The organism is Embleya sp. NPDC059213 (assembly GCF_042754445.1).
Taxonomy (GTDB): domain Bacteria; phylum Actinomycetota; class Actinomycetes; order Streptomycetales; family Streptomycetaceae; genus Embleya.
The window spans coordinates 1-57,671 of sequence record NZ_JBHZAV010000042.1 but is presented as its reverse complement, the minus strand read 5'-3'; the positions used below and the strand labels follow the sequence as shown (position 1 = coordinate 57,671).

Below are 57,671 nucleotides of genomic sequence, written 5' to 3'. Positions count from 1 at the left end.
GTCGGTCGTCCGTCGGGGGTGGTGCGGCCGGGGGAACAGGTGCAGATCGACACCACGCGCCTGGATGTGTCGGCGGTCCTGGAGGACGGCACGCTGGGACGTCCCGAACTGACGATCGCGGTGGATGTGGCGACGCGGTCGATCCTGGCGGCGGTGTTGTGTCCGGCGGGTACGAAGGCGGTGGATGCGGCGTTGTTGTTGGCGGAGATGGCGGTGCCGCATTCCGCCCGGCCCACATGGCCCGCGGCGTTGGGGTTGTCGGTGGCGGCGGTGCCGTATGAGCGGTTGTCGTCGTCGCACGAGCGGTTGGAGGGTGCGGCTGCGCGGCCGGTCGTGGTGCCCGAGACGATCGTCGTGGACCGGGGGAAGGTGTTCGTCTCGAAGAGTTTCGTGGCCGCGTGTGAGACGTTGGGGATCAGTGTGCAGCCCGCGCCGCCGCGCAGGCCGACCGCGAAGGCCGTGGTGGAACGGACGTTCGGCGCGATCAACACACTGTTGTGCCAACACGTGGCCGACCGCACCGGCTCCCATGTCCTGGTACGCGGGCGGGACGTGGCGGACGAAGCGTGCCGGAGGGTTGCGCAGTTGCAGGACTTCCTCGACGAATGGATCGTCTGTGGGTTTACCGACCGCAGGAGCTCGTGCACCGGCTCTGAACTGCGACGACTCATAGACTACATGTCCGTGACGCTGGCTCACCACGGTTGGCGACCAATCGTCGAAGCGGCTGTCAGAACGCCATGGAACGGCTGCTGGAGGGTGTGGTGATCGCTGGCCGGTTGGGCTGCGGTTGGATGGTCGGCGCGCAGGGGTCTGCGTTTTGGTCCGATCAGCAAAGGAGTGTGCAGCCCGGTGGATCAGGTGCATGAGGTTGTGGCGGGGAACCGCTATCCAGGACGGGGTGTGCTGTGGGTGAGGACCCTGGGCGGTGCGCTGTGCGGCGGCTATTTCCTGACCGGCCGCAGTGTCGCCTCGCAGGCCCGTGCTCTGCGCCGAGGCGATGGTGAGCTGATCGTCTCGCCGACCGGCGAGTCCGGGCACGATCCGCTGCGGCACTATGTTGCGGCTCGCGAGCGGGACGGTTGGCTCGTCTTCGGCAACGGCGAGCAGGTTGCCGTGGTGTCGGACCTCCTCCAGGCGGGCCGGACCCCGGCCGAGGCGCTGGGGGGTCTGGAGTACGAGCCCGACCCGCCGATCTTCACGCCCCGGATCACCGTGGCCGCTGATCTGCGTGGGGGGCGGGATACCTGGTTCGGTGCCGCGCGCCGAAGCCGAGGTGGGCGGGCTGCTGCTGATGTATTGATGCTCACGGTTCGCGATCTGGCCCCGGGGGATGCCGTGCTGATGACGACGTACCGCTCCGACGGGGACCGTGTCGCGACTGGTGAGCCGTTCCTCGAAGCGTGGACCGAAGCGGCCGATCAGAACGAACTCCTGGAGGAGCTGTGGGGCGCGCTGGCCCCGGAGTTCCGCGTGGCGGCGGCGGTCTTCGAGCCCGGACGGCTGGCCGACGCCGCCATCCGCCACGCGGTGGATGCCCAGGTGTGATTACCCGGTGGATGGGGCGATCTGGGATTCGAGGTCGGCGACGCGGCGGTCCTGGAAGCGCAGGTTAGAACGGGCCGCCTTGAGCCGCTCGTCAAGGGTGCGATTGTCGGTCGTGAGCTGGCGGACTCGCTGCTTGAGGGTGGTGTTCTCGGTGGTGATCCGCTGGATGGCCTCCTCGGTCGACTCGGCTTCCAAGTCCCTTATCTGGCCGAGGAGTTCGCCGATTCGGGTCCGCTGGGTGAGGACCTCGGTCCGGGCGGCCTTGAGGGCTTCCTCGGCGTTCAGTGCGCGCTCGCGCCAGGTTGCCTCGCACTCGTCGTCCTGTTCGACGAGCATCCGGGTCCGACGGTCACCTGCCTCGGCTATGGCCGTGGCGATGGCGGCCCGGGCTTCGGGGTTGGCATAGAGGAAGGTGCGTGAGACGTTCGCCCGCCGGGCGACAGCGGCGACGCTGACCTGGGCCTTCTCGCGTTGGAGCCGGGCGATGGACTCGCGGACCCGCAGGAGGGCCGAGTCGGTCTTGCTGCGGCGGGCTGCCAGGGCAGCGGCGGTGCGGGGTTCGGGGACGGTGTTCATGCGACGTCCTGTTCGGGGCCGGTGTCCTCGGCTGTGCACGTATTGCTGTACTCGTTCTCTTCCTCGGTGCCCGCGTCGGCGAGGTCCGCGGCGCGGAAGGCGGTGGACCAGACGCGGTGGAAGTAGTCCTGGGGTTTGCGCAGGTCCAGGGCGAGGGCGTCATCGAGGAGGCCGAGGCCGGCCAGGGCCTTCTCCAAGCCGTCGATGGCGCGGGCGGTGGGCTCGAAGTAGCGGTGGAGGTAGTCGGCGGTGGCGTCGTCGGGGGCGCCCTCGGCCAGCAGCCGCCACTGCTCGCGCTTGCGCCGCCAGTAGAGGAGGTCGGCGCCGGACAGGACGAACTTGTCGCAGTTGCGGCAGTCCAGGTTCCAGGGGCAGGCGCCGCCGTCGACGACCGGCTGGAAGGTACAGAAGCCGCCTTCGGCGGGTGTGCTGCGGCGGGACAGATCGATGGCGAGGGCCTGAGCCTGCTCGCGGGTGAGCGGGGTGGTCGCCTCGGTGAGGATTTCGCCCGGGCTGGCGGTTCCGGAACCGGCGACCCAGACGTGTTGGAGGACGTCTTCGAGGTCAGACTGGGTCAGGTGGACGTAGTGCTCGGCCATCCGTTCGGAGACGTGGCCGAGGTATCGGCGGACGTGGGTCAGGGTCGCCCCGGCTCTCAGCAGGCTGGTCACCAGCGAGTGCCGGGCCTGGTGGGGGACCCAGCGGCCGATGTCGAGCTCGTCGATCCAGAGCTTGAAGCCCTTGTGGAACCACTTGTAGGACAGCGGCCGACGTCCGTCGCGGTTGCGGATGTTCGTAGGGAACAGCGCCATCCTGGTGCGTTCCTCGGCGGTGGGCGGCCGGTTGTTCCGGGCCCTCGAACAGGGTCGGGGTCTTGCGCTGGCGAGCTTCCAGAAGTTGGTGGACTCGCTCGGGGATCCGTAGGGCCTGGTCGTAGTTGCCGACTTTGGTCTGGTCGTGCCAAAGCATCGGGAGTCCGCCGTAGCGGCCGAGGCACTCCAGGCGGAGCTGGAGGATCTCTCCGCAGCGGCGGCCAGTGACGATGATCGTCTCCCAGGCGTCCCGCAGGCCGCGGTCGAGCGGGTCGTAGGTCCCTGCGAGCCTGAGCAGGTTGGTCTCGTCAGCGAGCGCGCGGGCGACACCGTCGGCGAAGGGCTGCCGAGGCGGCTGACCGACCGTCCCGGGGCGGGCATGGCGGCGATGAAGGCCCGGTCCAGGCCGAGTCGTTCGGCCTCTCCCGATTCCAGTGCCCCGCGCAGGAGCCGCCGGGTGCGGTGGAAGACGCGCTGTCGGGTGTTGGCGGTCACGATTGACGGCTTGCCATGGACGCCTCTGGCCGCCAGCGAGACGAGACCGTCCCGCTCGCGTTGCCGCTGGTCGGCGACGAACTGGTGCATGTGCTCGGCCGTCAGTGCCCGCGGGTCGTGGCCGCCGGCGGGAGCGTGGAGTTCCAGGAAGGTGCTCAGCTCCAGACCGGCTCGGCGCATGTCGTCGAAAGTGCCTCCGCTGCGCGGACAGCTCGGAGAGCGCAGGATCGCGACCAGGTGGTCCCAGATCAGGTCGCGCAGCCATCGCTGGGAGACGCCGGTGAGGTCCATGCGGACCGAGCGGCCGGTGAGCTTCCGCCCGAAGTGCTCGGTGAGGATGTATCCGAGCTCGCGCGTCTCGGCCGGCGTCACATAGAGAGGGTGCAGCCAGCCGGTCACGGCCCGCAGGATGTGGACCGCCTCGCGGCTGACCGCCTTCTGCAGAAGCCGTTCCTCCTCGGGGCCCGCGTCTGTCAGCGACCGGAGACGGTGCTCGCGGGCGAAGTTCGCCAAGCCCTGCCAGGTGACCAATTCCCAGCGGCCGTGCGCCTTTTGGGTGTAGGTGAACATGCCCCACTTGATCTCGGCCCGCAGCTGCGGATGCAGCCCCCGGAGGTTGACCTGCGCGGGCCGGAGCACTGCCACGGCACTCGCGCACCAGCGCTCGAAGGCGTGCTCGTCCTCGTAGCTGACCGGCGCGACCAGCCCGCGGCGTCCCTAGCGGGTGCCCCACTGCGAGGGCAGGGTCGCTCCGCCCGGCCTGCCGTGCCTGCGGTAGCGGCGCTCGTGCCGGAAGCACAGCCCGAGCGGGGAGTCCGCCAGCTCCGGGCAGACATGGACCCGGCAACTGCCGAAGCCAGGAAGGGGTCGCCGGTCGAGGAGCCAGGCGTCGAAGTCGGCATCGCCCCCGCGGCGGCCGCGGTGGTTGTACCAACGGAACTCGTGATAGTGGCAGAGCTCCAGTGTGAGATGTCGGGCCGGGCGCTCGGGGCGGATCCCACAGGTCCGTTGCTCCACGCCATCTCCGAGACCGACGGGCGCCGCGGTGCGGAGGAACTCGGCTCGCGTTCTTCCCCGGTCGCGGTGGTCGCGCCAGAGCATCTCGTGGGATGAGCACAGATCGCCGTGGCCCATCGTGGACCGGTCGCAGTCAGCGCAGAGGCAATTCCACCGGTAGACCGGGTGGTTCGGTGGGACCTTGATGATGTCCGGGCGGAACAGCGGGTCGAACAACGGGGCGCTGATGAGTGCGGTGAGGACCTCCAGCCGGTCCCTGCCCGTGCGGGTATCCGGCTGTGGCAGCAGGGTTGTCACGGTCACTTCGGCTCACCCCCAGACAGTGCGCAGGGCGGCGTCGAACGCGGGGTCATGGAGGTCGAGGTGGCCGTAGACCTCGTCGACCGTGGCGGCCGAGGCCCAGCCGCCGGCGTCCCGGGCTATCAGCAGATTGCCGTCGGCGGCGTCGAGGACCGCGGAGGTGAACGTGTGTCGGAAGGCGTGGGGTTCACCAGCCCGAGCCCGGCGCGTTTCCCGGCCCGGCCGAGCATCCGCCGGGCCCCGACCGGCGCCCACGGCTGCCCGACGCGGGCGCCGTGCAGCTGGACCAGGAGGATGCCGTGTCCGGCCCCGCGCGGGTACTCGCTGGTGAGGTACTCGAAGTAGGTGTGCACCATCTCCGGGCTGACCCGCTTGATCAGCCCGCCGGTGACCGTGCCGTGCTCGACCTGCCAGGAGTGCTTGGTCTTGGCCTCGGCCCGGTTGGGGTTGCCGGGACGGTGGCAGACGTGCAGGTGAGGGCTGCGGCACTCGTTGCAGGCCGCGTTCTCCCGCAGGTGCAGGTCGACCAGGTGCAGCCCGCACATCTCGCCGACCCGGAGCCCGCCGTCGGCCAGCCAGGTCACCATCATCCGGTCCCGGGCCGAATTCACCGCCTTCAGCAGCTTCTCCCTGGACCCGTCGGGCAGCATCTTCGGGTGCCTGCGGTGCGGCCCCTTCGGCACGAGCGGGTTCGCCGGCAGCGCGGTCTTCACGTGCCCGAGCAACGAACGGCGACGGTCCACCCGCGACGGCAGCCGCGTGCCGTCGAGCTTCTCACCGAGGTCCACGTTGACACCGAGGGACGCCTGGTGCAGGTAGAAGCCCTTCAGACAGGACGCCGATATCGACAGCGCGGACCGGCCGTACGGACGCTTGCCCACCCGCCACGGCTCCCCGAGCGGCATATGGACCTCAGCACCGACGATGCCCATGTACCGTTCCAGGTCGCGCAGTTGGACTGTCACGAAGTCCAGGCACTCACGCTCCAGCCACCGCAGATGGTCCACCAGGTAGTACGCGTACGTCTTCTGCGTGCCCGAGCCGTCATGGATGCGCAGGAACCGGTCTGCCTCGGCGTGGAGCGTGCCCTCCGGCCAGACGATGGTCCACGACCTCCGCCCGCCCTTCCGCTCGATCCGCTGGACTCTCAAGTCCCCAACAACAAGCTGCCGTACCACTCGTCCTCCGTACCGACTCCAGAACATGACGAACGTCCTGAACCCGGTCGGTAAACGAGCCCGTGACGTCCACGCCACAGGCTCGGACGGACATCACGAACAGCACAAATCACGGTCGGTAAATGCGGGTGGCAGGGCCGGCCCCACGAGGGGCTGCGGCATCCGATGACGGCCGGGGCGGCGCCGGCGCCGAACGAGATGTGGGGCGCGCTGGTGGGGGCGTGCGGGTATGTGCCGGTGCCGCTCGCCGGACGGGATTATGTGGAGTTGCTGCCGGTGCGGTGGCATCGGGTCACCGACCGCGGGATCCGTATCGACCACCGCACCTGTGACCATCCGGTCCTGGGGGCGTGTCGGGGACGGTCCTCGGGAGCGGTCGCGCGGCAGGGCAGGTGGGAGGTGCACCGCGACCCCCACGACGGCCGCCGGGTGTGGATCCGATTGCCCGGCGGAAAGTTCGCCGAGGTGCCGTGGATCCACCGCGACCACGCGAACGCCCCGTTCGACGTCCACGCGTGGAGGCACGTGAGGGAGAACGTCGAACGACGCGGGGACCGTGAGCGGCACGAAGCCGACCTCGCCGACGCCCTCGCGGCGCTCCTGCGCGAGGTCCGCCCCGCCGCAGGGCCCGCCCGCGGCGGGAGGCGAAGAAGTCGTGGACGCGGGGACAGCGCGGCGGGTCGGGCGGTTCCCGGGGCGCACCGCGTCGTGGAGCAGGCGGGCACCGGGCACGACGGGCATGCCGCGAACTCGGAGAGTGTCACGGGATTCGCCTTCCTCCTACGGCATGCGGTCTCAGCTCATAGCCCGCTTACTCCCCCGAGGCGTGTTTGCGATCCAGCAAAACGCGCCGAGGGGGGCCCAATCGAAATGGTCAAGACCGGCGGACAGCCTATCCAGGATGGATTCGACCGTACCCGACCACGCCTCGAACCCATCCTCTCCGAGATCTCCCACCTGCATCAACCCCTGTTGTAGCAGCACTTTGAGGACCGCCATTGCATTTCCGCGAAAGTCCTCCGCTTCAAACTTCACAGAATCTCTCACCACATCGAGAAGTCGATCGACGGGGAGCCAATCATCCAACCCCTCGATCAACAATTCTCGGACGATCACGTTTACATTCACGAATGCCTACTCGGGAAGATGAACTTTGAAATGCCTCGGTTCGAAAATATCGATCGTCTCACCGGGAGTCCCAAACCTGTTCGAAGACGAGGAAGCTGTACGGAACTGCATCACGGTCCCATCCCCGAGCGTGCATCCGGTGATCGGGAACGTCCTGCGGGCGGCATGGCGTGTGTGTATCGCCGTTGGCGGCTCCTCTAGCCTGTGCTGAACCTCCTGACAGTCCGGCACTCGTGTATCCGGGCTTTCGGTTGGGGCTCGGGAGGGTGGTTCGCGTGGGGTGGTTCTCGCGGGAGTTCGTTCCGGACGTCGTCTTCGAGTCGGTGATCGCGGACGGGGTGATCCGGCCGGCGTACACCGACTACGACGGGGTGCTGTGGATCGAGGACGAGGATCGCTGCCGCAGCCGCCGCCCTCGCGCCCGCGCGCGGCTGCGTGGTGCTGCCAACGGCCGTCGGTTCGGCCGTTCCCGTCTTCTACCGATCACCGGGGGTGTGGTGCGATCCTGGGCCCATGTCTGACTGGACCCACGTCGTGCGAGGAGAGGCCGTCGTCCTGCCCGGGACGCTGGGAGGCATCCGCGCGGCACTGCCCGAGGAACAGCGAGCCGCGTTCGACGAGGAGATGTACTCCACCCCCCTCGAACACCTCGCCCGTCGGGCGATCCTGGGCTGGGCCCTCCCTCCGGAGGCGCACGAGGAATCCGAGGAGGACCTCGCGCGCATCAGGGCGGGCGACTACACCGGCGTGACCGACGGCCTGGGCAATCCGGTCCGGCCACCCGACGGGGAGGACCCGTGAGCTACCGCGTCCAGTACGCCAACGCCGCCGAGGCCGCCCTCGCCAAACTCTCCGATTCCCGCAGACGCGAAATAGTCACCACCGCCGACGCCACCATCGGCCGCGACCCCTACGGACACGGCTCCTGCGCCATCCGAGGAGACCGCGACCGCCGCGAAGTCACCATCGCCCGGGCCTTCGTCACCTACGAAGTCAGCCCCAACGTCGTCGTCGTCACCGTCATGCAGGTCACCGCGCCCTTCGGCTGACATCCACGGCACGGAGGAGCTCCGTCGTCGTGCCCGCGTCACCCATGTGGCATCGCGGGCACCTCGGTAGCTCCTGCGTCGAGGTTGCGGGCCTCGTGCGCGAGAACCTCGGCCACCAACTCCCGACACACCGTGAACAGCGCGGCCCGATCGGCACGTTCGAGAACCGCGCCGTCGTCCAGGGATCGGGGCCATGCCCGCACGACGTCCTCGCGGCACTCGGGGAATCGCGTGAAGGACGTCGACGAGGTTGGGGCGCGTCACCTCGGCCACCCTCCTGCCGGAGGGGCGTATCGCGGGTTCCTGTACAGCGAGTTGCATGTGAGGAGCCGACGAGGAATAAGGCTAGCGCGGTCGCGAATGAAGCGACCGGGAATTTTCTCGGTCTCGAACCACCCGGAACTCCGGGGCCGGCTTCTCGCCGCGGAGGCGGTCAATCTCTCCCTCCCCCCGCCGTCCGATGGCCGTCACCCGGACGGCGGCGCGGACGGTGGATCCGGAGTTGGAAGAGGCCACGGTACGGCCAAGGCAAGGTGGTAGTGCTGAGCCGGCACCACGTGCGGTACCCGCTCGGGAGCGGCTTCCCGGGGTCTTGGAGGGACGACGCGTCCACCGCCGGGTGGAAAAGAGGAGCCCGCCCGCCCGGATTCGTCATCGGGTCGAGAGACGCCTATGTGCAGCGGGCCCCGTCGTCGTGCCCCAGGGGATGACCACCCCGGGGCACGCAGGCGCAAGTCGCGGTCGGCGTACGCCGGTAGACACCGCAGTCGCGTCCTCGTGCCCGCAGCCCGACTCCGCCTGTGGTCGGGGAGCGGGAGACCATTGCTGATCTCCGGCTACCCGACCACAATGCTGTGACTGAGCGCTTCAGTTGGCCGGTTGAGCGTTACAGCAGGCAGGTTGGCGCAGATCACGGAATACCGGCGCTATTCGACGATCCATCTGTCCGATGACGGATCCGGTAGGCCGGGTCTCGCGGCGGCTTCCGGATGGTGGGATGTGATGATCGGAATCATGCAGCGCCCGGAGTACCGCAAGACGGAAATCGGCAGCCTCGCGCAGCGTGAGCTGATGCACCTGGTCCTCCTGCGGATGGTGGTCCACCCGGTCCAGGCGTGGTCGGACGTGCCGAGCATCGCCGAACGGCGCACGCCGGAGCAGGCGGGCCCGCGCCGCGAGGGCGTGGTTCGGGGCTCGCGGTTCCGCGACGGTGTCCACGACAACGGCGTCGTGCACCGCGTTGCGTGTGCTGATGTCGCATGACCGGCGCTGATGCCTTTCTGGAGGCTCTCGCGACAAGCGGCCTGCCGCCCCTCCGCGGCCGGCGGCACGTCGGCGACGACTTCCGCGCCGATGTCATGACCCGCGAGCTGGGGCCCCTACGGCTGGCCCGGCTGGTGACCCCGGAGGGCGAGTGCTTCCGGGACGCGCGATCCGCCCGCGCCGCCGACGGCGAGCTGTGGCAGATCGAGCTGGTGACGCGGGGGTGGGTACGTGCCGAGCAGGGCGGCAGCACCGCTGTGCTCGGGCCCGCCGATCTGGTCCTGATCGACCCGGTGCGGCCGGTCCGGTTCGCCGGCACCGCGACCACGCACGTGACCGTGCTGGTACCGCGGCGCTCGCTGCGGCTCGGACCGGACGACGCCGCCCGGCTGGCCGGAGTGCGTATTCGCGGTGACCGCGGCCCCGGGGCCCTGGTGTCCTCGCTCGTGCGGGACATGGCGCGATCCCTGGACGGGTTCCGCGCCGACGAGGCGGACAGGTCGGCGGCCGCGGTGATCGAGTTGATCGCGGTGGCGCTCTCGGCTCAACTGGGCAATTCGCGTCCGGTCGCCGACGAGGCATTGCGCACCCGGATCGTCGGCTTCATCGAGGCGAGGCTGTCCGACCGGGATCTCGCCCCGGCGAAAGTGGCAGCGGCGCACCACATGTCCGTGCGCAGACTGCACAAGCTCTTCAAGGACCAGCCTCTGACGGTGGCGGCCCTGATTCGCCGACGGCGCCTGGAGCGGTGCCGCGCGGACCTGGCCGGGACCGACCGCACCGTCGCGGCCGTCGCCGCCGACTGGGGGTTCGCCGATCCGGCGCACTTCAGCCGGCTGTTCAAGGCCACCTACGGATACAACGCGGTGGCGCTCACGTCCAACAACCGTGCACAGATGATCAATGCGTCCACCACCGGGGCTGCCGAGGATGGTGACTGACAGCGGAGAATGCGGAAAGGCGATCACATGGAACAGTCGGTCGAGGCAATGAGCGCCATCCCGGCCCGAATGAACGAGGGATGGAACCGCGGTGACGCCGCGGCGTTCGTCGCCGATTTCGCGGATGACGCCGAACTCGTGGACTTCGAGGGAACCATTCACAAGGGACCCGAGTCGGTAATCGCATTCAATCAGCCGCTCTTCGACACGGTACTGAAGGGTTCCCGGCTGGTGCGGAGCGAGGTTCCGTTCGCCCGGATCGTCCGCCCGGGCTGGGGTGTGGTGCACCACCGCGTCGGCCTGGTGATGCCGGGCGAGGAGGAGCCGCTCTCGAGCCGCTACCTCATGCAGCTGCTCGCGGTCGTGTGGCAGAACGACCGTTGGGAGGTCACGACGCTGCAGAACGCGCGCTTGATCTCGTTGGAAACCGCGATGGCCCTGGACGCCCGGGCCACCGCCGAGTAAGGGGCACGATGCCCGGGTGGACGTACACGAGATCGTCGACCCGGTCGCCCAAGGGACTCCCGGCGCCACCCGATCAATCGCAGTCGGCGGCGCCGGACACCAATCAGGCCGCAAGCCGCGAACCGCTCGTTTCGGCACGTTTCTCCTGCTCATCGAGACGGCCCCGCTCCTCGAGCAGAACAAAGTGCCCCTCCACCGGCAGATGAAGCCACTGCTCGACACCTACGCCGACCACCTCAGCCATGCGTTCGACGCGGAAGGCTCAAGCGGCCAGATCAAACGCTCACCGGCCAACCGAAGCGCTCAGTCACAATTCGCCGAAGGCGGCGGCTCGGTGGCTCAGCCGCGGACGCCGAACCCGACGTAGTCCACGTCGGTGAGCTCGACCTCGTCCAGGTCGCCGGCGCGGGTGCCGCCTCCTCGCCGGAGGCCACGTCGCACAGATCATCGGCCACGACCCACGGTAGCCGACGTCGGTGGGTTGCCCGAGGCGGCTGCCGGGGCGGTGGCGCTGCTGGATCGGCGGGTGATCCCGGAGTCGCGTGGCGTGATGTCCCGGCCGAAACAGTGCCCTGCTCAGGGGTGACGGCCTGGCGCCGGCTTCGGAACCGGACCGAGGCCGGCGTCTGGCCGCGCCTGCACGCGGCCTTGCTGGCCGAGTTGCGCCGCGCCGACCTTCTGGACGTGGATCACTGCGCTGTTGACGGCTCGCATGTCCGGGCCCTCAAAGGGGGGATCACGTCGGCCCTTCGCCGGTCGACCGCGCCCGTCCTGGTTCCAAGCACCACCTGATAGTCGACCGACACGGAACCCCGCTCGCAGTCACCCTCACCGGCGGCAACCGCCACGACGTCACCCAGTTCCTGCCGCTGCTCGACGCGGTTCCGCCGATCCGGGGGCTGCGAGGGCGACCTCGCCGCAAGCCGCGGCACTTGTATGCCGACCGGGGTCACGACTTCGACAAGTACAGCCGCCTGCTGTGGAAGCGTGGCATCAGACCGATGATCGCCCGACGTGGCGTGGCCCACGGCTCAGGGCTCGGCAAGGTCCGATGGGTGGTAGAGAGGGCCTTTGCTTGGCTGCACCGGTTCAAACGGCTCCGGACCCACTACGAACGGCGCGCCGACCTCCATCAGGACCTGCTCGAACCGGCCTGCACCCTCATCTGCCTCCGACGCCTGCCCACCGTACGGTGAAGCAAGTGGTCAGACGAGGATGATCGGATTGGTGAGTGCGGCGACGTCCCCGTTGTGATGGCGGACCTCGATGCGGACGAACATTGACTCCTCCGCCGTCGTGTCCCACCGCACCACACCTGCCCCGTCGCCGGGGACAGACACCCGGTGAACCTTTCCTCCATCGGTGTGGAAGCTGACAGTGCCCACCGGCACGCCTCGCACTGCCGCCCGCACTTCGACCTGCCCACCATGAGTCGTGAGCTGTTCTCCCACCCCGACAACGTGACCATCGGCATTGGCAGTGAACGTCACGTCCACGTCCGCCGACTCGGCGATCCAACTGCGGCCGGCACGGATTCCGGCCAGGATCGCCTCGGTGTTCAGCTCCTCGGCATGGACCACGGTGTGCGGGATGCCGATCTGCCCTTCCCAGTGCGTATCGCTGTTGCCCATCGCCGGCCGCCACGATCCCGTGTGCATGTCCGCTGCGAGGCTCCGCCCCCACTCCGCCAAGGCTGCCTCGTTGTCAGCGTTCCAAGGTCGGTCCGAAGTCCACAGTCCGTTCCAGACCTCCACCACGTCGAAGCCCCGGAAGGAAAACATGAAGCCGCCCGACGGATAGGGCGCATGCGGGTGTGCGGCCACGCACAGCCCTCCGACTTGACGGACCTGATCCAGACACCGATCGATCAACCCGTCCCCGACCTGGTGGTTCCAGTCGATGACCTCGCCGGGTTTGATGCCGAGCGCCAGCCAGTGCCCGGTCTTCGTGGTCACTTCCTCACCAAGAATGATCAAGAATTCATCGGTAGCCAGGTGCCCCCACGCACCGGATTCCGCAGCCGAGTTGTGCTCCGTCGTCGCCATGAAGTCGAGCCCGGCAGCGCGCCCCCCAACGGCCAACTCTTCAGGAGTGAGTTCCCCGTCCGAGTGAACCGAGTGGACATGGCAGTCCCCGCGGTACCAAGCCGCCCCGCGCCCGACCGCCCGCGTCGGCGGGAAGCTCAAGTTCGACAAGGTTCTCCCCCATAGTCCTGTCGAGCCAACGCACAACCAGAGCCACCAGTTCCGTCGCACCACTGAGCGCCATCTCAGCCGAGATGTCGGATCGCATTCTGAAACGATCAGGAAGAGAGCAACACCACAGTTGCAGGCGCTGATCGTCATCCCGGCTACCTCACCCGGAAGAACGGCCCTTCCCCCCTGAGAGCAGGGCACACCACACTGGCGGGATAAGTGATTCTGTCGGTGGCGTCCTGTGGCCGGTCGCCTCGGCCTGGGGGGTGGGCTTGTACTCCTGCCGCGGCCAGTCCTCGAAGACCTTCGTCCACGAGGCCGTCGTCGAATACCTGCGTCGGGGGCGGCCCTTGAGCGTGCTTTTCGCGGTTCTCCCGGCCGTCCGTGAGTGTGGTGAGACGATGCACTGCATCGGGTGACCTGGGGTTCTTCTCCGCATCTCTGGGGCTGTCGTGATCGTTGCGGCATGTTGCAGACGAGATCGGAGGAGACACCCTTGAGGGCCTTTCCTGTGAGGCTGCCGTCCGGCGTCCGGTACTGGACTGTGGTCGATGAGAATTACGCGGTGGTGCCGGAAGCGGACGCCTTCCTGCGGCACGTGCGGTTCGGCAAGGACCAGGCGGAGCTGACGACCCGGACCTATGCCGGGCACGTGGCGCTGTACCTGCGCTGGTGCGCCCGGACCGGCCGGGACTGGCGGGCGGCGGCCGAGGAGCTGGCGCTGTTCGTCGTCTGGCTGAAGTTCGGCACGAAGGACATCACCGGTATCGACCCGCCGGCCGGTAGCGGGCTGGTCCACCCGGGACCGGGCGCCGAACCGGCGCGGGAACCGGCGCGGATCGAGAACGTCCTGACCGGCGTGCGGCAGTTCCTGCTCCACGGCATCACCGCAAAAGCGGTGCCGTCGGCCGTCATGGCCCAGCTGTACGAGGTCGCGGAGCCCTGGGACCTGCCGGAGCACGCCCGGGGCGAGGGGCTGACCGGCTACCGGATGCGGCCCCGCCACCGGGTCAAGGTCCCGCGCAAGAAGGGCGAGCGGGCCACCGACGCCGAGACCGTCGCCCTGTTCCTGGCCGCCCGCAACGCCCGGGACCGATTCATCGTGCTGCTCCTGGGCCGGGCAGGTCTGCGCCCGGGAGGGGCGGCGGGCCTGCGCCGGGAGGACATGCACTTCATGCCGGACTCCTCCGCGCTCGGCTGCCCCAGGAAGGGCTCCCACCTGCACACCCTGCGCCGGGACAACACGAACGAGGCCTGGGCGAAGCGGCAGACGACGGCGGCGCCGGGCCGGTGGAAGCCGGTCGACCGCCTATTGGTGCAGGCCTACGACCAGTACGTGCTGGAGCGGATGGCGCTGCCGCACGGCCCGCTCAGCGACTTCGTGCTGGTGAACCTGTTCGCCGAGCCGCTCGGCGCGCCGATGTCCGCCGACGCCATCACCGAGCTGCTCGGCCGGCTCTCCCGGCGGGCGAAGCTGGAGCGGATCGTCACGCCGCGGATGCTGCGCCGCGCGGTGGGCAGCAACGTCGCCGACGCGGGCGGCGTCCAGGACGAGATCGCCGCGCTGCTCGACCACGCCCGGTTGTCGAGTGCGGAGCCGTACCTGACACCGGCACCGGATCGGCTGCGGGCCGCGGTGGAAGCGGTGCCCACGCCGCGCGAGCTCGGCGGAGGGGCCCGGTGACGACCTTTCTCGCGCCGGTGACCGTGCCGGACGGACCGGTCCCAGGGCCGGACGCGGCGGATGCCGAGTTGGCCGCCTTCCTGTGGCCGATGATCAGCGAGGAGTTCCTGGCCGAGGCCGGCTGGGGCACCGAGCGCCGCGTCCTGGACCCGCCGATCGGCCACCCCACCCTGGGAGGCCGCCGCTGCCCGGTGCCGGGCTGCCTCTCACCGGCAAAGGGCCACCAGCTCTGCAGCACCTGCAACTCCCGGCACCGCAAGTCCACGGTGCCCTACGAGGAGTTCGTCCGGACCCCGCGCACCGCCTCCTACCTGGGGGTGGGCAACTGCCGGGTGGCCAGCTGCGAGCGGCCGTGGACGGACTCGGCTGGTCGCCCGGTGTGCCGGACGCACTGGTGGCAACTGCAGAAACACGGCGGGACGTTGGAGGTGTTCCTGGCCGACCCTGCGGTGAAGGGCCTTCCCGGGCTGGGCGACTGCTCGGCGTTGGCCTGCAACCGCCAGGCGGTCAGCGCAACGGGTACCCGGCTGTGTCGGGCTCACGAGGTGCACGCGCAGAGCCTGCGCAAGAACGCCGGGTTCGACGAGGCGGAGTGGTTGCGGATCGCGCCGTCGGTCGGTTTCGCCGCCGAGGTCAGCTTTCGCAGTCTGCCCGACCTCGTCGTCGCCCAACTGCTGTTCGGGCTCCAGCACCGCTGCCACCGCGGCGCCCGCACCGACATCGGCAACTTCCGCGCGCTGATCGACCGGACGATCCGGCCCTCGCAGGCCAGGCGGCTGGAGGACGTTCCGTCGCCTGCGGCGAACTCCGCTGCTCTGATCCTGCTGAACCGGCTCCGCGTCTACGCGACCCGGGCGGTGAAGACGCCCGAGGGCGAGTACGCCAAGGACGAGTGGGACCTGGTGGCCTTCGGCCACCGCGGCACGCTCGTGTTCACGGTGATCCATCAGACCTGGATGCGTGAGAGCGCCAAACGGTGGGCGCGCGACTACCTCTCCCGGGTCCGCTCGCGCAGCTCCGCCTCCCATGCCCAGAACCACCTGCACGGCCTGGCCAAGCTCTCCGACACCCTGCGGGCCCGCCCCGACGGCGGCGCCGACCGGGCCGAGCTCGGCCGCTCCGACATCGAGAACTTCCTGAACCGGATGTCGTTTCTGGAAGCCAACGGCCGGATGACCGGCAACACCCGGCGCACCTACGTCCGCATGGCACGCAACGTCCTGCGGGACGCCCGGGCCCTCGGCCTGACCCGCCCCGGCCAGCCGATGGCCGGCCTGCCGGACGACTTCACCATCACCCGCTACGACGTGCCCAAGGCCCCGGAACCACCTGAGGAAGGCCAGGACCTGCCTGCCGAAGTGTTGCGGCAACTCTGCGCGCGCCTCAACCTGTTCGAGGACATGACCTGCCGCGAACTGCGGGTCGCGGTCGAGCTGATCATGGACACCGGCCGGCGCCCGGACGAGGTCTGCCGGTTGGGGCTCGACTGCCTGACCCGCGACGGACAGGGCAGGCCGGTCCTGCTCTACGACAACCTGAAGGAACAGCGCATCCGGCGTCAGCTGCCCATTCACGAGCCGACCGCGAAGCTGATCCTCGATCAGCAGGAACGGGTGCGCGACCGCTTCCCGGGCCAGCCGCCGTCGAAGCTGGTGTTGCTGCCGACACTCGTGCTGAACCTGCGCGGCGACAAGGCGGTGAATTCCACCCACCTCAGCGCACTGCACCGCGAGTGGGTGGAGGCACTGCCGGAGTTCCGACTCGACGACGGCACGGTCTTCGACAAGGAGAAGATCTTCCCCTACGCCTACCGGCACTCCTTCGCCCAGCGCCACGCGGACGCCGGAGTCGCCGTCGACGTCCTGGCCGAGCTGATGGACCACGACAGCCTGGAGTCGACCCGGGTCTACTACCGGGTGAAGGAAGTACGCCTGCGCGAAGCCGTCGACCGGGTCACCACCATGCAGTTCGACCGGCACGGCACCCGCGTCTGGGGCGCGGTGACCACCGTGCTGGACGCCGAGCGCACCCGCCGGGCGATCGGCGAGGTCCACGTCCCGTTCGGCACCTGCTCCGAGCCGTCCAACGTCGCCGCCGGTGGCGGGGCCTGCCCGCTGCGGTTCCGCTGCATGGGCTGCGACCACTACGGCACCGACGTCTCCTACCTCCTCCCCGAACTCCACGCCTACCTCGACGACCTGCTCCGCACCCGGGAGAAGCTGCTGGCCATGGCGGCAGCCGACGACTGGGCCCGCGCCGAGGCGATGCCCTCGGAGGAGGAGATCCGCCGGGTCCGCCGGCTGATCCGGCGCGTCACCGAAGACGTCGACCGGCTCACCGATGCGGAGCGCGCCGAGATTCAGCAGGCTTCGGCCATCGTCCGCAAGGCCCGTCAGGGCTTCCTCGGCATTCCCCGGGTCCGCCAGACCCAGCCCGACCTTCGACCGGAGCGACCCGCATGAGCCCGCCCGACCCCACCATCCAGGCCATGCTGGACGGCCGTCGGGCCGACACCGGCCGCCGCCGCCAGCGCGTCCTGGCTGCCCTGGCCGACACGGCGAAGGACGGAACGCCAACGAGCGTCGTCGGCATCGCCCGCCGGGCCGGCGTCGACCGCACCTTTCTCTACCGCCACCGCGACCTCCTCGCCCAGATCCACGCCCAAGCCGCCGAACCGCCCGCGATTCCCGGCGGCCGTGGGCCGGCGGTCAGCCGGGCGTCGCTGAAGGCCGACCTGCTGGCGGCCGATGCCCGCACCGCGCGCCTGGCCGCCCGGGTCCGCGCCCTCGAAGCCCGCCTCGGCGAGGTGCTCGGCGAACAGGTCTGGCAGGAAGTCGGCATCGGCGGCCCCGACGACGCCGAACAGGTCAAGGCCAGGATCACCGGCCTCGAACAGCAGGTTGTCGACCTGGAGCTCAACCTCCAGAACCAGGGTGACGACCTCTCCGCCGCTCGCACCGCAAACCGCGAGCTGATGGCCCAGCTCAACCGAGTGAGAGGACTGGACAACTCGTAGTCTCCGCAGGGAAGTTCAAGTCAGTGCGGCGTTGTAGCCTCCCGGCATGTTCACAGTCAGACGTGCCGACGCGCGCCAGCGGCACCGCTCCTCGCGTTCGTATGACCTCTGAGGTTCCAGGGCCTGTGTGGCCGCCCCGGCCGGAACCGTTGGATCCGGCCGAGGGCGACCGCGGGGCTCGGATGCGCATGCTTCAGCACATGCGCGCCTTCTGGAACGACGTCAATGGCACGCGTCGTGAACGATTGGAAGCCGAGGTATCGGCAGCGAAAGTGCGTCAAGCGCAGGTCAGCGCGTTCTGGGACCGGCACAAGACCGTGGTGAAGGGGCGGTGGGCCGGACGCACAGCCGGACGTGGGAAGACGATGGTCGCCGACATCTTCGAAGTCGCGGTTCAGTGGCACCCGAACAACGTCGCCCGGCCCGAAGAGGTTTCAGCCACAGCTCAACAACGCGGCGTCGCGGTGAGCCCCTACTTGTGGCAGTGCCCGCTTGGCCTCGGTCACAAGCCCTGGCTGGCGTGGCCGAAGGACCGGGTCCAAGCCGGAGCGGGTTGCCCAGCCTGCCGACAACTGATTCGGCTCGCCGACGTCCCGACACTGGCCGATCAGTATCGGGGTCCGATCCCGGCAGGCGAGGCATCCTTCGCGGCACATGAGCGGGTGCCGTGGGTTTGCCGAACATGGGCCGTTGAGCCGGCCACGGGCGGATGGCACAAGGTCGAGCACCATTTCGACGCGGTGATCAAGGAGCGAGCACTTCAAGGGGATGGCTGCCGGGTCTGTGCCGGATACGTCGTAGACGACACCAACTCGCTGCTGACGTGGTTTCCGGAGATCGCCGCCGAGGTCGACGACCCAGATCTCGACCCTCGCCGGTTGTCTACAAGCCAGCACAACGTCTCCAGGAAGAGGCTGGACGAGGACAACCCCGGAGGCACCTACGAGAAACTGCCTTGGCGCTGTCGGCATGGGCACCGCTGGGAGGCAACCGTCCTCAACCGGGTCCAGGGCGCAGGCTGCCGGCATTGTTCAAGGGCTGGGATCTCGAAGGAACAAGTCCGGCTCATCGCCGAACTCGCGGGGCTTTTGGAGCACATCCCGCCGGAGCCGCGGGACGCCCGCCTGCCAGACGGCCTGACTGATTTCGCCTCACACCAGATCACAGTGCCACCTCGGTACAAACCGGATCAGTGGCGTTACAAGGCGGTAGAAGTCGACGCCGTTTTCCGTATACGCGGCGGGCTCCGAATCGGAATCGAGTACGACGGCTCGTATCACCACTCGGCCAAGCGGAGGGACCGTCGGCAGTTCGAATCGGAAAAGAGCCAGGTTCTGGCAGCTGCCGACAAGCTGGACCTGCTCGTCCACGTAAGGGTGGGCGATCTTCCCCCGCTGGAGGCGCCACAAGCGCTGAGCGTGCCGACGCCGGAGCGATCCGATCCGTATCAGCAGGCATGCGCGGTGGCGACCGCCATCCGAAGTCGCTTCCCCGGCAGCGTGCCCGGCCTCGACGACTACGTCGTCGTCACGCACAGCGCCAAGAACAGGCTGATGCGTACATCCTCGCCACCTGGGGCGAACTACGTCCCCCCAGACGCAAGCGGACGCGGGCAGAACCTCCGGGCTCGGCTCGGCGCCCCGCGCCGGTGGCGGTGCAGAACAGTCTCTTTGACCTTGGTGAGTGACTCTTCCACCAGAACGTGCACGACGGATGTTGCATCAGATACGGTCCTCCTGACCGCTTCCGAGCTGCGAGAACTCGAACCGCACGCTCGCGGCGCCCCGGAGAAACATCGGCGACTGGGACCCCACGGGCAGATCCGTACCCCGCTCCGTGGTCAAACGCATGGAGCGCTACGGCAACGGCGGCCTCGAGCTCGACTTCCGGCAGATCGCCGTCACCGCCGACGACGTGCGCTCCGGCCGGTTCACCACCCACGACGTGAACACCGCCGACGCCAACTACCGCCGCTATCGCGAGGAATGCCTGCGTGAAGACGTCGATCCGCACCTCGCGGTCGAGGTCGAAGCCCTCGACCCGGGCCTGCTGCGCCGCCGTCTCGAAGGCGCGATCGAGGCCCTGATCGACGACATCGACGGGTGGAACGCGCTGTACGCGGCGCAGGACCGCGACCGCACCGTACTCCGCGCGATCACCGACGCGATCGGCGAGACGACCGGGACGGCGACGACGCAGGCGGGCGACGCGCACAACGACCGGCCGTAGACCCCGCAGCCGGAGCCCGGGCAGGCGTTACCCGGGGCCCTGCCGGCGGGTAACGGATTCGTTACCCACGCAGGTCAACGCGTTACCCGACCCGGCATTCCGGCCCCGATGCGACCCCGGGCGTCGATCCACCCCGGCCGAGACCGCGCCCGGGACGGGGTCGCACGGGGTGTCCGAGGTGCCGTCGGAGCACGACGAAACGCGCCGGCGGCGCCGCCCCCGAACTCGGGAACGACGCCGCCGGCGTCGAAGGCCGGTAAGGGGGCCGCCTCACGGCGGAAGGCACACCGTGGCTCCGGCCGAACCGGTATTCCACGGAGGCAATGGTTGGGCCCGGGGGCACACCCTCACCGACGCCGATCACAACCGGCACCGCCTCGGGTTCATTCCCCACCGCCGAGCCGAGCCGAGCCGCGCCCGCGGTCCCGGTCTCGGTCTCGGTCTCGGCGGACTCGACCGGAGGATGGGCGGGGCGGTCGCCGCGGCCCCACCCCCCGTGGGCCGCACGGCGACATGGGGCGGCCCGCCCTCCCGAGGGGGGTGCCGCGTAGGCGGGCCGACCGCAACCACCGAACGACTCTCGGGGAGGAGAGAGGTCGCCCGTGGCCGCGGACACTACCCGCCCGCCCCCACACGAGACCCCCGTCGGGACACCGGCGGGAACCGACGGGCGTGGCACCGGTCCTCGGGGCAGGCAATCCGCCTGTCGGGTCGGCGACGCGTGCCGTCACCCCGGGGCCGAGTCGCTCGTTGTGCCGACCGTGGAGGTCCGGCGTCCCTCCGTCGCCGGGCTCGCACCACACCCGACGGCCCATCCCCCGAGGCCACCGGGAAACGGGAACGGTCGGCGCCGGTCGCGCGACGCCGGCGCCGACCACCCGACCGCGCCGGCGGGCCACGCTCGACGAGGCGCCCCCCATGTCGGCCGGTCCCGCGTTCGGCGTCACAGACGCGGCTCCCACCGCTCCCCACCCAAGGCCTCCTCCACCACGCGCACCGCGCACCGCGCGCCCGGTCGCCGCGGCACGCGCACCCTCGACCTCGTACATCCGCAACAACGCCCCCACCACGGGGGCGGGAAACACGGGAGCGAGCTCCTCGCGGGCGGTGCCGTATCCGTGCCGCGCCGCCGCCAACGCCGCGCACACGTGCTGCCGCGCCATCCGCGCCAACAGCAACGGCTGCCTCCGCAGGACGTCATGGCCCCGGTAGCCGGGCGGACACAGATCGAACAACCAGGTCACGGCCGTCGCCTCCCAGCCCTCGACACCCGGCGGACGCACCGCCGGCGGCCACCCCGGCGGAGCGACACCCGCCCTGCCCCGCCGCGGTCGCGCGGCCTGCTTCTCGGCGAGGACGCGGGCAAAACGACTCGGCGGCTCCCATGCCGGGGAATCGTCGTCGCCGCTGTCGTTGCCGTACATATGTTCGATTATCGGTTTCGCCGGCCGAAAAGGCACACCCTCGGCGTGTCCGCTCCGCCTGCCGTCGGCGATGCAGCCGCCCGAGTGCTCCGTCCGGGCGAATCCGACCCGCCCACCGGAGCGTCGCGTCGGCGGGAACGACGGCGTCCGTACGATCGAACGCATGTCCGAAGCACTGCCCGAGCGTCTGCGCCCCCTGCTCGACCACCTGGCGTTCGAACACGCCCACCTCGAATGCCTACGGGTCGCGGCCACCGACGACACCGAGGCGCTGGAACGGGCCCGGGCCGCGCGAATGAACGCCGTGCGGGCGCTGGTCGCCGCCCGCGACGACGCCGGCGCAGCCGGCGCCGAGGACCGCGACGCCCTCAAGAAGGCCGCCCTGGCCGCCCTCGCCGACGACACGGGCAAACCGCCCGCGTAGTCCCTTCCGGCGCAGACGGGGCCGGGCCGGCCGACACACTCGGAGGATGGAGACCACCCCCGCGCACGGCCACGTCACCGTTCCCAGGTGCAGGAACGTCGAGATCACCACCGACCCGTTCGACCGGCCCGCCGACGGCGACACCCTCCCGCGCACCCGGACCGGGATCATCGACGGCAGACCCGTCCCGGCAACGGGCACCGAGGGCGTCCCACACCTCGACACCGCACAAACCGTGCCCGAGCATCGGTTCGTCGTCGTCGCAAGCGCGGGCCACGTCTCCTGAATCAGCGGACACCGGACGTGAGCAGGGCCTCCCGCGCCGCCCGGGACCGCTACGACGGGCCGGCGATCGTCGCCGTCGACGGCGAGAGCATCCCCGTCGAGGCCCACCTACGCATGGAGACCGGCGGGACATGGCACGGGCGAGTGTGGACCGACGACCCCACCGTCGACATGAACCACATCACCGCGGCCACGATCCACGTCCTGCGCGTCGACCAACACGCCGCCTCGTTCACCGTCGACCGCGTCCCGGACCGACACGCCCACATCACAGGGACCGGCATCGCACCCTTCTGCCCCGGGGCCACGCGCCGGGCCTACTCCGACGTCAGGTCCTCCGGTGTCAGATCCGGCCTCAACCAATGCCACGCGGGATGCCGCGACAAACCGGCACGGGTGCGCGTCGCATAGGCGACCTCCCCGACCAGCCGCGGCAACACCCACCGCGCGCCCACCACCGACGGCGCAGGCTCGAACGGACACTCCTCCACCGCCTGTCCGGACTCGCGGGCGATCGCCAGCCAACGCCACACTGTACGCGGCGCCACCCCGGCCGCAGCCGCCGCGATCCGCACGTGCACCGTCTCCACCGTCCCGGCCTCGTCCAGCGCGAGAAGACGGCCCACCACCAACCGGCGTGTCAAAGCCCGGTCCTGAGACACCGACGCGGGAGACGACGCTTGCGCGGCAGCGGCGAACAGCGGCCAGAAGCCGTCCGGGACCGAAGACACCGACGGCGGAGACGACTTCGCGCTCATACCCGCAAACACACCCCGCCCTCGAGCCAGCCGACACAGGAATGCGTATCCCCACGACAGCCAGGCCACGCATGTGCCAACGATCCTGGGCGGACCACGACAGCAGATCGGCTCCCCCGTGACAGTCGAAACGACACACCAACCAACCCCCCCAGGCTCAGGCGCGGAGTGAACGAGGCGCGGTGGTCACAACTGACACGGGGCGGGATACACAATCAGTAGTCGGCCCGAACCGTGCACCCGCTTTCCGTAGGAAACCAGTGTCGGCGTCGGTGTCCAGGGGCGCTCCGTCCACGCCTCGACAGTCACACTGTCTGCTTCACGCCATTGCGCGCCCTCCAAGACTCCGATTCGGATCGAAGCATCGTACTCGGCTGGCGCCCAGTCGTCGTTCCAATCGTTGTCTTCCTCCGGCCCGCTCCAGTCTCCTGTCGCCCACGCTACGTAAAGCATGTCGTCGTGCACCGCCAGCGCTGGCCGACCGTTGCCCGCTGTATGTCCGAGCACCACAGGTTCTGACCAGGTATCGCCCTCCAAGGCACTGTGCACTATCGCAGCGGAATCGCGGCTCTCGTCGTCGTACCGACGGGACACCACATGGAGGCGGTTCTGGTGGAAAGCAAGGTCCACGTCGAATCTGTCGACAACGGGTAGCGCCACACCGTCCGACCAGGAGGTTCCGTCGAACGTCCGGTGATACATGACATCGGTATTGTCGTACTGATACGCAATACGTACGAACTCGTCCGAAAGTCGAGGGGAGTACATCTCCCTCGCCCCTTCTCCCAAATCTGCTGAAGGATCGAACCCGTGGAACGCAAGATGGAGCCGGCTGTCGTGGACCGCCAGGACGGGTTGACCCTTCGCCAGACGACTGAACTCTCGTAGCTCCCAGCCGCCGTCAGAACATGACGTCGCCAACATCAATACCGGAAAATCCTCCCCAGGTGGTTTCGTCAGATATGCGAGATAAAGTTTGTCACCATACGAGGCCAGCGCCACTGGATTCCCGACGTGCGTAAAACCCATGCGGCGACATTCACCCCATGTACCCCCAAACCCGTCAGCCGTGGGGGTGAAGATTGTCCACCACAGGTCGCCTCCCTGCCCCATGGAATCGTGGTGCACACAGTGCACCACGCCCTCATGCTCGGCCAAAGCCACAGCGCCGCACTTCACCGAGGCAGACAAACCGGGGTTGAATCCCACTCCTGCCTTGTATACCGACCACATCAAACCGAAATCCACCGACATCCAAAATTTCCATTCGTGAACCGGACAGTGACACGCCTTGACGTTGGCTTCCCGCTCCGGGAAGTAATATCAGTCGAATGACCTTGTCGGCCGATATCACGGCCAGCAATCCTTGGTACGCAGATCCCCAGCCGCCCCAGAACTCCCGACCAAGCGTAGCTCATTCTTTGACTACCCACAGAAGCCTTGGTTGCATCCGGGAGTTACCACTTTCCAGAGAGGTCGTGTCGAGGCAAGGAGCGCCTCGTACTCCGCGAGCGGCATCTCGTATGCAGGTTCAATCATTGCATGGGTGTTCCCACCACCGTCTGGCACCATCCTGAGTCCTGCTGGCAGATCGCGAACGTTAATCTTGTAAACCTGAAGTTTCTTATCCCTCCCTCCAAATGAAGGCGGTTTGCGGAAATCGGGAAGCGACCAGGGCGTCACGTCCGTAGACAGTCCCTCACCCGGCCCGACCAAGCCATCCGACGTTGGATGCATATCAGGCTTGCCTCCCTCTACCGTCACGCCCAGCTTCGATTTATTGCGGCCGACTTGCGGACCGAAATCGGGATCCGCCCGCATGCCCCGGAATACAAAAGTCTCTTCATCCGGACCATGGCGTTCTTTGATCCATTCAATAATCGACGGAGCTATTCCCCCCATCGTCCTAATCTTGTCTTTTCCGAACAGCGTATCCCTGACACCGTCAATAATATTGTCTACTGGATTGGCGCAATCCAAGTCCAAATGGATACTGCTGCCGTCGCCAAAACAGTCACTCCATAACGGTCGTAGCGGACCGACCGTCCGTAACGCTCCGCCCACCCGGGCACGATCAGCGGGACGAGCCATGTCTCGTCGGCCGCCGCCGGCGCCTCCAACGCGTATCGCAGCGTCTCGCCGACCAACTCGGCCCGGTTGAGCCGGCGCACCGCGGCCGGCACGTGCGTGGAGGCGGTCCGCTGCCGCCCACCTCCCCTGACCAGCCCGGCCGCCACCAGACGCTCCACGAATACGGCCAACAGCCGATCGGCACGATCGCCTTCCGCGACACGGTTCCGGAACTCGGACATTACCGAGTAGTCGAACCCGGGATCGTCCAACTCCAAGCCCAGCGCGTACTTCCAGTCGATCCTGCAACGAACCGACTCGGCCGCCTGGCGGTCCGTCAGGTTCTCGGCGAACTGCAACACCGAGACCAGCGCCAGGCGCGCGAGCGGGATCCCGCGTCGCCCATCCGACGGATACCAGTCCGCGAAGTCCTCGTCCGTAAACAACTCGGAGAGCCGGACAGCCGCGGCTTCGGGTGCGCCCGGCGCAACACCGCCACCTCGTGGCGGAGCACGAGTATCTCCGCGTCCTTGGACGCGGTCGACCGCGCGAGTAGCGCCATCCACGAGAACACGTCGACGACGAGCCGGTACAGCATCCGAACAGCCATGGCCGGTGATCATCCGATCAGGCGAACGCGCTGGTCAAACCCGATGGCCGAGTATTCGACCAGGACAGCCATCTCCGCCTCGGCCGGCATCGACGTCGTGAACACCGCGCCGCAGGCGCCGCGGACGAACGCGTTCGCGGAACGTCGGATCGCGCCCGTCCGCCGCGAATGCACCGACCGGCTCCTCACCACCGGCGAACGCCATCTGCGCATCGTCCTCCACGCGTACGTCGCCCACCACAACGCCGGCCGCAGCCACCAGGGCAACGGACTGGACCCGCGCGCCCCGGGCGACGCCCCGAACGTGACCGCCCTCCCGAGCTGGCCCAACCGGATCCGACGCCGTCAACGGCTCGGAGGGCTCGTCAACGAGTACGAAGCAGCCACATGAAAAGCCCGGGTCAGGACCAGTACCCGAGTTCTCGACCAGCACAGCCATCGACGTCCTCGGCCGCGCACTGCGCAACCCCTCGGAGCCCGGCACCGAGCCCGCTGGCGACGACGAACCACCACTTTGTGCAGAACCCGTCCACTGCCGTTGCCGTCAACTACTGCCGTCAAGACGGCCAGCAGCCCCACCAGAGTTCCGGTGGGGCTGCTGCTCATTCAATCTCTATCGGAAGGATTCGCCGAGCTACCAGCAGCGGGCCTCGACTCCTTCGGTATTCCACTCAAAATAATTTGATGCGCCTGATTTCGTCTCTACTCGCACGTAGATCCGTCAGCAGCTGCTGATAGTCGCCGCCAGATGGAGTATTTCCGGAAAGCCAGATTTGCCGGTACTTCAACCACGCTTCCCAGCATCTCTTGAGCACACCTTCTAGAGCAACCGATAGCTCCATAAGGTCCTTCTCCGGAAGGCTTCCTTTTGCACCTATCTGATAAGAGACATTGAAGCGCGCATGCTCAACCAGAAGCTCGCCAATTGATTCATTGATCGAGCTTGACGTATAGTCGCTCGAAATTACATCGATCACGAAATTCACAAAGTGAACTCGCGTGGGCCCTTTAAGTTCAGGGGGTACAGACCATGCTTCTGGCAGGTCATCCAACCACGCAAACTCATCCATCCCTACCTCCTCTCCCCACAGGATCATCATTCGATTCACTGATTCGCGCGACGCAGAAAGACTGCCAGCTCTCTGATCGTTCCCTCGGCCGGAACATTCGGGACTCCACCTGCCTGCAGAACCCTCGCACAGTAGTGGAAGCAGGTTTCGGTCGAGGCGTCATAAGTGCCAGTGACTCCCCTCTCAAGAAAGACCTCCTGATAGGCCATAGCACCACCAGGATTCGGCAGTTTGAAAGTCACCGAACGCGCACTAGGTGAAACGGATCCGGTGAAGATCTCTGACCTCACTGGCGTAGCTATCGTTTCGCCACCTACCTCTACCAGGCCGCCAACCTGGTGCGTATGAAGAGTCTCCCCGCCCGCGCTGACCTCGATCGAAGCATGGCCACCGTCGTAATGGATCGTCGCTGTGCCGTCGCAATTGTGAACGAGGACCGGCGTACTGCCCGCCAGCACATAGTACGTGTGATCGTCATCGACGGTCAGGTCGTGCGTGCGCTGCTCACGGGCAAGGATCCTGATCGCGCTGATCTGGACTCGGGTGCCTGCGGCGGTCTGGAGCCACTGGCCTTGTTTCAGATCGCCGGCGTCAACCCACTGCTTCAGGTCGGGAACCCAGAAGGGGTGGTTGGTGGTGGTGATTATGGAGGCTTCGCCGTCGTCGGTTGTGATGGTGAGGTCGGCGAATTCCTTGTCGTCCTCGGTGGTGATGGCGGCCAGGACGGTGCGGGGCCTGGATTCGCCGGTTTCGGGGTCCGTGGCCAGGACGACGTCGCCCGGTCGGACGTCCTGGATGGCCTTGGTGGTGCCGTCGGCCATGAGGACGCCGGTGCCTGGGACGAAGCTGTGGCAGACCCGCGCGTACTTGTTGATCACGCCTTGGGCCACACCAGCCGTCAAGGCGCCGACGCCGGCATCCTCGGCGATCTTGACCAGGGATTCCGCGGAGCTGCGGTCGCCGTGGTTGAGCTGGTCGTCGAGAGCGCCGTAAATGGAGTTGCCGAGTGCTCCGCACAGCATGGCCCCACCCACCGCGGCCGCGCCGGCGGTGGCCGCGCCCGCGCTTGCGGCGGCTGCCATGCAGCCCCATTCGGCAAGGCCTCCCGCCAGGATGGGGGCGACCTTCTTCCAGTTGTCCTGTACATAGTGGGCCGCCTGGCCGGTCTTCTTCTTGGCCGCGCCCCAGGCCTTGGCAAAGGGGTTGCTGTTGCCCTTGCCCTTGCCTGTGTTCGAAGCGGGCTTCTTGGGCTTGTCCATGCAGTAGTTGACGCAGTGGGCGGTGCCGCCTGGCGCGGTGGGCGAGGTGGTGGTCTGGTCCGTGCCGGGGCCTCCGCAGGACGCGACGTTGCCGCAGTAGACCGGGTCCGGGTCACAGGACGCGACGTTGCCGCAGTACTTCATGCCGGAGGGGTCGGACTGGGTCAGGGGGTTGTTGTTGCTGTAGGTGTAGCCGTGCATCTGGCCCGAGTCGGTCAGGTCCATGATCGGGTCGACGCTGACGAAGCGGCCCAGCCCCGGGTCGTATTCGCGGGCCCCGACGTGGGTGAGGCCGGTGGCGTCCATGGGCTTGCCGAGGAAGCCCTTGTCGTCGGGCCATTGGCCGTTGGCCTGGGTGGGCTGAGGGCCGCGGGCCTCGCCGAAGGGCTTGGACTGGCGGCGGGTGGCATCCAGGGTGGCGGCGTCGAGGGTGCTGGTGGGCGTGCCGTGGTGGTCGGCCGCCATGTACACGAGCGCGCCGTTGCCGCTGCGGACGACGGTGGCTCCGCCCGCCGTGGGGTAGTAGCGGGTGCCGACGACCGGGCCGGATTGGTCGGTGTTGGTGGTGAGTTCGTCGCCACCGAGGTAGAGAGTGGTCTTGCCGGCCTCGCGGCGGATGATGCGGCCGCCGTCTGCGTCGTAAAGGTAGTCGCTCGTGCTCGTGGCGGAGGCGACCTTGGTGAGCTGGTCCTCTTCGTTCCAGGTGAGGGTCTGGAGGTTGGCGTCGGCGCCGGGGCGGGTCCTGGTGTTGCCTGCCTGGTCGTAGGTCAGGCCGGTCGTGACGGCCTCGCGGGTGCCTGTCTTGACGGTGACGGTGTCCAGGCGGTGGGTGCGGTCACCGGCCTGGGCGCCCGGGCGGTAGCCGTACTCGGTGGTGACGTTCTTCGTCGGGTCGTTCGTGGGGTCGTGGTCGACGAGTTTGGTGCGGTTGCCGACCGTGTCGTAGTCGAAGGACTGCCAATACGGGTCCGGGCCGCCGACCGTGGACGGGGTCGGGGTCTGGGTGGTGCAGCCGCCGATGCCGGGAACGTTGGGGGCGGGGAGGGTGGTGGTGCCGGCGGTGTCGGTCCAGGCCTCCTTCAGGCGGCGGTGGCCGTCGTAGGCAAAGCACTGGGTGTCGGTCGAAGTACCGTCGCGGACGGTCTTGATGGAGGTGACGTCGCCGGACGGCCTGTAGGTGTAGGAGGTGGCGTCCACGCTCGCGGTGGTGCCGGTCTCCTTGTCCCAGTTGGTGCTCAGCAGACGGCCGGTGGCGGGGTCGTAGTCGCTGGTGAACGCGGCCTGACGGGGGGTGTCGCCCAGGGTGGCGCGGATGTTGCGGCCGTAGACGTCGTAGTCGGCCCAGTTGAGGTAGTCGGCGGCGCCGCCGCGGGTGGTCGGTAGGCCGTGGGTGCTGTAGGCGGTGCCGAGTGTCTCGGCGGGGAGGCCGCCGTGGGCGGGGAGGGTGGTGGTGACAGGCAGGCCCAGGACGGGTTCGTACCCGGTGCTGGTGTCGTAGGTTCCGGCGAGTTTGCCCTCGGCGGCGGGGATGGTGGTCCTGGTGCCGGTGGGGAGGTAGGTGCCGGGTTTGAAGCCGGTGATCTCGCTGGTGTACTTCGCGCCGGACTTGCCGCCGACGTAGCGGGACGAACCGTCGGCCTGGCCCTTGGCATGGCGGTCGTAGGTCCACTCCGACAGCAGGTTCGCGTCGGTAACCGTGTCCTTGTAGGCGGCAGTCTTTCGGCCGAGCGCGTCGTAGGTGTAGGCGAGCTTCTGACCGCGGGCGTCGGTGGTGCCGATCACGCGGCCGACGAGGTCGTAGCGGGTGTCGGACGGGCCCTTGTCCGGGTCTTCGACGTGAATCTTGCGGCCGAGGAAGTCGTAGGTGTACGTCCAGGTGTTGCCGCCCGCGTCGGTGACGGTCTTCAGTTCCTCGCGGGGGGTGTAGGTGTAGGTGATCTTCGAGTAGTCGGTGCCTGCGGGGACTTGGCCGTTGTACTCGCGCAGTTCCTTGGGCTTGCCGCGGGCGTCCGAGATCGACAGGGACGCGGTGCCGCCCGCGGGTGGGGTGACCCGGGTCTCGTCGGCGCCAGCGTATGTGGTGGTGGTGCGCCACTGTTCGATGCCCTTGGAGGAGAACGTCTGGGCGGTGGTGCGGCCCTGGCCGTCGTAGACGACCGCGTTCTGACCGGGGACCTCGTCGTCGTTGCCGACGAAGATCGTCGTGTCCGGGAAGTCGTCCTCGTTGAGGTAGGGCTGGTTCGTCTTGTACGGGCGGCCGAGGCTGTCGTGGAAGGTGTCGGTGATCATCCTTCCGGCGGCGTCGTTGGCGGTGCTGAACTGGGTCTGGCGCTCCTGGAGGAAGCTGTTGAGGATTTGGTGCGAGACCGTGTAGTCCTGGTTGAGCTTCAGCGTGCGGGTGGTGACGACCGAGGGCCCGGTCTTGCTCGGCGCGTACGCGAATTGCAGGTCGGCGTTGTCGGCCTTGGTGTGGCCCGGCTTCCAGACCGCGATCAAGCGGCCGAGGGTGTCGTACTCCTGCTCCACCGCCAGGCCGTTGGCGTCGATCGCCTTGACCGGGAGGTTGCGGGCTCCGGCGTAGGTGGTCGAGGAGGTCCAGCCGGTGGGGCCGGTGACCGCGACGGTGGTGGGCAGGACGCCCGCGGCGGGTACGTACGCGGTGGTGGTGCTCTTGTTCTCGGCGTCGGTGGCCTTGGTGACGCGGCCGTAGGCATCGAACTCGGACTTGGCCGTGGTGATCCAGTTCGGGGTGCCGTCGGGCTTGTACTCGTTGACGGCCTCCGTGGAGGTGGCGTCGCCGATCGTGCCGACCTGACCGAGGGGTTTGTTGTCGTAGAGGGTGTGCGACCAGGCGTAGACGGTGTCCTTGGACGTCGCGGTCGCGCAGCCGCCCACCAGGGACAGGCTTTCGGTGGGTTGGCCGATGATCCAGGCGGTGGTGTTGTGCGCGTAGGTGGTTTTGGTGCAGTACTCGGGCAGGCCGTCGGCCTTGTCCGAGACGGTCTCCGGGAGGCCGTGGACGGGTTCGAACGTGGTGGTCTTGGAGGTTTCGCGCCAGGTGGTGCCGTCGGCGAGGAGCGTGCGGCTGCGGGTCTTCTCCGTCGCGGTGCGCCGTGCGGTCAGCGGGGGGAGGTTGCGGGCGCGGGTGTGGGTGGCGGTGACCGCCGAGGAGAACGGGGTGGAGAGGGACGTGGCTGCGACGGTGCCGCCGTCGCCGGTGAACGTCTTGGTCTCGTAGGCGAATCCGGCGTACCAGTCGGAGTCGAGGAGGGGGGTGCCGGTGGAGTCGGTGAGGGTGACGGCGCGTTTGGTGCCGTCCTTCTTCACGTCGGCGTCCATGCCGCGCAGGTAGAACGTCGCGGACTGGGTGACCGCGTCCTTGGGGGCCACGCCCGAGCGGGTGATCACCTGGCCGTAGCCGCGGTACTGGTTCCAGGTCCGGCGGTCCTTGCTCTTGGGCCTGGAGGCTTCCTTGTCCTCGGTGAGTTCCGCGTCGTCGCGGTGCCAGGCGGCGCCGCCGACGTACTCGTAGCGGGTGGAGCGGTTCGGGGCGGTGGTGGCGATGTCGTGTTCGGTGACCTCGGCGACGGTGTACTTGTGGAACCAGTGCAGGACGGGTTCGGCGTCCTCGTTGAAGTTCCACCAGACCGGGTAGCACGCCTTGGTGTTGGCGTCCGGGGTGGGCAGCGCGGCCGGCGTGCACTCGGGGTCGTTGTACTTGACGGTGGTCTGGCCGCCGGTCTCGTTGGTGATGCCGGTCAGGCGGCGGCGGTTCATCGGCGGGGCGAGGTCGCCGCCGGCGTCGACGCGGTTGTGCATGAACTGGCCGGTGAAGTCCACCGAGGGGATGTCGGTCTTGTTCGTGCCGTCCCAGGCGGTGCGGGTGATCCTGTTGAGCCACAGCGTCGCGGAGGAGCCGTCTTGCGGGTCCGGGTAGTCCTGGTCCAGGGCGTACTCGTCGACCGTCTGGTAGTTCGCCCCGGACAGGACCTGGGTGGTGATCTTGGTGAGGCGGCGGGTGGAGAAGAACGTCTGACCGTATTGCTCGCACGTGCCGGTGGCCGCGCAGACCTTGTCGACGGGTACGTCCGGCCACTTCGCGGCGTTGGCCTTGGTCATCTTGGCCGGGTCGCAGTCGAACCCGTCCTTCTTCAGGCAGCGTTCCGCGGTGTCGAAGACGACCTGGGCGGTGGGCCGGGTGGTGTCGGTCTTCTTCGAGCCGTAGGTGATCTTCGCGAGGGTGCCGCCGCGTACGTATTCGGTCAGGGTGCCGGAGCCGACGAGAATTGCGCCGCGGGTGTAGCGGTTGGTCTCGGTGTTGTACGTGTAGGTGACCATGCCGCCGCGGGCGTCGACGACGTAATCGAGGTTCCAGCGCCACGCCTGCTGGCACCACGACGCGTCGAACCCTGAGGGTTTGTTGCAGGGTTCGCCGGTGTTGTTGCCGTAGACGGGCGCGGTCCAGGTGGCGTTGGTGGCCGGGTCGGTGTTGTCGCCGCCGGGCCTGTGGTTGACGCCGAAGTAGTACTGGACACCGTCACCGGTGGTCAGGCGCCAGTGCTCGCCGTCGTTGTCGGGGTTGACGGCGCCGGTGAGGAGTTCGATGCGGGAGTCGTCGTCGTTCTCCAGGCGCCACTTGGTCTTGTCGGTGTCGTCCTGGATGAGGGTGGAGGACTTGCCGTTCAGGGACAGGGTCAGGGAGTTCTGGGTGGACCAGCACTTCTCGCCGGACTTGTCCTGGCCGTCCTTCGCACACGCCTGGTAGGAGCGTTCGACGAAGCCGGGCGAGTACTCCCAGCCCTCGCCGATCCAGGACGCCTGGTTGTTGGTGGAGGTGGTGCGGCCGTCGACACCGCCGGAGTTGTACGACAGGTTCACGGTGGGGGCAGTGCCGCCGATCGCGGGCGGGACGCCGATGCCGTACGACCAGTTCATCGAACCGGAGTTGCCGCCCGCCGACCACGAACCGGACGGCGACAGCGAGGTGGCCTTGTAGTCGCCGGAGGGGCCCGACGCGTCGGCGGTGAGGGCCAGCACGGTGGCGGCGTTCGCGGTCCGGGCGGCGGTAGGGACGTTGGCTGCGGGCAGTTCGAGGTCGGCGCTCACGCGGCGCTTGGCGCGGTCGTTGCGGGAGTCGGCCACCGGGGTGCGCACGCGGCACTCGGGCCGGTCGGGGGTGGTCAGCGCGCATTCGGGCATCGCGACCAGGGTCAGGCGTGAGGACCAGTCCGCGCCGAAAGCGTCCTTGAACGCGGTGTAGTCCACCCCGACGGTCACTCGGCCGGTGGTGGTGTCGCCGTCGGCGCGGCGCACCGAGACCAGGACGCCGTCGACACCGACCTTCTCCGCCGCCTCGTGGTCCGCGACGACGACCTTCACCCGACCCGGGTCCGCCTTCGCGCCTTGGGGAAGCGAGGACCCGGCGGGCGCGGAAGACCGCAGCGGGCCGGGGGTCGTGGTGTCGGGGGCGGTGATCCAGACCGGGGTGCCGGGGGCGTTGCCGCCGGTGGGGGCGGCGAGGAGGGCGGAGCCGCCGCGTGCCACGAACGCGGACGCGGGGGCGGGAGTGGTCTCGGTCTCGGTCGCCTTCGGCCAGGCAGCCTTGGCGGGGTTCCAGGTGGGACGGCCGTCGCCCGTGAGAGGTCGCGTGTCCGGCTTGGGCGCCTTGGTTCCGTGCACGGAGGGTGTCTTGGGGAGCTTGCCCGGGGACCACATGTCGGCGTCGGGGGAGGTTTTGATCCAGTCGACGGCCTGGGCCGGGCCCACGCTCGCCGTCAACGCCAGGACGGTGGTCCCCGTCACGAACAGACGCGCCATGCGCGACTTTCGCTCACGTCGGGACTTCGATCCCCACGACCAACCACGCATGACGAACCCCCACCAGGACAGGACGGATCCCGCCCCCGAGCAGGCGAAAGATCACAGACGGAGCGCACCGTACGGGCCCAAGTCCCCCGCCGGCAACGGCAGTTCCCATGACGAATGTGGCGTTCGTCACTACAACTTAAGCGACTGTCGGATCGTCCCGGCCGGATCCAAATCACCCGTTGGGGTTCATTGATCGGCAATACACCCACGACGTCGCACAACTTGGGCATGTGTCGACATGGTGATCATGTAGATGTGATCTGAGTCACATGGTGAGGGGTTGTAGCCAACCGGTACGTTCCGCGCATCCATGCGCGCTCACGCCCCGCATCACCGACTCTCCCGAGGAGCACCCTCCATGGGGCATCCGCCTCCCCACGCACGTCCACACGCACGACCGTTGTCGGCTCTCGTCTGCGGACTCGTCACCTTGTCGATGGCCTGTGGCATGGCCGCCGCCGGCGCCGCGCCCCGCGACGCGTCCGGCGCGGGCGCTCAGCCGGCCGCCGCGGAAGCTCCCCCGACGGACGCGAAGACCGGGGCCGAACGCACCGCGGTCGCGCAGGCCGTGCGCACCGGAGTACCGGTCCCCGTCCCGGAGTTGACGACCGCCACCGACAAGGTCACCGCCAAACCGGACGGCAGGCTGGCCCTGGAACGCACCGTCGAGCCCTCGCGGACCAACAAGACCGGCGTCTGGCGCGACCTGGACCCGACCCTGGCGGCGGCCGCGGACGGAACGGTACGGCCGGCCGTGACCACGAGCGACCTGGCCCTGGGCGGCGGCGGCAACCGGCTCCTCGCGTCGATGACCAACAACGGCCGCACACTCGCCTTCACCTGGCCCACCACACTGCCCAAGCCGGTCCTGAGCGGCGACGGCGCCCTCTACCCGGGCGTGTTGCCCGATGTCGACCTCAAGGTCGTCGCCGGCGAACAGGGCGGTTTCTCCCACACCCTGATCGTCAAGAACGCGGCAGCCGCGAAGGACCCCCGACTGGCCGCCCTCAAGCTCGGGATGACCACCGACGGTGTGACGGTCACCGACGCCGGCAACGGGTCGTTTGCCGCCAAGGCGGCCGACGGCGTCGTCGCGTTCACCGCGCCCACACCCACGATGTGGGACTCACGCACCACTCCCGGGCCGGTTGGCCGAAACCCGCGCACCGCCGCAGCCGACGCCTCGTCCGAGGCGTCCGGCACAAGCGCGGGCACGGGCGGCGCATCCGGTGCGGGCGCGATACCCGAGGCCGAACTCGCCTCCACCGACCGGCGACCCGGCGCCCTGGCCGCGACCGCTCCGCTGGGGACCGCGGTCGCCGGCGACACCCTGACCCTGACCCCGGACGCGAACCTGCTCACCGCGCCCGACACCGTCTTCCCCGTCTACATCGATCCTTCCTGGATACCCACGCGCACCGGGAACGCCGGTATGTGGAACTGGGTGTGGGGCGCCGCCGCATACCAGAACACCTCGGGAAGGACCAGCTCCCGCTCGCCGGGCGTCGGCTACCAGGGTTGGCAACCGGAGGTGGGGATCGAACGGGCCTTCTACAGCGTCCCGCTCGACCTGCCCGGCAAGCAGATCCTCGAAGCGCAGTTCCACGCCACGCAGGTCGACTCCTCCCGCTTCTCCTGCACGGAGAAGTCCCCCGTCCGGCTCTTCCGGGTCCAGGACACCCTCACCGAACACACGACCTGGAACACCCAGCCGCACGAGCTCGGGCAGTGGTCGGTCGTCGACGTCGCCGGGTCCAGCGCCGACGCCTCGCCCAAGTGCGGCGACACCCGCGTCGACTTCCCCATCAGGGACAAGGTCGCCCAGAACGCCGCGAGCGCGATCCTGACGTTCGGCCTGTTCGGCAACGAGACGAACGACTACTTCTTCAACCGGTTCTCCAGCAAGGCCGGCGACACGTTCCTGTACGTCGAGTACAACACCAAGCCGAACGCCCCCTCGAACCTGCGGATGACGCCCGTCCCCGTCAACGGCGCAGCCTCCGGCAACGCCGGATACATCGGCGCCGTCAACCCCGCCGCGGGCGGCGTCAGTCTCTACGCCACCCTCACCGACGCCGACGCGCCCCAGAACCTCAAAGCCCAGTTCCACATCCGCGACGTCGGCAACGGCGACGTCCTCGTCCACGACAGCGGCTGGATCTCCTGGGGCGCCAACGGTCACGAGGCCCGCGCCGACATCCCCGTCGGGAAACTCCTCGACGGCCACACCTACATCTGGTGGGTCGGCGCCAGCGACGAGGGCCCCGAGCCCACCTGGGTTCCCGGGCAGACGTTCACCGTCGACGCCACCCCACCCTCGACACCCACCGTCGCAAGCCTCGACTACCCCGTCGCGGGCGGCGGGAAATACGCCCGCGACAAGGGCACGTTCACCTTCACCGCCGGCGACAACGCCTCCGGTGTCGACACCGTCGAATACGCGTTGAACGCCACCGTCCCCGTCGGCGGCGCCGCCCGCGCCACCTGGGACGACGTCGACAAGACGTGGAAGGCCAAGGACGTCCTCATCCCGAACTGGGGCAGCAACACCCTCTACGCCCAAACCGTCGACAAGGCGGGAAACCGCTCCCAACCCACCATCCACACGTTCTACGCGCCCTCCGACCCCAACGCCAAGACCACCCTGGGCGACATCACCGGCGACGGCCGCGTCGACCTCCTCACCACCGACGACACCGGCGCCCTGCGCATGTACGGCACCAACACCGACCCCACCGCCGGCGGCGTCGTCGCCTCCAACACCATCCAGGGACCACCCAACGCCACCAACAAACCCACCTGGGCCGGATCGCTGATCACCCACCGCGGCGGCACCGGCGTCACCTACGACGACCTCTACGCCCACGCGAACGGACACCTCTACCTCTACCGCGGCGGCGGCGCCAACGCCGGCGGCCAATACTTCACCAGCAACAAACGCGCCGACATCCCCCGCCCCGAAACGTGCGTCGACCCCACTCGACCCGGCGGCACCTGCCTCGCCTACACGCGCAACTGGGGCCAGGTCAAACAAATCCTCGCCCCCGGCAACGTCGACGCCGACGTCAACCCCTCCGGCGCGGCCCGCCTCGACCTGCTCACCCTCGAGGACAACGGCGACGGCACCCGACGCCTGTGGCTCTTCCACGGCGGCGCCAACCCCGGCTCCTTCACCGAGGCCACCCCCCTGGGATCCACCGGGTGGAACAACCTCGACCCGATCGCCCCCGGCGACACCACCGGCGACGGCCTGCCCGACCTGTGGGCCCGCGACCGCGTCACCGGACAACTCTTCCAGTACGCGTCGAAGAAGAACCCCGACGGCAGCGTCGACACCGCCGCACTCGGCAACACGAGTGCCCGCACGCTGGTCGGGACCGGCTTCGACGGCGCCGCCTACCCCAGGCTCAACTCCGACGGGGACCTCGACGGCGACGGCAAAGCCGACCTGTGGGGCCAGGCCGCCGACGGACGGCTCTACGTCGCGCTGGGCATCACCCCGGGAGCGGACGGGAACGCGTTCGGCCCGATGCGGCTGATCGCGGACAACCAGACGCCGTGGACCACGTGCGAGAAGTACGCCTCGGCGGGCGACGCGAACGTCAAACTCGACCTGTGCGGTCCCATCCTGGCCAAGTACAAGGCGACCGGCGGACCCACCGGACCCCTGCGGCTGCCCACCACCGGCGTCCACGACGACACCGCCGGCGGCAAATGGGCCGACTTCCAGGGCACCGCCACCGGCGGCACCACCAACGCCGGCATCAACTGGTCGCCCTACACCGGCGCGTGGTCCATCGCCGGCGGCATCCGCGACAAGTGGCTCGCCATGGGCGGCACCGGCGGATTCCTCGGCTACCCCGTCAGCGACGAGAACCCCGTCACGGACGGCGCCGGGACCCCGATCGGCCACGTCAGCCGCTTCGCCGGCAACACCAACGGCACCGGCTCCATCACCTACGCCGCCAACACGGGCGCCCACGAGATCCACGGGAGCATCCACGCCCGCTGGCAGGCCATGGGCGGACCCCGCAGCGTCCTCGGCTTCCCCTCCACCGACGAGACCGCGACACCCACCAAGCCGGGGCGCTACCAGCACTTCCGCGTCCCCGGCGCGAGCGCCGACACCGGATCGATCTACCACACCACCGCCACCGGATCCTGGCCGGTCTCCGGTGGCGTCCGCGACCGGTGGGCCGCGCTCGGCTGGGAGAACGGCTACCTCGGATTCCCCACCACCGGCGCGTACGACCTCCTGGGCGGACGCCGCACCAACTTCCAGAACGGCTACATCCACGCCCGCGACGGCGGCGTCCACGACGCCGCCTGGGCCCCGCACCGGCTGATCGCCTCCGCCGACTTCGACAACGACGGCCACGCCGACATCGTCACCGTCGACGACAACGGCTCCCTGTGGATGCTCACCACCACACCCGACGGCACCCTGGGCACCCCCGTCGGACTGTGGCCCGACGGCACCTGGACCGCCATCCGCTCCATCACCGCCGGCGACTTCAACCACGACGGCCGCGCCGACATCGTCGCCCTGCGCAACGACGGCAGCCTGTGGCTCTACACCGGCCGAGGCGACGCCACCCTCAACGACGCCATCCGCCTGTGGCCCGACAACAGCTGGGCCTCCGTCATCGCGATCACCGCCGCCGACATCGACAACGACGGCAACAGCGACATCGTCGCCATCTGGGGCGACGGCACCCTCTCCCTCTACAAGGGCCGCGGCGACAACACCCTCGCCGACCCCACCCCCCTGTGGAACGACAAGACCTGGAACGGCATGCGCCTGATCGCCGGCGGCGACTTCAACAGCGACCACCTCGCCGACCTCGTCGCCGTCGACACCACCGGCCGCCTCTGGCTCTACACCACCCGCCCCGACCACACCCTCAACGACGCCGTCCCCCTGTGGAACGACAACACCTGGAACACCGTCCGCGCCATCACCACCGGCGACACCGACAACAACAACCACGCCGACATCACCGCCATCTGGGCCGACGGCACCCTCCACATCTACCCCAACCCCACCCCCTGACCACCCACACCCGAAGAACACCCACATAGAACGACCAACACACCGACCACATCGGTGACACCACCCCACACCGCCGGCCCCGAGACCCCACGAGGTCTCGGGGCCGGCCGCGTCACACCCGAAACAACACCGAGCCAACACCACAACCACCACCGGGAGCCGGGCCGGCCGCACCACCGCCTCGACACACCGCCGCAACGACACCACCAGAACGCTGAAGAAGCGGAAGCGGCGCCCCCACGGACTCCGGCCGCCGACGCACGAGGGACGTACGATGGCGCACCCACGCGAAACATCACGCGCGCCACCGACGGACACGCTCACCACCGACCGGCAAAAGGGCGCCACACCACCTCGACCACGACACACGGAACCGGTGCCGCGGCCTCCCCGGGGGCGCCGGAAGGCGGACGGCGCCCCGGCACCGACCCCACACCACGTCGCCGACACCACCGCGCGCGGACACCACCCAGGCCCACCGGGACCGGCCGGCCGGGACGCACGTCCCGCGAACACCGAACACGCGGCCCACCACCGCCCGATCACCCACAACGGCAGACGACGGAAGGCGCCCCTCCCGATACACGAGCAAGGCTCGGCGCCGTCGCCCCGTGTCCACCCCACCGGCGTCAACCGACCGATCGGGCCCGTGTCCCCCGTGCCCGCCGTGCGCCGCATCCGGCCGATCACCCCACCGCCGCAGCCCCGTCGGCCGGGCTGTAGTCTCCGCCCGTCTCCCGTCGTCGACGACGCCGCCGCGCCCACGGAGCGCGCGGACGCGGACCATCGGGAGCAGTCCCGTCGCCGAGTCGCTCGGCGTTCGCGCCGTCCCGGGGAGTACTCATGCGCGGAGTTGCCGTGCCTGTCGCGTTGATCGTGGCGGCCTGTCTGGCCGGATGTTCGTCGACCGGTTCGGGTGTCGTGTCGTCCGACGGCGCCACGCCCGCGACCTCCGGGCAGCACCCCACCGCCGCCGGCACGCCGTCCGCCGATGCCTCCGCCGGCGCGACCGCGAAACCGACGGCCGGAACCGCAACGGACTCGACGACCGGGGCGCGCGAAAGCACGGCCGTACGCATCCGCGAGGCACTCGAAACCGTGCGGGCCGCACACTCGTTCCGCCTCGTCGTCACCATCCGGCAACCGGGCGCACTCCCCCACGTCGAGGACAACCGCATCGTCCGCGGCGCGGGCGCCCGCATCAGGAAAGCGGACGGGGACACCGTGACCGAGGAGACGGTGTACATCGGCGACCACCTCTACCGACGCGCGGACACCGGAGCGTGGGAACAGGACACCGTCCGAGAGGATTCCGAACTCGCGAGCAACCTGCTGTACCGCAACACGTCCTCACTGCTCGGGCAACTGCACGACGCCACGGCCGAACCCGGCCGCTTCACCCCGATCCAACCGCTGACCATCGACGGCACCACATGCGTCGGATGGGCCGAACCCGACGGCACCCGCACCTACCTCACCCCCGGCGACCACACCCACCTGCGCCGCCTCGAGGTCGACACGAACAACAGCACCATCACCTGGGACTTCACCGAACTCGACACCCCCGTCGACCTCACCCCACCGACCCCCAACCACCCCACGACCCAACGGTAGGAGCGCCGCACCCACACCATCGTGCACACGAGACGTGGGCCACGCCGGTCACGGCGGCCGACTACGTGCCCGCCACACGGTCGGCCGAACGCGCCCATAGGGTGCAAACGGCAACGGAACGGACCGTCGACACACCGCAGGCATCGGTGAGCCGAAAACGAAGCCCCGACATCTCGGGGGCGAGTCGCGGTCGAAGGCGTCGAGAACGGCTCGGGCGGCGAGGTCGGGGGTGACACCCAAGGCGGCCAGGGTGGTCACGTGGTAGGCCTCGCGCAGGCGGGCGCACCCGGGTCCGGGCAGGGCTGTCGTCCGGCCGCATCCACACCTCGAACGGCTCCGCTCTCGCACCCAGTTCGACCAAGTGGGCAAGGGTGGACGTGGTGAACCAGCCGACGAGGCGGCCATCCGACCCGGCGCCGGAACAGCCCGGGCCGCGGGTGGGCGTGGACGATCTCCCGTCCTCGCCGCACTCACCCCGGCGGACTCCCGTACGGGCTCTTCGTTCGGCCCGCCCCGGCCCCCCGGGGGCGGGGGGTGTGACTCGGCCCCACGCGACCCGCCGGCGCGAACCCGATTCACCTGATGCTTGCCGACCGGTCCTCGGGGGGCTCGTCGGTGGGGTCGTGGAAGGTCACGGTCAGGGTGCCGGTGAATCCTCGCGTCGGTTCGGACGGCTCCGCCTCGGCGGCGCGTTCGGATCGCGGTCGGCGGCGGGTCACCCACGGGTCCTCCCGGTCGGGGCCCGGCCAGGGGAGCTCGGTCGTGTTCTCGAAGACGCCGTGCGGGTTGCGCCATTCGGCGATGTACTCCGGGCCGATGCCGAGCACCTCCAGGAGCAACCCCAACGCCCGCGCCGCGTCGCGCTCGCCGGCCGGGCCGAAGTACACCGCCATCCGGCCGTGTTCGGGTCCGTTGCCCAGGTCGTCGAAGGCGAAGCGAGTGCCGTCGATGGTGAACACGGCGCCGCGGACGGGGCCCGGTTCGACCCAGCTCTCCTCGAGGTGCAACCGGAGGCGATCGGCGAGCGGGCGCAGCGGCACGTCGAGGATGGCGATCCGGCGGTGGAGGGCGAACACGAGGTCCCACATGCCGTACTGCCGTGCCGGATTGCTCGGCCCGTCGTGGCGGGGACGGACGGGGCCGGTTGCCACGTGGGCTCCGGTCCGGGGACGGGCCTGCGGACGGTGTCGGTCATGGCAACTCCATTGGTCGGCGGGCACCTCGCGGTCCCCGACGCAGCCTGGCCGGCGGGCCGGTCGTGGTGCCGGGCGGGAACGGGAGTCGCACGGCCCCGAAGGGAAATCCCGGTGTCGCTGCGCAATCCTCTCAACCCCTGCGACACCGCAGGTCAACCGGCCCCTCCGCCACGGACACGCCCGACACGCCCACCGAAACCCCAGGTCACCAAGCACGGCACAACATTCTCGATCGGTGCCGCGCCACACGTCGGAACACCGCGCCCTCGACCCGCCATTGAGAAGACACAACACCGGGCCCGCCTCGGCACGTGGGCATCACGGTGCGCTCACGGGGAAGTTCTCGACATCGTCGGCCGGCAACTCGGGAACGACCGTGTCCGGTACGACGTGAACCGCCGCGGCGTGTTCCTCCAGGTGCTCAATTATCCGCGGCGCGTTCCTCCAAGTGCTCGATCATCCGCGCTGTGCTCGCCGCAGCGAATCGATCGACCCCGCCGCACGGCGGGCACGAGTCATGGGTCGGGGAAGTGCGACGGCACACCCGCGCGAATCACTCCGCGGGCCACCGTCGGACACGCTCGCGAGCCACCCGACGACACGCGCCACACGACTTCGGCCACGGCCACACGTGGACCGGCCGCGGCTTCCAATGGTGCCGGAAGGCGGTCACCGACTCGGCATCGATCCCACACAACGTCGTGGCACCGTCGTGCGCGTGCTCCACCCACGTAGACCGGGACGAGCGTTCCGCGAGCACCACACACGCGGTCCACCGCGGCCCCATCACCGGCAACGGCGCACGACGGAAGACGCCCCCACGAGACACACGTACGACGCATCACGAAAACCACACCCCACGACGAGAAGTACCGGCCCGCCGTCCCGCCCGACCGGCACCTCACACACCGGAAGACCCGCACCACATATCCCGCACCGAGACACCCTCGCCCTCCCCCGTGAACAATGCTCGAACCACTCGACACCGCGCAAAACCTACAACCACAACGGCCCACACACGCTCGATCGCCGAACCACACACACCGAGCGGACCCGGCGGACCCGGTGGACCGCAGCCGGAAACCTCATTGGCGGTGGCTCAACCATCGTGGGACTGTAAAAAGTCGAACGGCTCGGTTGTCAATGGCCTGTGAGTCCACGAAGAAAAGGAAAACTCAACAGGAAACCGAGAGGCACCGCAGGAACCGCCGCGCCCGCGACGCCGATTCGAATCTACCGCGCCAGGACCCGCCGATCGGGGGTCGGTCGCGAGTGTGTCGACGTCGCCCTCTCATGCGTGCGTTCACGGGTTTGTGATGGCGTCGATGATGTTCGGGTCGGAGGCCAGGCGCAGTTGGGCGGGTCGGAACTCGCCGGGTCCGGGTGTGGTGTAGCCCAGGACCACGACCCGAAGGCAGGTCCCGGCCGGGTACCAGGCGTCCGCGTCCCCCCACACCGGCTCCGCGTACTCCGGCTCCAGCAGACCGACCTCACCGTTGGGCATCTCGACCATCATTCCGAAGGGACGGTGACGGACCACGACCGCTTCCACCACCGCGCCCCGCGAGTACCCGTCCACCGTCGTCCCCCAGTCCTCGTCCCAATCCCTCGCCGTACGACCCACGAACGCCACGACGGGGCCGGGACGTTCCCGGAAGCGAATTTCCCCATCGCGACGCGCAGCAGGTGATCACCGCATCACATCAAGATCAGCGCCCCCCAACCTCCACCCACGGGTTTTCCCAACGGAACCGACCATCCGTCCCAGATCCTGCAAAACCACAGCCCACAGGCCCAAAGCCGAGCAAGACAGCAAGACCCGGGCCACGCAGCCAAGATCCAAAATCCCAGATCCTGCAAACCCAACGGTCAACACATGATCAATCGACAAGATCTTTCAAAACAGCCAGGACGGAGCACCCGTGGGGACGGCCGCGCCGGTCTGCTTGCGGCACACCCACCGCCCGGGCCGGCAGGATCGGCGGGTGGCCTCCTCCTACCTGTCGGTGCAGTCCTTCGTCCACCCTCCCAGGCTGCTGGTCCTCGCCCCCGAAGGCGACGAGTGGGTGGCAATGTCAGCGGCCGCGCTGAGCGCGGTCGGCAGGCTCTGGGGAGGCTGTGCGAGCGCGGTGATCCCGGTTGGCGCGGCCGACCACACGGCCATCGAGCCGTTCCTCGCCCGGTTCCAGCCGGACCACATCCTGGAGTACCACCCCAGTTGGGGGGCGGTCGAACTGATCCATCCGGGCAGCCTGGACCGGGAGTTGGAGCCACGCGATCGGGACCAGGACAGCCTCGCCTTCACGAAACAGCTGTGGTCGGGCGACTCCTGGCCCGGTCACGGAGACGGGGAGGCCCTGAAGGCGGCTGCGGAGCGGCTGCGCGCGACGCACGGCGTCAACGGCTTCGACCGGTCTCACCCTTGGCAGTTCCACCTCGGTGACGATGCGGAGAAGAGCGGCTTCACAGCCCTCCAAGACGTAGCCCGCCAGCCGACCGGCGGCGTCCCGATCGGACGGATCCGCACTCCGGCCGCCCTGGCTGCCGGTGCACGGCTCGGCGTCCTCCTCGCAGCAGCCGGCAACGAGGAGCGGCCCCCGAGTCCGATGCGGACTGGCTCACGCAGGTGGCGGATTCCCCATGGAGCGCCGATGCCACGGCGAGCCCCTTCGATGCGGCCGCCGCGCTGTGCACCCGGGTCCACCGCGATTACGACGAGGATCGGTCAGGCGATCTCGTCGTGCTCGGCGACCGGCCCGAGGACTTCGCGCTGGCCCAACTCGCCCGCCAGGTCCGCGGAGCCACGCAATGGCTGCCGGGGCCTGCACTGGCCTGGCATCACCTGCCCCTCCCCCGGCGCCCGGAGCCCATCACCGTGGTCAGCGTCTCCCTCTCGGAAGAAGAGATCCGCGCCCACCTCACCGACCGCTGGGACACCCGGGGCTTGCGGCTCCGGGGCAAGGACACCATGCCGGTCACGGTCCTGTCCCCCGACGAGCTCCCGCTGACCGGTCGCGATCAGGTGGCCCTGCTCAACGCCTGGGACATGCCGCTGTCCCTGCCGGTGGAGAAGACCTCGGACGGGTCCCTCGTCTCGGCCGTGCGCATGCCCATACAGGTCCCCGCCCCGCTCGACGCGGCCCGGCACCGCTGGCAGGTGGGGGTGATCTCCGCCGGCCATCCCATCCCGGCCCTCCCCGACCTGTGCGGCTCCACCCTGGTCACGGCCGGCGACGAGCGGGAAACGTTCGTGCGCGCCGCGGACGGCGGCATCACCTACGCCTCCAACCGGTTCGACTTCGTCCCGGCCGGCGCGTCGCCGGCCGGCTCCCTCGCCGGCCCCAGGCTCGTCTGGCCCTCTCTCGAGAGGATCCTTCGCCCCGCCGGAAAACGCGCCCGCGTCACGAAACGGCTGCTCGGATCACGATCCGCCGTCGAAGCCCTGGCCGCGCCGGCGCCGTGGGCGCTGCTGTCGCACTGGCTGCCCGGCCACGACCGCTCGGCCCTTCCGGCGGACAGTGCCTGGGAGCTCAAGTCCGGGGTGTTCCTGACGTGGGAAGCCAGGCCGCCGCTTCCGGCGACTGGGCCCAGGCAGAGCTCCGGGCGCGGATCGACGCGTGGAGCACCTGCGGGCTCCTGCGCCGCGGACTGGTACTCGGCTGCCACGACTGCCCACGGGTCGAGTTCTACCCCATCGCCGAAGTGGCACAGCAGTACACCTGCCGGCGCTGCGGCAGCAGCAACACGCTGGAGCAACCACGGTGGAAGCCGGCCCGCAACGAGCCCACCTGGTTCTACGAACTGCACCCGGCGATCAACGAGTTGATCGCCAACGACGGCAACCACGACCTGCTCGCCACCCAGTTCCTCCGCTCGAAGGCCTGGGCCGGAGCCTGCCTTGTCACCGAGGAGTTCGAGCTGGTCCAAAACGGCAAAGCCGTCGTTGAGTTCGACTTCGCCGCGGCGACCGTCGAGGGACTCCTCCTGGACGAGTCCAAGAAGAACGACTGCCTCGCCGACTCCGCGAAAGGGACCCTCACCGAGCTCAACAAGCTCCTGAACGGATGCCGCGCACTCGGCGCGACGCACCTGGTCCTGGCCACCCCCAAGAACGCCTGGAAGCAGGCGACCATCGACAAGCAACTCCAAGGCGACGCGGCACACGGCGTCAGCGCCCCCCAAGTACTCCTCCTGACAGGCCTGGGTACCGACCCGAAGATCCTGACCCTCGACGGCAAGCCATTCACCATGGACTGAACCGGCCCTGATGACCCCCCGGGCCGAGTCGGCCGAACCAGCGGCAGCCCGAGCACACGCACACCAGCAGCCGACGCGAGAAGGACCGACCACAGGTGATCACCGCATCACATCAAAATCAGCATCCTTGAGGCGACCTCATCCTCCGTCACAGGTTTTCCCGACGGAACCGACCATCCGTCCCAGATTCTGCAAAGCCACAGGCCACAGGCCAGACAAAGCCGAGCAACACAGCAAAACCCAGGCCACACAGCCAAGATCCAAAATCCCGGATTCTGCAAATCCAATGGTCAACACATGATCGATTGACGAGATCTTTCAAAACAGCCGGGACGGAGCACCCCGCCCACCGGGGCGACCGTCGGAAAGGACGCGGATCAGGAACGACACGAACGGCCGCCGAGCACGGTCCCGACACACGAACACACAACCCGCCACAGGGAACTCCCCATCGCGTCGCGCAGCCTTCTCAAACCCTGCGACACAGCAGGTCAACCCACCCATCACTGAAAGGAAGGGGCTTCCCCCGAGGGACTATCAAGGACTCGGCTCTGGCCCGTAATCGGTGGTAACGAAGTGTGACTGCCGTCGTTGGTAGAGCATGCGTGACGTCAATGAGCTTGTGGGTGTGGTGTTTTCGGGGCTGTCGGCCCTCGTCGTCGAGGGTGTGGCGGACGAGGGCGATGTCATCCGGGTGGCTGCGCGGACCCGGGAGGATCCGGTGCCGTGCCCGGTGTGCGGGCGGCCGACGGGGCGGGTGCACGGCTTCCACGGGCGGGTGGTCGCGGACGTGCCGGTGGACGGACGGCGGGTCGTGGCGTCGGTGCGGGTGCGGCGCCTGGTCTGTCCGGTGCTCGGTTGCCCGCGGCAGACGTTCCGGGAGCAGGTTCCCGGCGTCGTTGAGCGTTACCAGCGTCGGACCAGCCGACTGGCCGAGCAACTCGGCCAGGTCGTAAAGGAGTTAGCGGGCCGGGCGGGCGCCCGCCTCTCCCGCGTGCCGGCCTGCGCGATCTCCCGCTCGACCGCCCTGCGCATGCTCATACGCAGGGCACTGCCGCCGCTGCGCGTCCCGCGCGTGCTCGGCGTCGACGACTTCGCCCTCAAGCGCCGGCACCGCTACGCGACCGTGATCATCGATGCCGAGACGGGCGAGCGGATCGACGTCCTGCCCGACCGCACCGCCCAGACGCTGGTCGCGTGGCTGCGCGAGCATCCCGGGGCCGAGTATGTCTGCCGGGACGGCTCCGGGTCCTACGGCGAGGCGATCCGCCAGGCCCTGCCCGAAGGGGTGCAGGTGAGCGACAGGTGGCATCTGTGGAGCAACCTGTGCGGGAAGGTCCTGGCCGAGGTCCGCTCGCACGCCGTCTGCTGGGCCGCCGCTGTGAACCCCGCCCGGCCCGGGGGTGTTCACAAGCAGACCACCCGCGAGCGCTGGCAGCGAGTCCACGCCCTGCTCGACCAAGGTGTCGGCCTGCTCGAATGCGCCCGGCGCCTCGATGTCGCCCTGAACACCGTCAAACGGTACGCGCGCATGAAGGAGCCCACCGGCGACCGCCGCACACCCCGCTACAAGCCCACTCTCGTCGACCCCTATCGCGACCACCTGCGCAGGCGTCGGGCCGAAGATCCCGCAGTGCCCGTCACCCACCTCCTGCGCGAGATCAAGGAACTGGGCTACACAGGCAGCGCCAACCTGCTGGTCCGCTACATCACCCAAGGCCGCGCCGAGGGCGACAAGCCGGTCACCACCCCGCAGCATTTCGCCCGCCTCCTGCTCGCTCGCCCCGAGAACCTGCGCGACAAGGACGCCGAGTTGCTCCGGGAACTCACCTCAACCTGCCAGGAGATGGCCGAACTCGCTCGCCTCACCCGCGAGTTCGCGCAGCTACTGACCCCAACGGGGGGCAACGACGCCAAGCTCACCGACTGGATCACCACGGTCCGCGCCGCCGACCTGCCCCAACTGCACTCCTACGCGAACGGCCTCGAACTCGACCGCGCCGCGGTCGACGCCGGACTCACCCTCCCCTTCCACAACGGCCGCACCGAAGGCGTCAACACGCGAACCAAGCGGATCATGAGGCAGATGCACGGCCGAGCCGGGTTCCCCCTGCTCCGCCACCGCATCCTCCTGCACTGATCACCACACAGCGCAACCACCGATTACGGGCCAGAGCCCAATTCCTGATACTCCCCGCCCCGCCCGCCGCACGCCCCCGGGGCCGGGGCCGACCGGACGGGGGATTGTCGTCCGGCGCCCGTACCCTCCCCAAAGGCGTGCGCGGATCGGCCGCGCGCCGCGGGATCCCGTCGTACGAGCGGCGGAGGTTCGGCGTGGGAGCGGGCGTGCGGGGCGTGGTGGAGGAGTCGCAGCGCGCGGTGTGGTCGTTCGCGCGTTCGAGCACGTGGGCCCGTCGAGGTTCGGCACGACCCACGATCAGGCGCCCGGCAGCGGTCGACGGCGTCCTGGAGGCGATCGGAACGCGCGGGTACGGCGCGGGGCGGGTGACACGAGCCGATCCGTGGCCCGCGCACGGCACCGGCGGCTCGGGCATCCCCAGCGCGGGGGTGACCCCGTACCACGACCGGTCGATCGGGCCGGCCGGCATCGCGATCGACGCCCGACGCGGTCCGCGGGTGCGCCTCGACGACATCCCCCTGGTCGGCCGCACGCCGTCCCGCTTGGAGTAGGCCTTCGGCAACCATCCCACCGCCCGCGGCCACGAGTTGCCGTACCCGTGATCGGACCGGCATCCCGGCGTCTCGCGCAGGTGTTTCCGACGCTTGCCCGAGACATCGTCGAGATGCTCCGTACCGAGGACAACGGTCATGCCCTGGCATCGACGACCGGTGACCCGGTGCTCCTCGGTCGTCGTCCCCGCACGCCCGACCGCGATGCCCTGCCGACGACTGCGTTCGGCTCTTCCGGATCCGTGATGGTGACCTTGCGGCGTGACGACGACACCATCCGGTTGCGCCCGGACGACGACTCCGACGCCGTCACCGACATCGAGGCCCTCGACCACCGTGTCCCGGGGCCGGGCGCGCGACGCACCGATCCCACCCTCGGCCCGACGTCCGAGTGGAGGCACCCGAGCGCCGCCGGTCGGCACTCACCGCGGCGATCGGAGATCGATCACGAGGGATACGCCCGATGTGCCTCGCAACCCCGCAAGGTTGTCCGAGAACCACGACGGGTCCTTGAGCTTGACCCGGAACGAGTCCGGCATGTACTCCGGGGGAATCTTCCTCGCCTTCTCGGGGCTCAACCTCACCAAGGTCTCATGGGCCTGCCGAGGACTCTCATGGAAGATTTCCCGTATCTCCGGGAAGCTCTCGAGCGTGGCTCGGATCGCGTCCCGCCGAGCGGCCGTGACGGGGCCGCCGGCACAGCCCTCCTTTCGCTCGTCGATCCTGCCGCACAAGAAGACCGAGACGTCCGCCCTCCCGAGCCACGGGTCCCGCCACGTCGCCTCGGCCGTCGGGGTGGGCACGGCCGACGCCGCGGGGGTCGAGGCTGTCGCTCCCGGTGCTTCGCTCGCCGGGTTCGCCCCCTGCGGCGTCCACCGGTCGGCGCCGCACCGCGGCCACGTATCGCAACCGGGTCGCGACGCCACCGCACCCGCCGTACCACTCCTCGTCCCGGATTCCGACGAACACGAGACGACTACGGCCATCACGACCAACACACCCGCCGCGTACCGCCGACGCTTTCCCACCAACACCATGACTCCCCCGGATCGTTGCCGCAGCCTAACGGCGCGCCGGAAACGAACCCGGGCGGGTCGCCCCGAAGGCCTCCCGGTCGTCGACGTCGACCGCCACGAGTTCCACCGGCAGCGGTCGACCGGTCCGCACCGCGGCCGCCGTCGACGTTGCCGAGCCGACGGCGAAGGCTTCGAAGACGTCCCGGAAGCGTCCGGCGGTGGACGCCGGGCCCGGAGCCTGGTCGCAGCCCATGGTGCGCGTCGCGCGAGTCGCGCCCGCGGGCCCCGTCGCGCGAGGGGTCAGGCAGCGGTGCGACGGGCCTCGCCGAGGCGGCACAGCGCGTCGTCGAGGTCGGCCTGGGCGTGGTCGGGCCAGGCGGTGGTGATGTCGGTGCCGGCGGTGCTGCGGTCGGGGCGCCGGTGCAGACGGGGCTCTTCGCCGGGGTCGGCGGCGCGGGCGTGGGTGACGCCGTGGCCCGCTCGCGCGGCGGCGGCGCGTTCCCCACCGGCCGCGTCCACGTACGCGCGGGTTGCGGGGTCGGTGACCTTCGCGAGGTTGGCCGGGTCCGTCACGGCGTGGGCGATCGCCTCGAGGGTCCTGCCGGTCAGCTTGCGGGCGGTCAACACCGTGGGTAGGCCGGTGAGTTGTGCCAGGTGTGCGAGGGCCGTGCTCTCCAGCAAGGTCAGGGAGTACGTCAGTCGTCCGAGTTTCGACAGATAGGTGTCATCGGGGAACATGCGGGCCATTGTGCGGTACCACTCCGACGTCATCGATGCGTTTTCCGTCCGTCGAAAGGGTGACTCGGCCATCCGGGAGGCGGGTGGTCGTCCGCTTCGGTCAGCCGACAGCGACCCACACCACAACGCCGCCGCCGCCAGCGGCGGCGGGGGCGGGGGCGGGGGCGGCGGTTCCGACACCGGACGGCGGCTCACGGCGCTTCCGACGACGGTGTTCGTCTCGGTCCGGTGAACCTCCCGCGACGAGAGCGGGTTGGTGCAAGAGGCTGTTTCATTTGGCGTGTTCGCTATTCTGGCGTGTGTGACGACGCTTGTGGAGCGGTTGGTGCCGGACGAGTTGTGGGAGTTGTTCGAGCGGGTGGTGCCGTCGAGGCCGACCCGGCCGCAGGGTGGTGGTCGCCGAAGGTACGGGGATCGTGAGGTGTTGGCCGGGATCGTGTTCGTGGCGACGTCGGGGTGCACGTGGCGTCAACTGCCGCCCGTGTTCGGGGCGTCCTGGCAGACGATCCACCGGCGGTTCGCCGAGTGGAGTCGCGCGCGGGTGTGGGCGAAGCTGCACCGTGTCCTGTTGGACGAGCTCGGCGCGCGGGGCGCGTTGGACTGGTCGCGATGCGCGGTGGACTCGGTGAACATGCGGGCCCTGAAAAGGGGGAGTTGACGGGTCCGAATCCTGTGGATCGGGGCAAGTACGGGTCGAAGATCCATCTGTTGACCGAACGCTCCGGTCTGCCCTTGTCGATCGGGATCTCCGGCGCGAACACGCACGACAGCCAGGCGTTGATCCCCCTGGTCGAGGGCATCCCGCCGATCCGTTCCCGCCGCGGACCACGTCGCCGCAGGCCTGCCAAGCTCCACGGCGACAAGGCGTACGACCACCGATTCATTCGCGCGTTCCTGCGGCAACGCCGCATCACACACCGGATCGCCCGACGCGGCATCGACTCCTCGACGCGCCTCGGCAGACACCGATGGGTGGTCGAGCGAACGGTGTCCTGGCTGAACGCGTTCCGCCGACTCCACCGTCGATACGAGGTCAAGGCATTGCACTTCGGAGCGTTCGTCAGCATCGCGGCCGCATTCATTTGCTACCGCCGATACGCCAAATGAGACGGCTTCTAAGGGTGGGCGGTGCCCCCGCCTTCGCCTCCGTGGCGCGTCAGCAGCGGGGACACCGCGCCTGAACAGGCGCTCGTCGCTGTCGGCGCCGAGTCGGAAGGGCAGCGAGAGGCGTGCGAGGGAGAATTGCTCGCCGGCGATGTGGGTCTTTCAGGATGCCAACCGTCCCGAGGCAAATGAAGCTGCAGCCGTCGTATCGACGGGACACACTCTGAGCATGGTTGAGATGAAGCCCGGCGAAGCGCGCGAGTTCTGGAAGGCGTTGGTGGACAACGCGTCGTCGCTGATCTCCGATGCCCATGCTCTGTGCGTTGCGAAATCGTACGGTCGGGCGAGATCGCTCACCGTCCTGGCGCAGGAGGAGCTGGGCAAGGCGCTCTGGATCTACGACACTTTCGAGCGCGATTGGAGCCGGGGCAACGAGGCGCCGCGCGCGGTGGACGCGCTCAGGAAGCATGGGCGCGATCACGCGAAGAAGTACCTCCAAGCCGTCGTGTTCGGCGACGAACTGGCGGAGTTCTGGGGCGACTACGGCTCGGTACCCGGTCGTGGACCGGAGGGTGAGTCGTGGGAGGTGGCGCATGAACGACGGCAGGCAGAGGCCGCGACTGCGGCAATCGAGGCGAACCTCTCCAAGCAGCGCGGCTTCTACGTGGATCGAGACGACAACGGCATCGTGCACTCGCCCACGGGCATCGAGGCGGGGACGACCGTCGAGGACCTTCGGACGGCCGCGCGGGTCGTCGAGATGCTCCTCATCCGTGATCACGGCCGGATGAAGACGGAAGCGGTCACGGAGTACGACAGCACGCACGCTCAGCAGTTCCGCCTACTGCCGGTCTCTCATCCCGAGGAATGGGCGACCTTCAAGGACTCCGGTGGCCGGCGGTGAAGGCCCGTCCCGATCACCCCGTGCCACCCGCACGCCGCGAAGCCGCAACCGACGGTCGAGCCGCCCACGCCCGGCCGCCGGTGCGGCGGCGTGGTGCGTGACGGCGACGGGCGCACGCGGCGGAGCAGGCCGTTTGAAACGACGGACCGGGCGCCGGTAGCGGGGTAGGCGGCCCGGGTCGGTGTGGAGTGCGAGCCCAGGGTGAGCTTGACTCTGTCGGTGATCTTGGACCGTCGAGGTCAGGTGCCGAGGGTGCGCCAGGACTTCGACCGGGGAATCGCCTGCCGGTCCAGGAAGGTCTGGAAGGCGGTCGATGGTCTCGGTGAGCAGGTTTTCTCGGCCTCTGACCGGCCGCTGAGTCGTTCGATGTTCACGGCGATGGCCGTGAGTACGTGTTGCAGGTGCGCTTTCGGTTGTCCTCGGTAGCGGCAGTGGCGCATGCCGTGTCCGTGGGCGAACGCATTGATGGTGCCCTCGACTCCGGAACGGACCGCGTAGCGCGCCTTCCAATCGGGTGTCTGTTGCTCGGTGCGGACGCGGACTTGCAGGTCGCGGAGTTCCGGCGGGGGAAAGCCCACGTTGCGGGCGCTCTCGCGGGAGTTGGTGCACCGGGGGCGGTCCGGACACGGCCGGCACCGGCCCTTGGTGAACCTCGCCACGATCAGGGGTGCCGCAGTGGGCGAGGAGGTCGGGTAGGGGCCGTGCCAACCCTTGCTGACCTGGCCCCGGGGGCAGGTGACCTGTCGGCGGTCGAAGTCGATGTGGAAGTCGTCGCGGTCGAAGCCCTCGTTCCTGCGGTGCCGGCGGGTGGGGTTGCCCGGCAGCGGCCCGCTGACGGTGACCCGGTGTTCGCGCTCGGCTCGTTCCAGGTGGACCAGGGAGGTGTAGCCGCCGTCGACCGGGTGCTCGGCGGGCAGCAGCCCGCGACGTGCCAGGCGGGTGTGGATGCCGGGCAGGGCCTGGGCGTCGTTGGTGGCGGCCGAGGTGGTCGCCACATCCGTGATCACGTTGACGCTGTCGGAGGCGCACGTCTCGGTGAGATGGGCCGTCGGACCCCTTCCAGCTGATGATGTGCCCGTGCCGGACGTAGCGTGCCGTGGTGTCGTAGGGGGAGACGATCGCCGAGGAGGAGGGCGGCAGGCCGCCGTCGTCTGCGGTGCGCCAGCGCAAGCGGCCCGCCGCATCGCAGCTGTAGTTCTGCACGACGATCTGCCGCAGGGCCTCGGCCCGAGGGCCGGGACGGTAGCCCGATCCGTGCCGGTGGAGATGCTCCAACAGCCTGTGGGCGTCGTCGCCGGCGGCGAGGATCCTGGTCTTGGGCCGAGTGGGGTTCTTGCCCAGACGGACCGGGCGGCCGTAGCGGCGCCCCCAGTCCTCGTCGACCAGGTCGACCAGCGCAGATGCCCGGCCGTGCGTGCCACCTCCTCCAGCGCGGCACGGACCGCCTCGGTGACCAGTTCCAGCCGAGTGAGGTCGCGCACTGCGGCCAGGACATGGGTGGAGTCGGTGCGTTGCGTGGTGCGTTCACGCCGGGGTCATCGAGCTCCAGCGCGAGGGCGTATTTGAAGTCGATGCGGCAGCGCACCGCCTCAGTGGCCTGCCGGTCCGACAAGCCGAGCAGGAACTGCAGTACGCAGACGGTCGCCAATTGGGCAGGCGCGAGGCTCGGACGACCGTCACGTGGATACCAGTCGGCGAAGTCCTCGTCGTTCCACAGCCCATCGAGGTGGTCCCGCACCCATATCGCCGTCGTGCCACCCGGGTTGCTCACCCGCGCGACCTGCGCGGTCAGGGAAGGGACCTGCTCACCGGAACGGGGGCGGAGGGACAACAGACACCTCGAACTGATTCGGCCTCCGGAACAGCCCGAGCATGCCCGATGATCAGCCTGCCGCACCGGGAAACCCCAAGATCACCGACAGAGTCAAGCTGACACACATCACCGACACGACACCGAAAGATCACATACGTGGTGCACCCATGCGACGGTCTCGTATATAGGGAAAGGATGGTCGGGTATGCACCGCAGGCGTTTCCCCGAGCCGGCCGCCACCAAATCAAAGCATCGACCAAGGATCTAATCCTTGCGATCTCAGAATATTCTCTTCTTGCCAATGAAGAGCTCTCGCCTTGGTTACGCCCTGCAAAAACGAAGGAACGTTCAAGGGATTCTCTGCGTCTACCAATAGGAGCCTACATAGAAATTCGACCATGCCGCACCGATAGACCTCCCAATGATTGTCTTCGAACCATACGGCCGTCGCCCATCCATCAGGACGGTCCCCTTCGGAAACCCAGCCAAGCAGGTCGCCGCCCTGCGTACCCCCCCCAGGCGACAATCGAAGTCGTAGAACTAGTCGAATACGCCTCCGCGCCGCTTTCGGCCCACAGGTGGCGAGCCGTCACCGTTGCAGCCGAAATCCCGCCACCCGGAGCCTCTGGAGATCGGATCTCGTCCGGAACCAGAATCCCGAGCCAATCCTCGATCAGCACGCCACCGTAGACTTCCTGAAAACGTACAAAGTCCTTCGGGAACCTATTCCAAAGTACATCCGAAACACTGCCGCCCGCGACCCTTTCCCCAGAGCCGGGGCGAGGAGGCATCAGCGTCAGCAGGAGTGCGAACCAGTCCCGCTCATTCGACATCAGAGACCTTTCGATCAGGGGGTGTTTCCCACAGGAACAGGATTGAGGTCACTATCCATCCTGTACCCGAGATTGAACGCCCAAGGCCCGGGCGGCATCGGGCCGTGCGGCGCGACGCCGCCCGGGCCTTAGGCACATTCCGATCCGGGCGTCGCCCCGGGACCACACGTCGCGGCACCGCCCCTGGCCCCTGCCGCCTCACTCGTGGAGAAAGCCGGCGGCACCCGCGCGGGACCGCGTCACCACGGCGGAGTTGTCCGAGCGCGCCCACGCGCTCGATTCGCACGCGGTTCCGAGACCACACGCACCCTGGGGGCTCGCCCGTGGCCGTCCCGTCCGCCTGTCGCGACAACGACTGTCGGGCTCGGGTGTTCGTGCGCTGCGGCGGAGGCACCCGCGAGGCGACGGAGCGATCCCGGGATCTACGTTCGGGGCGATGCCGGTGGGAGATCAGCCATCCTGTTCGACGCCGTCGTCCCCGGATCGTCTGTCGAGGCGGTCGGATACCTCCGGAGTCGGTCTGCGGCCTCCGCGAGGGAGGTGCCGCGGTATCCGCACCACCGGGCGACCGAGGAGAGGGCGAAAGGATGGTTGCCGGTGAGCGCACAGGCCCTTCGTACCGATGGGATTCGACGGATTCCTCAAGCTCGAACGCATGGCCGGCGTCCTGCGCAACTACGAACCGTGCGTGGTCCAGGGGCGGTTGCAGACGCGGACGTACGCCGAACGGGTCGTGGCCGGCAGTCGTCTGGGCGCGGCAAACTACGACCCATCGTCGAAATCGGGCGAACTGCCGCGCGGTCCCCTTGAGTCGCGGATTCATTTCCCGAGAAAGCCGTACGCGCCCGGCCCCACGACTGCGCACGGTGCATGGAGGCCCAGATCATTCAGAGCGGAGAAAAAACAAACGGCTGATCTTCATCACGCTCCGGAACAATTTCGTCCGCGATACCTTCGACGAACATCTTATAGAGAAATTGCGAAGTCTCCATTTCGTATTCCCGCCATTCGGGCCCCCTGAATTCCCATGCGACCACGGACCATGCGTTGGGATCGCCTTGCCCGGTGCGCCAGTAGAATTTTTGGCCATTTCCGCAGGATGACCATCGAAGCAACCCTCCAAGAATCGGGAATATTTCGAAGGGCGCGAAAGATTCTCGCAACGACGGGTCTTCATTAAGCGATCGATTCAAACTCTCGGAAACCTCGGAAATATCGAGGAGAGAATTCGATGCACCCGGGATCAGCAGTCCCATGTAGTCGTCGAATTCACCGAGCCCGAAGTGCCCCACCAGCTCCTTGTAGTCATCCGGAAGTGCTGTCCCCAGACGCCTCTCCACCTGCAGCCAATCCGTCTGCCAACCTCGGCCATCGGGAACATCGAAAAGCCCGGCAAGTTCTTCCACCCATTCCAAAACTAACTCCGGTGAATACTTCGATTACGGTAGATTGTCTACTGTTTCACTGAAATTCACAGTTCTCCCCGACGCAGTGAGCTTGATCTGCGTAGGGATCGAACTTCCAGGATTCTCGTAGATTGGACGCGAAGTATAGTACACCACATCATTGTTGGACAAAGCCGCGGCTACCTTGTCTTCCCATTTCTTCATACCGGGATCATTTGCCTTCGAATAGATGGGAACAAGATTCCTCATTTCTACACCCGAGCCGCCGAGCTGGCGACCGAGAAGATGACCTCTTTCCATCCCTACTACATATCCGGGTGGATCATTCTTCCCTCCGCGCGCCGTGTCACTACCTATTATATTGCTCTGCTCCCCAAAGTCAGGCTGAAACTTTTCTGCCCATGTAGTCGATTCCCGAGCCAGACAAGCACGCCTGGACACCGGTGGCGCGGTTTTGATCGTCAAGAGGCCGGTAGTAGACCCACGACTTGGAGAGGCTGCCGCATCCGCGCTGAGATTGGGAATCGTCATAACTCGATACGTGCAGCAGTTGTGCGGTCGTGGGAGTGACGGGGAGTCCAGAATTTTCCGAATAGTCGGCGTCCCCTGGGCGGGCGTCGTCGACGACGCCTGGCTGAACCGGATTCCAGGTCCCGGGAATGAATGGGGTCCCAGTATTGCCAGTGCCCTGAAGAGAGTCGAGGATACGCGTTGCGTCCAGAACTCCCCGGATTATGGCGATCATGGGGTCAACTACGGGCGCAGTCGGCGTCGGGAGGCGGAACTTGGGCGCTGTCGGGACCCAGGGGCGCGGCTTGGGAGGCTTGATGGGGGCCTTCGGGCCGATGTATTTCCTGTTTCCTCCCCCATCCGGGCCTCGTCTGGGGCCCCCGGGCGGGGGGGTAACCGGGCGGGTGGTCCCGCGCGGGGGGCTCCAACTGCTGGTGCGAATACCGTTCAAAAGGGGCCGAGAATAGCCCCCGCCGCATTGCCCGAAGCGGCAGGACGGGAGGTCGTGCGTCCCGAGTGTCCCCGAGTCGCATTGCGAGGGATTGCGCTGGCAGAGCTGTTTGAGAGACTCCTCACGTGCCAGGGGTGTCGGCCAAAGGATGTTTATTGCGGCGCCGGTAGGCGTGATACCGAAGATGATAAGCGTGGTGAGGCGGAGCCCAAGGTTGATGCCCCAGTCGTGTCCGGTCGACGACGACCTGGTCCCGCTCGCGGTGGCCCTCCTCGTCGGTGTCGCAGGGTTCGACGGGCGTGAAATGTCAACGGTCTTTGAGTCCTGGCTCTGTCGCGAGTTTGGTGAAACACGAGATGTGGATCTTGGCGGCTCGTGATGATTCCGAGTGTCCGTTGCCGATCTTCTCGCCGTCCTGTTC

General features: G+C 68.5%; 42 protein-coding genes and 6 pseudogenes (1 of these 48 running past the window's edge). 27 read left to right on the top strand and 21 right to left on the bottom strand.

What is annotated here, in order from left to right:
• Together ACFXMF_RS18050 and ACFXMF_RS18045 are read left to right on the top strand one after the other, a co-directional pair.
• Positions 1-624 (top strand): annotated as a pseudogene (locus ACFXMF_RS18050) (transposase) (its annotated part extends 110 nt beyond the left edge of the window); the annotation flags it as partial.
• A 216-nt stretch (positions 625-840) separates the two neighbouring features.
• Positions 841-1,548, top strand: a complete 708-nt coding sequence (locus ACFXMF_RS18045) for an IMP cyclohydrolase (protein ID WP_380020686.1) — start codon at positions 841-843, stop codon at positions 1,546-1,548.
• On the opposite strand, the gene ACFXMF_RS18040 is transcribed toward ACFXMF_RS18045, so the two are convergent.
• From ACFXMF_RS18040 to ACFXMF_RS18020, 5 genes are all read right to left on the bottom strand, one after another.
• Complete coding sequence (locus ACFXMF_RS18040) at positions 1,549-2,124, bottom strand: DUF6262 family protein (protein ID WP_379990091.1); 576 nt, start codon at positions 2,122-2,124, stop codon at positions 1,549-1,551.
• Positions 2,121-4,076, bottom strand: coding sequence for a tyrosine-type recombinase/integrase (locus ACFXMF_RS18035; protein WP_379990092.1), 1,956 nt, complete (start codon positions 4,074-4,076; stop codon positions 2,121-2,123). Before ACFXMF_RS18035 ends, ACFXMF_RS18040 begins: the two co-directional genes overlap by 4 nt.
• Positions 4,077-4,148: 72 nt before the next feature.
• The gene (locus ACFXMF_RS18030; protein ID WP_379990093.1) at positions 4,149-4,745 is read right to left on the bottom strand and encodes a hypothetical protein; all 597 of its coding nucleotides are present in this window, start codon (positions 4,743-4,745) and stop codon (positions 4,149-4,151) included.
• A 125-nt stretch (positions 4,746-4,870) separates the two neighbouring features.
• Complete coding sequence (locus ACFXMF_RS18025) at positions 4,871-5,899, bottom strand: integrase (protein WP_379990094.1); 1,029 nt, start codon at positions 5,897-5,899, stop codon at positions 4,871-4,873.
• An 822-nt stretch (positions 5,900-6,721) separates the two neighbouring features.
• On the bottom strand, positions 6,722-7,054 hold the full coding sequence (locus ACFXMF_RS18020; protein ID WP_380020684.1) for a hypothetical protein: 333 nt from the start codon (positions 7,052-7,054) through the stop codon (positions 6,722-6,724).
• A 275-nt stretch (positions 7,055-7,329) separates the two neighbouring features.
• On the opposite strand from ACFXMF_RS18020, the gene ACFXMF_RS18015 reads away from it, so the two are divergent.
• Genes ACFXMF_RS18015 through ACFXMF_RS18005 form a run of 3 tightly spaced genes read left to right on the top strand, consistent with a single transcriptional unit; the run spans position 7,330 to position 8,103 of the window.
• Positions 7,330-7,575 (top strand): hypothetical protein, encoded by a 246-nt coding sequence (locus ACFXMF_RS18015; protein ID WP_379990096.1) that lies wholly within the window; start codon positions 7,330-7,332, stop codon positions 7,573-7,575.
• Positions 7,568-7,855, top strand: a complete 288-nt coding sequence (locus tag ACFXMF_RS18010) for a hypothetical protein (protein ID WP_379990097.1) — start codon at positions 7,568-7,570, stop codon at positions 7,853-7,855. Before ACFXMF_RS18015 ends, ACFXMF_RS18010 begins: the two co-directional genes overlap by 8 nt.
• Positions 7,852-8,103, top strand: a complete 252-nt coding sequence (locus ACFXMF_RS18005; protein WP_379990098.1) for a hypothetical protein — start codon at positions 7,852-7,854, stop codon at positions 8,101-8,103. The genes ACFXMF_RS18010 and ACFXMF_RS18005 overlap by 4 nt, the downstream gene beginning before the upstream one ends.
• A 38-nt stretch (positions 8,104-8,141) precedes the next feature.
• On the opposite strand, the gene ACFXMF_RS18000 is transcribed toward ACFXMF_RS18005, so the two are convergent.
• Positions 8,142-8,306, bottom strand: a complete 165-nt coding sequence (locus ACFXMF_RS18000) for a hypothetical protein (protein ID WP_379990099.1) — start codon at positions 8,304-8,306, stop codon at positions 8,142-8,144.
• 697 nt (positions 8,307-9,003) lie between these two features.
• On the opposite strand from ACFXMF_RS18000, the gene ACFXMF_RS17995 reads away from it, so the two are divergent.
• The 5 genes and pseudogenes from ACFXMF_RS17995 (at position 9,004) to ACFXMF_RS17975 (ending at position 11,968) form a co-directional block, all read left to right on the top strand.
• Complete coding sequence (locus tag ACFXMF_RS17995) at positions 9,004-9,366, top strand: hypothetical protein (RefSeq protein ID WP_379990100.1); 363 nt, start codon at positions 9,004-9,006, stop codon at positions 9,364-9,366.
• Positions 9,363-10,307, top strand: coding sequence for a helix-turn-helix domain-containing protein (locus ACFXMF_RS17990; RefSeq protein ID WP_379990101.1), 945 nt, complete (start codon positions 9,363-9,365; stop codon positions 10,305-10,307). Before ACFXMF_RS17995 ends, ACFXMF_RS17990 begins: the two co-directional genes overlap by 4 nt.
• Before the next feature lie 27 nt (positions 10,308-10,334).
• Complete coding sequence (locus ACFXMF_RS17985; protein ID WP_379990102.1) at positions 10,335-10,772, top strand: SgcJ/EcaC family oxidoreductase; 438 nt, start codon at positions 10,335-10,337, stop codon at positions 10,770-10,772.
• Positions 10,773-10,788: 16 nt separating this feature from the next.
• Positions 10,789-11,139 carry a hypothetical protein gene (locus tag ACFXMF_RS17980; RefSeq protein ID WP_379990103.1) on the top strand — a complete coding sequence of 117 codons (351 nt, stop codon included), beginning with the start codon at positions 10,789-10,791 and terminating at the stop codon, positions 11,137-11,139.
• Between the two features lie 9 nt (positions 11,140-11,148).
• A pseudogene (locus tag ACFXMF_RS17975) lies at positions 11,149-11,968 on the top strand (IS5 family transposase).
• 9 nt (positions 11,969-11,977) lie between these two features.
• Here the strand turns inward: ACFXMF_RS17975 and ACFXMF_RS17970 are convergent.
• The gene (locus tag ACFXMF_RS17970) at positions 11,978-12,958 is read right to left on the bottom strand and encodes a CehA/McbA family metallohydrolase (protein ID WP_380020682.1); all 981 of its coding nucleotides are present in this window, start codon (positions 12,956-12,958) and stop codon (positions 11,978-11,980) included.
• Positions 12,959-13,511: 553 nt separating this feature from the next.
• Between ACFXMF_RS17970 and ACFXMF_RS17965 the strand changes: the two genes are divergently transcribed.
• The 8 genes and pseudogenes from ACFXMF_RS17965 to ACFXMF_RS17930 all read left to right on the top strand — a co-directional run.
• Positions 13,512-14,651 (top strand): tyrosine-type recombinase/integrase, encoded by a 1,140-nt coding sequence (locus ACFXMF_RS17965; protein ID WP_379990104.1) that lies wholly within the window; start codon positions 13,512-13,514, stop codon positions 14,649-14,651.
• The gene (locus ACFXMF_RS17960; protein ID WP_379990105.1) at positions 14,648-17,113 is read left to right on the top strand and encodes a tyrosine-type recombinase/integrase; all 2,466 of its coding nucleotides are present in this window, start codon (positions 14,648-14,650) and stop codon (positions 17,111-17,113) included. The genes ACFXMF_RS17965 and ACFXMF_RS17960 overlap by 4 nt, the downstream gene beginning before the upstream one ends.
• Positions 17,110-17,667: a hypothetical protein gene (locus tag ACFXMF_RS17955; RefSeq protein ID WP_379990106.1), complete on the top strand. Its 558-nt coding sequence runs from the start codon at positions 17,110-17,112 to the stop codon at positions 17,665-17,667. The genes ACFXMF_RS17960 and ACFXMF_RS17955 overlap by 4 nt, the downstream gene beginning before the upstream one ends.
• A 101-nt stretch (positions 17,668-17,768) precedes the next feature.
• Positions 17,769-18,686: pseudogene (locus ACFXMF_RS17950) on the top strand (zinc-ribbon domain-containing protein); the annotation flags it as partial.
• Between the two features lie 817 nt (positions 18,687-19,503).
• Complete coding sequence (locus ACFXMF_RS17945; RefSeq protein ID WP_379990109.1) at positions 19,504-19,896, top strand: hypothetical protein; 393 nt, start codon at positions 19,504-19,506, stop codon at positions 19,894-19,896.
• A gap of 1,587 nt (positions 19,897-21,483) precedes the next feature.
• Positions 21,484-21,744, top strand: coding sequence for a hypothetical protein (locus ACFXMF_RS17940; RefSeq protein WP_379990818.1), 261 nt, complete (start codon positions 21,484-21,486; stop codon positions 21,742-21,744).
• Between the two features lie 46 nt (positions 21,745-21,790).
• On the top strand, positions 21,791-22,030 hold the full coding sequence (locus ACFXMF_RS17935) for a hypothetical protein (protein WP_379990817.1): 240 nt from the start codon (positions 21,791-21,793) through the stop codon (positions 22,028-22,030).
• A 17-nt stretch (positions 22,031-22,047) separates the two neighbouring features.
• Positions 22,048-22,311: pseudogene (locus ACFXMF_RS17930) on the top strand (hypothetical protein); the annotation flags it as partial.
• Between the two features lie 35 nt (positions 22,312-22,346).
• Here ACFXMF_RS17930 and ACFXMF_RS17925 read toward each other — a convergent pair.
• From ACFXMF_RS17925 to ACFXMF_RS17910, 4 genes and pseudogenes are all read right to left on the bottom strand, one after another.
• Positions 22,347-22,523: pseudogene (locus ACFXMF_RS17925) on the bottom strand (ATP-dependent DNA ligase); the annotation flags it as partial.
• Between the two features lie 450 nt (positions 22,524-22,973).
• Positions 22,974-24,041 (bottom strand): hypothetical protein, encoded by a 1,068-nt coding sequence (locus ACFXMF_RS17920; RefSeq protein ID WP_379990816.1) that lies wholly within the window; start codon positions 24,039-24,041, stop codon positions 22,974-22,976.
• 171 nt (positions 24,042-24,212) lie between these two features.
• Positions 24,213-24,767: a hypothetical protein gene (locus ACFXMF_RS17915; RefSeq protein WP_379990814.1), complete on the bottom strand. Its 555-nt coding sequence runs from the start codon at positions 24,765-24,767 to the stop codon at positions 24,213-24,215.
• A complete protein-coding gene (locus ACFXMF_RS17910; protein WP_379990813.1) occupies positions 24,746-25,303 on the bottom strand; it encodes a transposase in 558 nt (185 codons plus the stop codon). The genes ACFXMF_RS17915 and ACFXMF_RS17910 overlap by 22 nt, the downstream gene beginning before the upstream one ends.
• Before the next feature lie 84 nt (positions 25,304-25,387).
• On the opposite strand from ACFXMF_RS17910, the gene ACFXMF_RS17905 reads away from it, so the two are divergent.
• Positions 25,388-25,858, top strand: a complete 471-nt coding sequence (locus ACFXMF_RS17905; protein ID WP_379990811.1) for an integrase core domain-containing protein — start codon at positions 25,388-25,390, stop codon at positions 25,856-25,858.
• Positions 25,859-26,138: 280 nt separating this feature from the next.
• On the opposite strand, the gene ACFXMF_RS17900 is transcribed toward ACFXMF_RS17905, so the two are convergent.
• Positions 26,139-26,537 (bottom strand): hypothetical protein, encoded by a 399-nt coding sequence (locus tag ACFXMF_RS17900; RefSeq protein ID WP_379990810.1) that lies wholly within the window; start codon positions 26,535-26,537, stop codon positions 26,139-26,141.
• Positions 26,538-26,572: 35 nt separating this feature from the next.
• Positions 26,573-33,613 carry a polymorphic toxin-type HINT domain-containing protein gene (locus tag ACFXMF_RS17895; RefSeq protein WP_379990808.1) on the bottom strand — a complete coding sequence of 2,347 codons (7,041 nt, stop codon included), beginning with the start codon at positions 33,611-33,613 and terminating at the stop codon, positions 26,573-26,575.
• Positions 33,614-34,064: 451 nt separating this feature from the next.
• On the opposite strand from ACFXMF_RS17895, the gene ACFXMF_RS17890 reads away from it, so the two are divergent.
• Together ACFXMF_RS17890 and ACFXMF_RS17885 are read left to right on the top strand one after the other, a co-directional pair.
• Positions 34,065-38,717, top strand: coding sequence for an FG-GAP-like repeat-containing protein (locus ACFXMF_RS17890; protein ID WP_379990806.1), 4,653 nt, complete (start codon positions 34,065-34,067; stop codon positions 38,715-38,717).
• An 858-nt stretch (positions 38,718-39,575) separates the two neighbouring features.
• Positions 39,576-40,331: a hypothetical protein gene (locus ACFXMF_RS17885; RefSeq protein WP_379990689.1), complete on the top strand. Its 756-nt coding sequence runs from the start codon at positions 39,576-39,578 to the stop codon at positions 40,329-40,331.
• A 575-nt stretch (positions 40,332-40,906) separates the two neighbouring features.
• Here the strand turns inward: ACFXMF_RS17885 and ACFXMF_RS17880 are convergent.
• On the bottom strand, positions 40,907-41,482 hold the full coding sequence (locus ACFXMF_RS17880; RefSeq protein WP_379990690.1) for a hypothetical protein: 576 nt from the start codon (positions 41,480-41,482) through the stop codon (positions 40,907-40,909).
• A 1,348-nt stretch (positions 41,483-42,830) separates the two neighbouring features.
• On the bottom strand, positions 42,831-43,031 hold the full coding sequence (locus ACFXMF_RS17875; RefSeq protein ID WP_379990691.1) for a hypothetical protein: 201 nt from the start codon (positions 43,029-43,031) through the stop codon (positions 42,831-42,833).
• A gap of 1,122 nt (positions 43,032-44,153) precedes the next feature.
• On the opposite strand from ACFXMF_RS17875, the gene ACFXMF_RS17870 reads away from it, so the two are divergent.
• The 3 genes from ACFXMF_RS17870 to ACFXMF_RS17860 all read left to right on the top strand — a co-directional run bounded on the left by ACFXMF_RS17870 (position 44,154) and on the right by ACFXMF_RS17860 (position 48,475).
• On the top strand, positions 44,154-45,353 hold the full coding sequence (locus ACFXMF_RS17870; protein WP_379990692.1) for a hypothetical protein: 1,200 nt from the start codon (positions 44,154-44,156) through the stop codon (positions 45,351-45,353).
• A 1,062-nt stretch (positions 45,354-46,415) separates the two neighbouring features.
• Complete coding sequence (locus ACFXMF_RS17865; protein ID WP_379990703.1) at positions 46,416-47,924, top strand: ISL3 family transposase; 1,509 nt, start codon at positions 46,416-46,418, stop codon at positions 47,922-47,924.
• A gap of 194 nt (positions 47,925-48,118) precedes the next feature.
• Positions 48,119-48,475: a hypothetical protein gene (locus ACFXMF_RS17860; RefSeq protein ID WP_379990693.1), complete on the top strand. Its 357-nt coding sequence runs from the start codon at positions 48,119-48,121 to the stop codon at positions 48,473-48,475.
• A 422-nt stretch (positions 48,476-48,897) separates the two neighbouring features.
• On the opposite strand, the gene ACFXMF_RS17855 is transcribed toward ACFXMF_RS17860, so the two are convergent.
• Together ACFXMF_RS17855 and ACFXMF_RS17850 are read right to left on the bottom strand one after the other, a co-directional pair.
• On the bottom strand, positions 48,898-49,278 hold the full coding sequence (locus ACFXMF_RS17855; protein ID WP_379990694.1) for a permease-like cell division protein FtsX: 381 nt from the start codon (positions 49,276-49,278) through the stop codon (positions 48,898-48,900).
• Between the two features lie 513 nt (positions 49,279-49,791).
• The gene (locus tag ACFXMF_RS17850) at positions 49,792-50,229 is read right to left on the bottom strand and encodes a hypothetical protein (RefSeq protein ID WP_379990696.1); all 438 of its coding nucleotides are present in this window, start codon (positions 50,227-50,229) and stop codon (positions 49,792-49,794) included.
• A gap of 313 nt (positions 50,230-50,542) precedes the next feature.
• On the opposite strand from ACFXMF_RS17850, the gene ACFXMF_RS17845 reads away from it, so the two are divergent.
• Positions 50,543-51,336, top strand: a protein-coding gene (locus tag ACFXMF_RS17845; RefSeq protein WP_379990704.1) for an IS5 family transposase whose coding sequence is annotated in 2 segments (ribosomal slippage) — positions 50,543-50,876 and positions 50,876-51,336 — 795 coding nt in all. Because the reading frame shifts where the segments join, the coding sequence is not laid out codon by codon here.
• Positions 51,337-51,562: 226 nt separating this feature from the next.
• Positions 51,563-52,237, top strand: coding sequence for an AbiV family abortive infection protein (locus ACFXMF_RS17840; RefSeq protein WP_379990698.1), 675 nt, complete (start codon positions 51,563-51,565; stop codon positions 52,235-52,237).
• A 239-nt stretch (positions 52,238-52,476) separates the two neighbouring features.
• On the opposite strand, the gene ACFXMF_RS17835 is transcribed toward ACFXMF_RS17840, so the two are convergent.
• Together ACFXMF_RS17835 and ACFXMF_RS17830 are read right to left on the bottom strand one after the other, a co-directional pair.
• Positions 52,477-53,244, bottom strand: coding sequence for a transposase (locus tag ACFXMF_RS17835; protein ID WP_379990699.1), 768 nt, complete (start codon positions 53,242-53,244; stop codon positions 52,477-52,479).
• Positions 53,241-53,975, bottom strand: coding sequence for a transposase (locus ACFXMF_RS17830; protein ID WP_380017936.1), 735 nt, complete (start codon positions 53,973-53,975; stop codon positions 53,241-53,243). The genes ACFXMF_RS17835 and ACFXMF_RS17830 overlap by 4 nt, the downstream gene beginning before the upstream one ends.
• Positions 53,976-55,505: 1,530 nt before the next feature.
• Here ACFXMF_RS17830 and ACFXMF_RS17825 point away from each other — a divergent pair.
• Positions 55,506-55,613: pseudogene (locus ACFXMF_RS17825) on the top strand (Scr1 family TA system antitoxin-like transcriptional regulator); the annotation flags it as partial.
• A gap of 157 nt (positions 55,614-55,770) precedes the next feature.
• On the opposite strand, the gene ACFXMF_RS17820 reads toward ACFXMF_RS17825, so the two are convergent.
• Together ACFXMF_RS17820 and ACFXMF_RS17815 are read right to left on the bottom strand one after the other, a co-directional pair.
• The gene (locus ACFXMF_RS17820) at positions 55,771-56,289 is read right to left on the bottom strand and encodes an SMI1/KNR4 family protein (RefSeq protein ID WP_379990701.1); all 519 of its coding nucleotides are present in this window, start codon (positions 56,287-56,289) and stop codon (positions 55,771-55,773) included.
• A gap of 33 nt (positions 56,290-56,322) precedes the next feature.
• Positions 56,323-56,589, bottom strand: coding sequence for a DNA/RNA non-specific endonuclease (locus ACFXMF_RS17815; protein WP_380018185.1), 267 nt, complete (start codon positions 56,587-56,589; stop codon positions 56,323-56,325).
• Between the last annotated feature and the right edge of the window lie 1,082 nt (positions 56,590-57,671).

Coding starts and splice junctions, on each gene's coding strand:
- ACFXMF_RS18040 (WP_379990091.1), bottom strand. CDS start 2,124: ATGAACACCGTCCCCGAACCCCGCACCGCCGCTGCCCTGGCAGCCCGC.
- ACFXMF_RS18010 (WP_379990097.1), top strand. CDS start 7,568: ATGTCTGACTGGACCCACGTCGTGCGAGGAGAGGCCGTCGTCCTGCCC.
- ACFXMF_RS17990 (WP_379990101.1), top strand. CDS start 9,363: ATGACCGGCGCTGATGCCTTTCTGGAGGCTCTCGCGACAAGCGGCCTG.
- ACFXMF_RS17985 (WP_379990102.1), top strand. CDS start 10,335: ATGGAACAGTCGGTCGAGGCAATGAGCGCCATCCCGGCCCGAATGAAC.
- ACFXMF_RS17955 (WP_379990106.1), top strand. CDS start 17,110: ATGAGCCCGCCCGACCCCACCATCCAGGCCATGCTGGACGGCCGTCGG.
- ACFXMF_RS17940 (WP_379990818.1), top strand. CDS start 21,484: ATGTCCGAAGCACTGCCCGAGCGTCTGCGCCCCCTGCTCGACCACCTG.
- ACFXMF_RS17935 (WP_379990817.1), top strand. CDS start 21,791: ATGGAGACCACCCCCGCGCACGGCCACGTCACCGTTCCCAGGTGCAGG.
- ACFXMF_RS17920 (WP_379990816.1), bottom strand. CDS start 24,041: ATGTCGGTGGATTTCGGTTTGATGTGGTCGGTATACAAGGCAGGAGTG.
- ACFXMF_RS17900 (WP_379990810.1), bottom strand. CDS start 26,537: ATGGATGAGTTTGCGTGGTTGGATGACCTGCCAGAAGCATGGTCTGTA.
- ACFXMF_RS17895 (WP_379990808.1), bottom strand. CDS start 33,613: ATGGCGCGTCTGTTCGTGACGGGGACCACCGTCCTGGCGTTGACGGCG.
- ACFXMF_RS17875 (WP_379990691.1), bottom strand. CDS start 43,031: ATGCCCAACGGTGAGGTCGGTCTGCTGGAGCCGGAGTACGCGGAGCCG.
- ACFXMF_RS17850 (WP_379990696.1), bottom strand. CDS start 50,229: ATGTTCCCCGATGACACCTATCTGTCGAAACTCGGACGACTGACGTAC.
- ACFXMF_RS17840 (WP_379990698.1), top strand. CDS start 51,563: ATGGTTGAGATGAAGCCCGGCGAAGCGCGCGAGTTCTGGAAGGCGTTG.
- ACFXMF_RS17815 (WP_380018185.1), bottom strand. CDS start 56,589: ATGGAAAGAGGTCATCTTCTCGGTCGCCAGCTCGGCGGCTCGGGTGTA.